Raw genomic sequence first — 42,455 nt, 5'->3', positions numbered from 1 at the left:
GCTACCGGCACCTTACTGGCTGGTACGTTCGGCGGGCGGGCGGGCCGGAGCCCCCGCCGTCGCCGACGGGGATCCTGCGCACCAGCGTGAGCGGAGCGGGCGCGCAGGCGACGGTGTCGGAGGCGACGGTCGGCTCCGTGGAGTCGACGGTCCCGTGGATCTCGATGTCGGCGAGGGCGGAGTCCCCCGCGGCCCCGGGATGGACGGAGCCTTTGAGGCTGGCGGACGACGCGGGCAGCGCCTCCGTTGAAACTGTCACCTCCGTCCCCGCGGAGTCGGGCACCTGTGCCGTCGTCTCCGCCGCGGGCTGCGCCGTGGTCGCGGAGAACGTCGCGACGGTCCTCGACAGCCGGGGCGCGACGCTCACGGCGGAGACCCCGGAGTGGCCGGTCCAGCGGACGGCGCCGCCGAGGCTGCGGCCCGCGATCACCCGCCCCGGCGCATCGGGACCTGCGGCCGCGGCGGCATCCTGCCCCGCGACCGTGCGCGATGCGTCCCCCACCCGCTCGACGCTCCGCGAGTCGTCCTCCTTGCCGAGGTTGCAGGCGGCGCAGAGGTACTGGCCGTTGTCGATGCTGGTGGGCCCGCCGTCGCGGCGAGGGTGGATGTGATCGGCATGGCGCGCGGGCGCATCGCAATACGGAGCGCGACAGCTCCCGTCGCGCCAGAGCAGGAACCGTTTGAGCGCGGGCGGGAACACCTCGGCCCGGGACTCGACGGCGACCAGCTCGCCCGTTGAAGGGTGCGTGTACAGGCGGCGCAGGACGGCGCGGAGCTGCGGGCCGTGGGGACCGTCCGGATCACGGCGGGGATCCTCCGGCTCGGTGAGCGCATCGCGCAGACCCTGCCGCACGGCCTCGACCGGGACCGGGCCGTATCCCTCGATCTGCGCGGGATCACCGCGCTGCGGCTCGAGCAGGGCACGGTCCGTGATGACCACGCCGACATCGAGGGTGACCGGGTCCATCGCCTCGTCGCGGCCGAGCAGCGTCTGAACGAGAGCGTCGGCCATGAGCGCCGAGTGCCCCTCGCGCACTCCCTCCGCCCGCCGACGCTCGGCCTCGAGGGAGAGCCGCTTGCGCACGAGGTTCGCCTCGAGCGCGGGCAGATACGCGCTGAGGGTCGCCATCCCGTGCTCGCCAGGGGTGAGGGTGACGTGGCGCTCCCGCCGCGCCGTCCGGTGACGATCGGTCTCCCCCGCGGGATCCAGCTCCGAGATCAGCGCCCCGACCTCCTTCCGCCATTGCGCGACCCCAGCACCGTCCAGTTGCGGCATCGCCTGGCGGAGCGCTTCGTCGAGAACCCGCCGGCGCTCCGGATCCAGCGGAGCCGCCACGTTCGCGGTCGCGTACGACTTGGCGGCGGTGATCTGCCCGGTGGCCAGGGCCTCGAGCGTGGCCGGCATCGAGTCGACCAGGCGCCGGGCAGCGGCCAGGGACCGGCGACTCGTCGACGGGGCCGCCCGCAGGGTCAGGGACAGGTCGCGCACGGTCTTCCCGTCCGCACGGCGATGGAGCAGATCGAGCGGCGGGACGGCCTCCTCCTCCTGCGCAGCCCGCTCCTGCGCGACGGCGACCTCGTCCCGCCGCGTCGCCTCCGCGAGGGCGACGATCGTCCGAGCCTCCAGAGCGTCCAGCGAGCTGCGCGCCTCCTCCACCCTCGCGAGGAGGGTCGCGTACTCGCGGCGGTCGCGGCGCCCCGGGGCGAACATCTCCCGGGGTTCCCGAGCGATCGCGGTGAGCAGGAAGTCCACGTCCCCGAGCAGCTCACCGAGGGTCCGCGGGCCCGCCTCGCGCAGCGCATGGAGCGCCATCTCGGGAGCAACGGGCTCCACCGAGGCGTCCGGAGGCGACTGCATCAACATGCGTCGATCCTCCCACGATCGGCGTCAAATCGAAAGCACTTTCTGCGATTTGTGGATAACTTTCTCGCCCACTCGACCACTGATCGACAGGTCGTCCGATGACGTGACCACCGACGAGCGCCAAGCCTCTGACCTGCCCCTCTCGCGACTCCACCGTCAACTGTGGATAACCATGCCCTGGGGAGGAAAGGTCACCCTCGTGGATAACGTTGTGGATAAGCACGCATCGGGGAGGAACCATTTCCGGATCGCCGCGACGGGTGGAACACCGGGAAGCAGGGAGGGACGGCGACAACCCGCGACCGCCGACCATGGGCCACACCCGCCATCCGCCCGGGGACGACGACGCCCCGATCCCGCCGTAGGGCGGGATCGGGGCGCGGCGACCTAGATGTAGTGACCGGGGACGTTGTTCAATCGTGAGACGGGTGGCTGGTTGCCGCAGGCTGTGTGGGGTCGGTGGTGGTTGTAGTAGTGCAGCCAGCCGTCGAGCTCGCCGCGCCGCTCGGCCTCGCTCGTGTAGCAGCGGGCGTAGGCCCAACCGTCTGCCAGAGTGCGGTGGAAGCGCTCGATCTTGCCGTTGGTCTGCGGCCGATAGGGCCTGGTGCGCTTGTGCTTGATGCCGAGCTCTGCGCAGGTGTCTCGCCACATGTGCGACCGGTAAGCGCCACCGTTGTCGGACAGGACCCGCTCGACCGTGACACCGCGCGCATTGAACCACTCGACCGCCCGGACCAGGACAGCGGTGGCGGTAAGGGCGGTTTCGTCGTCGTGGATCTCGGCGTAGGCGACGCGGGAGTGGTCGTCGATGACGGTGTGGACGTAGGCCTTGCCCATCAACGGGTCCCTGTACTTGTTGCGGGGCTTGTCGGGTGTGGCGGCCCGGTTGCGGTCGCCTTGTTGTCGGCCGACGTAGCGCCAGCCTCCGCCGTCGGGGATGTTGCCGAGCTTCTTCACGTCGACGTGCAGCATCGCCCCGGGGTGGTCGTGCTCGTAACGGCGGACGGGTTCTCCGGTGGCGCGGTCGACGTGGGAGAGCCGGTTCAGTCGGGCGTCGACCAGGATCCGGTGGACCGTCGACGGTGCGATCCCGAGCCGGTAGGCGAGCTGAACCGGGCCTTCGCGCAGCCGCAGGCGGAGCTGGATGCAGCGCTTCGTCGTGGCTTGGCTGGTCTTGCTCGGGGATCGGTGAGGTCGTGAGGAGCGGTCCTGCATGGACTGGCCGGCGCGGTAGCGGTCGGCCCAGCGCTTCACGGTGGGCCAGGAGACCTGGAAGCGGGCGGCGACCTCGCTGATCGGGAAGCCATCGTCGACCACGAGACGGCCGACGATCAGGCGGTGCCGGGGCGTGAGAGCGGCGTTGGGGTGGGACACGTAGAGCCTTTCGGATGCGAAAGTGGCCGGCGACCTTACGGTCGCCGGCCAGCTGGTTGGTGCTGTCACGCGGATGGTCCAGCCCCGGGGCATCCACTCGCGCGTCATCTCGACAGACAGAGGCATCCGGTCGCGGGACGGAGGGGTATTACCAGGTGGGAAGCTCGCCCTGGCCTGGGGTGACGCGTCGCTCCTCCTGACCGATGCGACAGTCGTTGATGCTGGCCTCGCGATGGGTCATGTAGCCGTGCGCGTCGAAGCGCCACAGTTCGTTGCCGTAGGAGCGCCACCACTGGCCGTCCTGGTCGTGCCATTCGTACTGGAATCGCACGGCGATCTGGTCATCGGTGAACGCCCACAGGTTCTTGCGGAGTTGGTAGCCGAGTTCCCGATTCCATTTGGCAGTGAGGAAGGCGATCACCTGGTCACGGCCGGTGATCGACTGGTCACGGTTTCGCCAGACGGTGTCGACGCTGTAGGCCTGCGCGACCTTCTCGGGGTCGCGTGTGTTCCATGCGTCCTCGGCGGCCTGTACCTTGCGGGCGGCGGTTTCGGCGGTGAACGGCGGGGTGGGGTTACGGGTTTCGGTCATGTGATGACTCCTTGATCTGGGAAGGGGCTGTGTCAGTGGTTTGTGGGCGTTGACCACGTGGGCGGCGCCGGGTGGTACTCGATTCCGTCCTGTACTTGTCGGGCGCGGCCGGGGCCGGCGAGTCGGCCGACGAGGTGAAGGGCCATGTCGATGCCCGCCGAGACGCCGGCCGCGGTGACGATCTGCCCATCGTCGACCCAGCGCTGGTCAGGGCATGGCGTGATGGTCGCGTCGAGGGCGAGTAGCTCGTCGAAAGTTGCGTGGTGGGTGGTAGCCGGGCGTCCGTGCAGGAGCCCTGCGGCGGCAAGTACCAAGGCCCCGGTGCAGACACTGCTTACCAGGGCCCCGCTCTCGGCGGCGTCGCAGAGCCACCGCAGGTGGTCAGTGTCCGCAAGGCGTGCTCTGGTGCCGCGTCCCCCCGGCTCGACGATGAGGTCGGGGCGCGGCACCGCTGCCTTGGCGGCGGTGGGAACCACCTGGAGTCCCTTGGCGCAGCGGCGGGGCTGGCCGTCATTCGTGACCAGGTCCACCCGCCAGCCATCGGCCGGATACGCCTGAGTCCAGTACGACAGCACTTCCCACGGCCCGACGGCGTCGAGTTCCTCCGTACCGTCGAAAAGGTCGATCACGATGCGCTTGCTCATGGCATCAACCCTGCCGGGACGCCTTGCCCAGGGCGAGCGGCAGGAATGACTCAGTGCGCGCAATTCCTGCCATGATCGTCGCATGCCACACCACGTCGTCGCCCTCGCCCTGCCCGGAGTGGTCGCCTTCGACCTGTCGACGGTTGCCCAGGTCTTCAGACACCCCGCCGAAGGGGAGTACACCTTCGCGGTGGCGACGCCCGACGGTGACGACGTCATGACCTCCAGTGGATTCAGCATCGGCGCCGTCCATGACCTAGATGCATTGGCCCACGCCCGCACGATCATCATCCCTGGCTACCGGCCCCACCACCGTCCTCATGACGACACGCTGATGGCGCTCCGAAACGCCTACCAGCGCGGCACAAGAGTCGCGTCGGTGTGCACTGGTGCCTTCGCCCTCGCTGCAACCGGGCTCCTTGACGGGCTTACCGCCACCACGCACTGGCAGGACGCCGGGGAGTTGCAGCGGTTGTACCCCGAAGTCACGGTGCAGCCCGATGTGCTCTACGTGGACCACGGACAGGTCGCCACCAGTGCCGGCGTGGCCGCCGGAATCGACCTATGCCTGCACCTGGTGCGCAGGGACCTTGGGGAGCGGGTCGCCGCCCGTATTGCCCGCCGCATGGTGGTACCGCCCCACCGAGCAGGCGGCCAGGCCCAATACATCGAGCCAGCGGCAGCTCCCCCGACACATGGCTTCGCCGAGCTCACCGACTGGATTGTGGACCACCTCGAGCAGAGCCTCAGCGTCGCCGATCTGGCGCGCCATACGCACTTGTCCGAGCGGCAGCTCGCGCGGCGCTTCGTTGCTGAGACGGGACAGACCCCCCTGCAATGGATCCTGCACCAGCGGGTTCTTGCTGCCCGACGACTACTGGAGAACAGCAGCCTGCCAATGGACGTCATTGCGCAGCGCACCGGCTTGGGAACAGCAAGCACGCTACGGCGTCACCTGCGTCGAGAGATCGACGTGACTCCCACGAACTACCGGCGCACCTTCCGCGCTGACTAAGTACAGGTCGATCAACCTCTCCGGCCAGTACACCTAGAGGGGTGCGCAGTCAGTGCACCCGATCAGTCACGGTGTCACGGGTACGCGACGAAGTCCTGCTCGGCGAAGTCGGCGACCTCGGTCTGCCAGCGGGTGGCGACGAACTCCTGGTGGTCGGGATGGGCGTCGTAGGCGTCGTACGCGGCCTGGTCCGCGAAACTCATCGCGAACTGGAAGGCGAACGGGCTCTTGACCGAGACCTGGCGCGAGACGACGAAGTCGACGACGCCGGGGATGGCGGTGAGCAGCGCGGGACCGGTGGTGAGGAAGTCGGTCTCCTCGGCCGAGCCGGCCGGGTGGACGAGGGTGAAGGACACGGTATGGCGGATCATGCGCCGATCGTACGGTCGACGGGCCGTGGGACTTAGCACGTTCCACAAGGCGAGCCGTCGGCGTCACCCCTCTGCTAGGAACACTTCTCCAGTCGGCGCCGGCATCTGACCCGCCAGCGGGCGGGCGCGGAAGAGGGGACTGATGCGCGGGTAGGTGTCACTTGATCTGTGGCGCTGTGGAGCGTCGCAGGGAAGGATGTGGACCATGCCTGCTCCGTATCCTCAGGAGTTCCGTGACGATGTCGTCCGCGTCGCGAGGTACCGTGAACCTGGCCAGAAGCTCTCGGTGATCGCGAAGGACTTCGGGATCTCCGAGTCCTGCCTGACGAACTGGATACGCCAAGCTGACGTCGAAGACGGTGTCCGGCCCGGCAAGACCTGCGAGGAGTCCTCCGAGCTCCGTGATGCGCGTAAGCGGATTCGGCTGCTGGAGCAGGAGAACGAGGTCCTGCGCCGCGCTGCCGCCTACCTCTCTCAGGCGAACCTGCCGGGAAGAGGCTCTACCCGCTGGTGAGCGAGCTCGCCGTCGACGAGATCCCCGTCGCGGTGTCCCTGCGGGTCCTGAAGCTCTCCCGCCAGCCCTACTACCGCTGGCGGAAACAGCAACTCACCGAGTCTGAGCTGGTCGAGGCCTGTCGAGCCAATGCCCTGTTCGACGCGCACTGGGACGATCCCGAGTGCGGGTACCGGTTCCTGGCCGGCGAAGCGGATGTCGCCGGTCAGCGCATGTGTGAGCGGACTGCGTGGCGGATCTGCCGGGCCAACCAGTGGTGGTCCGTGTTCGGGAAGAAGCGCGGGAAGAACGAGAAACGCCCGGGACCGCCCGTGCACGACGACCTCGTGAAGCGGGACTTCACCGCTGACGACACCAACGAGCTCTGGCTGACTGACATTCCCCCGCTGCGCGCTCCGCGCATGATCGCAGCGGGAGGTGCCCCCTCCGAGCACTGGACTGACGAGGGCAAGCTCTACCTCTGTGCGATCAAGGACGTGTTCTCCGGCCGGATCGTCGGCTACTCGATCAGCGACCGCATGAAGGCCCGCCTAGCGGTGAACGCCCAGGACAAGGCCTCTTCTGCGGGAGGGTGGGGGCGGTTCTTCGCGTCCAGGGCGCTTCGTGACCCGACCGAGACCGATGGCGAGCTAGTCGATGCCGCGAGGATTCCCGCGGCGCGGCGCGCTCATCTGTGTGGTCGTCACGCGTTCTTCTTGTGCTTCTCGATCGTTGCCCAGAACACGGGAGCCTCTACCTTCGCGTCCCCGCCGGGCCCAGCCTGCTGCTCGAGCTCGTCCGCGATCGCTTCGACGTCGTAGTCCAGCGCGGACGTCTGCGCGTCGCCGCTCGCGATGGTGGCGTTGATGTACTTGATCAGGCTGTCTCGGTCCATGCTCTCTCCTTGTCGACGGTGCCTCGCGGTGGGGGCCGATGCTCAGCGGCGGTGGCGCTCGACCACGGGCCAGAACTCGTCCGGGTCGAGGGTCTCGAAGTCGCTGTCGGGCTGGTCGCGGAGCAGCTCGTCTGCGATCGCGGGCACGTCGAAGTCGCTCGCGTCGTCTTCCCGCTCGGTGCCGCTGATCGTTGATGCGATGACCTGGATCAGAGTGTCTCGATCCACGGGACACCTCCTCACTGGTGGGGTGGAAGCGACGATACCGCCGATGCTCCCCGGCGTCCCGGGTTCGCGCCCCTCCATGCCCCCACCGTGGACCTCCGGGTCTGCGGTGGGGGCGGTTTCGTGCGTCCTTGGCCGGGCATCCGCCCCACCGGATAGCCTGCGACCAGGCGACGGGCTGGGCCCGACGCCCTCGTCGATGCGGAGGTCGTGACGTGAGCGTGACGCTCGAGAAGAGCTCGGCGGTGCTCCTCGCCGTCGCGGTGGCGTGCGGAAGCCTGGCCGTCGGGATCGGAGCGTTCCTCGGCGGGTACGCCCTCGGCGACGAGCCCGAGCCCGTGGCACCGACGGCACTTGCCGAGAAGACCTACACGGTGGCTGACCTTGAGGCCGCGCTCGCTGCCTGCGAGCTCGACGGAGCTGAGGTCGTCGACTCCTCTGTGTCCCTACTCGGAGGTGACTGGCCGGCGTACAAGCGCCAGTACTTCGTGGCCGAGATGGACGCGCCCGAGATCGCGGACAGGGACTACACCACGCACTCGGTGGATCCGGGACCAGCGGGAAGGACTACTCCTGGTCGAACGTGCGCATGTCCTGGCAGCAGACCGACGAGGGCCGGGACGTGACGATCACGGTGGAGTGATCGCTAGTAGCCGCGCCTCACGGCTCGACCGGGACCGCCCCCACACACCCCCGCGCCCGCTCCCCACCAGAGCCCCGGCAAATCCACAGCGGATGCCCGCCACCCACGGCGCCAGCACACCGACAGAAGCGAAAGCTGCGGATGTGCGCCGTCGTGCCGCAGGGGCAGGGCGGCATCGGCGGCTCAGCCCAACCCGCGGGAGTCTTGATCAGCGCCATAGGGAGAAGTGTGCCCCGCAGGTCCGACACCCCTGCTAGGCCTGGGCTACACCTGGGCTACACCTGCACTGTCTCACGGAGTTTGGCTACACCGTGGGCTACACCTCGCGGTTAACCCAGATGCACAATATGCCTCTCACCCGGTGGGCCCGGAGGGGATCGAACCCTCGACCCGCGGATTAAAAGTCCGATGCTCTGCCGACTGAGCTACAGGCCCTCACCCGCCGAGCGGGCCCGCCCATCTTAGCCGTGCCGGGCAGGTCTCCCCTCCCCCGCCCGGCACCGCGATCGGTCAGGCCTTCCGACGGCGCAGCACCGCGAGGATGATCCCGACCAGGAGGATCACGAAGCCGACGAAGCCGCCGCCCAGGCCGAGGAAGATGCCGCCCAGAGCGCCGAAGATGCCGCCGATCGAGACGGGCGGGCCGACGGCGACCGGGGTGCCGTGGCAGTCGACGGCGTACTCGCCGGCCTCGTTCGCGGTGATGGAGTCGAAGGACTCCCAGGTCACGCCGTCCTTGGTGACGCTCGAGGTCTGCGCGGTGCCCTCGCCGACCGCGGCCTCCGAGGGCGCGGTGATATCGCAGGTCGGGATCGCGGTGCCTTCGGGCACGTAGTACTGGAGGACGTCCCCGGCCTCGGCGGTGACGCTGCCGCTGCCGCTCTCGAACACCTCGATCTCGTTGTAGCCGCCCGCGGTCGAGGAGATGCCGATCACCGTGATCACGATGCCCACGATCACGCTGAGCACGAGGATCACGCCGCCCAGGATCATGAGGATCATCGGCGCCTTGCCCTTCTTGGCCGGTGCCGGAACGGGCGCCGGGCCGGGGAACTGCTGAGCCGAGGGCTGAGGTGCGTAGGTCACGGGATCCTCCTGGGGAGCGGGATGGCCAGGGTCAGGCTATCCTCCGGTCCCCGGTCCGCGGCACCCTCCCGAGGGAGGGGGACCTTCGACCCATTCTCCGCCCCGCCTACACTTCCCCTCATGCCTGATCCCCTCGTCCTCGCCGCCGATGTCGAGGTCGAGCTGGTCGAGAAGCGCTCCCGCTTCCTCACCCGGCTGCACCGGGTGGAGGAGGTCTCCGCGGCCGACGCCCTGATCCACGCGGCGCGGCGCGAGCACCCGGACGCCCGCCACCACTGCACCGCCCTCGTGATCGGGGCGCGGGAGGAGTCGGCGGAGGTCCACCGCAGCAACGACGACGGGGAGCCGGCGGGCACGGCGGGGATGCCGATGCTGCAGGGCCTGCTCCACGCGGGTCTCACCGACACCCTCGCGATCGTGATCCGTTACTTCGGCGGGGTGAAGCTCGGGGCCGGCGGTCTGGTCCGCGCCTACACCGCCGGGGTCGAGCAGGCGGTCGCGGCCGCGGAGCTGCGCCGTCGCACCCTCCTCACCGTCGCCGAGCTGGAGGTGCCGCTCGCTGAGGCGGGCGTCGGGGAGAACGCGGTCCGTCTCTGGGCGGCATCCCACGGCGCCATGGTCGAGGAGACGCAGTATTCGTCGCGCCGGGCTCTGCTGACGGTGCTGCTCGCCGAGGACCTGCTGCCCGCGCTCCAGGCCGACGCGGCCCGCTGGTCCTCCGGCCGAGTCGCTGCCGCTCCCGTCGGCCACCGCCCGGCCGACGTGCCGCTCTGAGCCCCCGTCGGTCCGACTGCCGCCGCGCCCGCGGGAATCACTCCGGGGCGAGGTACCAGCTCGGCACGGACTTCAGCGGCGCCAGCTCCCGCTGCTCGGCGCCCACCAGGGCGGTCAGCACCTCGAAGGACATCCGGCGATGGAGTTCCGCGAACTCCTCGGCGGAGCCCGCGTCGCGCAGCGGGACGAGCCAGCGCCAGAGCGAGCCCGGGTCCTCCCGCACCGCGACCGGGTCGCGCACGATCGCGAGGTCGCCCGCACGGTCCTCGACAGTGCGGAAGAGTGCCCGTAGCAGCGGGTCGAGGTCACCGTCCGGCAGCGGCACCTCCATCGGCCCGCCCGCGGACGCCGCGGCGTCCACGACCAGCAGGTGCCGCCCCGTCGGCTGATCCCCGTCGGCCGCCCGCACGGAGTAGACGGCTCCCGGTGCCTCGTGCTCGGCCATCAGCACCCGGGCGATCCGCTCCGCCCCCTCGATCACCTGGTCGATCGTCGACCCCGGCGCCGGGACCTGCACCGCGAGCACCCCGCGGAGCCGTCCCCGCTGGGCCGGCGCCGCTCGGGGCACCACGTTCCCCTGGTGGAGCAGGCCGTAGTAGGGCACCGCGAGGGCCCGCCGCAGCGAGGGCCCGAGGCGGGGCCGTTCGGCCGACGGGCCCGCGGGTCGGCGCAGCACGAGGCCGAAGCGCAGCGCGAGGTGCTCGCGCTGCTGGAGCTCGGTGAGGTGCCGGTGGCGGGCCACGCCGCCAGCGTAGGCGCGGCGCGCCCCGCGGGGAATGCCTCCGGACCGACGGACGCGGCGCCGCCCCGGATGATCCGGGACGGCGCCGCGTGGGTGTCGTACGAGGCTCGTGCGCGCTGTGATCAGGCGCGGCCCTTGGTGGCGAAGCCGTAGATGGCCATGACGATCAGCGCGCCGACCACGGCGAGCAGGATCGTGCCGATGCTCCACGGGTTCGACATGATGCCGCTGATGCCGTCGCGGCCGAACAGACCGCCGATGAAGCCGCCGACGATCGCGCCGACGACGCCCAGGACGACGGTGAGGGCGAGGCTCATCGACTGCTTGCCGGGCATGACCGCCCGCGCGATGAGGCCGATCAGGCCGCCGATGATGATCCACGAGATGATGGCCCAGAGAAGACCCATGATGCACGCTCCTTAATATGGGGGAAGGGGTCGGAACACTGCATGCCCAGTGTGCGCCTCCGGAGCCGCGGAACGGGGATGTTCCACAGAACTCGCGCGTCGCGCGGGTCGCCCGAACGGGAATAACCCCCTGACGCACGGAGCCCCGGCCCGCGGTGATCCGCGGTGCCGGGGCTCCGTCAGCAGGGTCGAGCGGGAGGGCTCAGAAGTCCCAGTCGTCGTCTTCGGTCTCGACGGCCTTGCCCATGACGTAGCTCGAGCCGGAGCCCGAGAAGAAGTCGTGGTTCTCGTCGGCGTTCGGGGAGAGCGAGGCCAGGATTGCGGGGTTGACCTCGGTGGACTCCGCCGGGAACAGCGCCTCGTAGCCGAGGTTCATCAGCGCCTTGTTCGCGTTGTAGCGCAGGAAGGTCTTCACGTCCTCGGTCCAGCCGACCGGGTCGTAGAGGTCCTCGGTGTACTCCTCCTCGTTGTCGTAGAGGTCGCTGAGGAGGTCGAAGGTGTACTCCTTGAGCTCGGCACGACGCGCGTCGTCGGCCTTCTCGAGCGCCTTCTGGAACTTGTAGCCGATGTAGTAGCCGTGGACGGCCTCGTCGCGGATGATCAGCCGGATGATGTCCGCGGTGTTGGTCAGCTCGCCGTGGCTGGAGTAGTGCATGGGCAGGTAGAAGCCGGAGTAAAAGAGGAAGGACTCCAGCAGGGTCGAGGCGACCTTGCGCTTCTCCGGATCGTCGCCCTGGTAGTACCCCATGACGATCTTCGCCTTCTTCTGCAGCGGCTCGTTGAACTCGCTCCAGCGGAAGGCCTCGTCGATCTGCTTGGTGTTCGACAGGGTCGAGAAGATCTGCGAGTAGGACTTCGCGTGCACCGACTCCATGAACGCGATGTTGGTGTACACCGCCTCCTCGTGGGGGGTGATCGCGTCGGGGATCAGGGAGACCGCACCGACGGTGCCCTGCACCGTGTCCAGCAGGGTCAGGCCCGTGAAGACCCGCATGGTGAGGTTCTGCTCCTGCTCGGGCAGCCGGTTCCAGGACTGGATGTCGTTGGACAGCGGCACCTTCTCGGGCAGCCAGAAGTTGCCCGTCAGGCGGTCCCAGACCTCCTGGTCCTTCGGATCGGGGATCCGGTTCCAGTTGATCGCCTGGACCGTCGTCTTCAGGTGGTCGTTCACCGCAGCCTCACTGTCGAGAATCGGGGGTAGAGCAGTCCGAGCCAGTCTAGGCATCGCGCGGGTCCGCCGCGCCGCGCGGACCGCCGGGTCGGCGGTGGCGAGAGCCACCGCAGGGAGCGGAATAACCCACCGGACCCATGACTTTCGTCGTGGGACGCGAGGTGGGTGCCCGCACTAGCGTGAGGAGCACGTCGCCCGCCTGACCGGAAGGCCCCACCGTGACCTCCTCCGATGCTCCCGGACACCTCCCCTCCGCCCCGGCCCGCTCGCTGGCCCCCGATGTGGCGCGCGGGCTGATGCTCGCCCTCATCGCGATCGCCAACGTCTCCTGGTACCTGTGGGGCGCGTCGACCTCCGTCGGCGGTACCCCGCACATCCCCGCCGACGGGCCGCTGGACACGGTCGCGCAGGTGGTGATGACGATCGCCGTCGACCACCGGGCGATGCCGCTGTTCGCGTTCCTGTTCGGCTACGGCATGGTGCAGTTCTACCGATCGCGGATCGACCGGGGCCTCGAGCCCGTCGCGGTGCGACGGATGCTGCGGCGCCGCCACTGGGCGATGCTGCTGCTCGGCGCGCTGCATGCGGCGCTGCTCTTCTTCGGCGACATCCTCGGCGTCTACGCGGTCTCCGCGCTGGTGCTGGTGTGGTGGTTCTTCGGCCGACGCACGCGGACGCTGCAGATCTGGGTGATCGTGATCTCCGCGCTGATGCTGCTGTTCGCCCTGTTCTCGATCGCCTCGGGTCTCGCCATGGCCCTGTTCGTCCCCGAGGAGGCGCTCGCCGAGATCGAGATGGCCTCCGCCGGCTCCGACCTCGGCTTCACCCGCGGTCTCGCGTACGACACCCCGTACCTCGTCTCGATCCTGTACCGGCTGGGGATGTGGGCGTTCGCCCTGCCGGCCGCAGCGATCCTGGGCGCCGCGCTGCCGATCCTGCTGGGCTGGCTCGCGGGCCGCCGCCGAATCCTCGACGAACCGTGGCGCCACGTGGACCTGCTGCGCCGCACCGCGGTGATCGGCATCGCGATCGGCTGGCTCGGCGGGCTCCCCGAGGCCCTCGCGATCACCGGGATCTATGAGCTCCCGGCCGCGGCGCCGTGGATGCTCACCGGCCTCACCTCCCTCACCGGCGTCGCCTGCGGCGTCGGCTATGCGGCGCTGTTCGGCCTGATCGCGGTGCGTTGGGAGGGCCGTCGTCCCGGCACGGCGGCCGACGGCAGCGACGCGCCCGGCCGGTTCGACGACGCCGCCCTCACCGCGGCCGAGCGGTCCTACGGGGTCCCCGCGGCCGCGCTCGTGCCGCAGCGGACCCGGCAGGCGGGCCTGCTCGAGCAGACCCTCGCGGCCGTCGGCCAGCGCTCGCTGACCTTCTACCTGTTCCAATCGCTGCTGCTCGCCCCGCTGATGGCGTCCTGGGGCCTGGGCCTCGGCGGCGTGCTCTCGACCGCGCCGGCGCTCGCGATCGCGTTCGCGGTGTGGCTGCTCTCCCTGCCGATCGCGGCCTGGATGGGGGCGCGCGGGATGCGCGGCCCGGCCGAGCGACTGCTGCGCCGGATGACCTACGGGACGATCGACGCGCAGACCCGCGCCCTCCGCCCGGGGGCGACGCGCACCAGCACCTCGGCCTAGGGTGTGTCCATGGCCACGACCATCCGACCCGTCCCGGCGACCCGCCCCGATCGGCCCGGTACCGCGACGACCCTCGAGCTCCCCGCGACCTGGAGCGCCGTCGACGCCCCCGCGCCGGCCCTCGCCGCCTTCTCCGACGGCCGCACCCTCAGCCCCGCGATCGAGACCAACATCGTGCTGACCGCGGCGGACCCGGTTCCGGGAGGGACGCTCGCGTCCTGGCAGGCCGCGGTCCGCGAGGAGCGCCTCGCCACCCTCCCCGACCTGCAGATCCTCGAGGAGCGGTCCGTGCCCGGCGCGGGCGGTGAGGAGCTGTGGCACACCAGCTCGGTCCTCACCGACCCGCAGGGCGCCACCCTCCTTGTCCGCTCCTGGAGCCTCGTGCACGAAGGGACGGGCCTCACGCTCACCCTCACCACCCTGCCCCTCGTCGATGCCGAGCACGGCGCGGAGCTCGACCGGATCGCCGCCACCTGGGCCCCCGCCCCGCCGAGCCGTGAGAGGACCCCCGATGCCGACGCCTGACCTCGACACCGCCCTCGTCGACGAGATCCTCGCCTCCGCGCGCGGGGAGATCGAGGTGCGCCTCTCCGCACCGACCCGCCTCAGCGTGCACACCCTGACCCTCTCCCGCGCGGGGGTCCTGCGCCGCAGCCGCGATCCCCGCGACGTCGAGCGCTCCGAGCAGCTCGGGGTGCATCCCACCCCCGCGCTCCCCGGGGTGCTGCTGCGTCTCGCGGCGATCGCCCCGCTCGGCAGCCCGCCGGAGGGCAGCGACCTGGATCTTCCGGAGGAGCTGCTCGACCAGCTCGCCGCCCCGGACGACGCGCTCCGGGAGGCGGCCTGGTCACGCGCGCTCGACGCCGCCCGGGCCCTGCCCGCCCCCGCCGACCCGGCGCTCGAGGCCGCCCCGCCCCGCGCCGTCCACCTGGTCCGTCGGCGCGCCGAGGGCGATGCGCGGGCGGTGCTCGTCCAGTTGCGCGGCCGCTACCTGGTGGCGGACCCGGCGAGCGCCGGGCGCCTCGTCGGAGCCACGCCGACGAGCGCCGCGCGCGCCCTGCTGCGTCCCCTGCTCACCGCCCGCGGATGAGCTCCCGCTCGCGGCGGCGCTGCGGGCGCAGCCACCCCGGATAGATCCACAGCGGCAGGATCGACCGGTAGCTGGTCGCGAGCAGCAGCACCACCCAGAGGATCACCTCGAGGATCACCACGACCGGCAGCAGCACCGCCGTCGTGAGCGCCCGCAGCGCGTCGATCGCGGCGAGCAGGGCGAGGGGGGCCGCCACGAGCAGCGCCTGCGCGCACAGCGGCAGGACCACGAGCACGAGGCCCTCCACGTAGCGGAACCCTCGGCCCGGACCGACGCCCTCGGGTCCCGCCCAGGAGCGGAAGACCCTCCCCCGCCCCGCCCGGAACAGCAACGCCAGGACGGCGAGTCCGGCCCCGAGCAGGAGCAGCACCAGGGCGAGCAGGAGGAGTACGGGGTCCATGCCGACATCCTCCCATCGCCCCATGGGGACCTCTCCCCATGTCGCCCGCGCGCGGCGGCCGGTACCGTCAGCGAGCAGGGTCGACACACGTGGAGGAGCCATGAACGCATTCCAGGGGATGGACACCGCCGAGGTCACGGACCTCGCGGGCCGGTTCACCGAGCGCGCCGAGACGCTGAACACTCTGCTCGAGACGCTGTCCTCCCAGGTGGGCGCGCTGGTCGGCACCGAGTGGATCGGGCCCGACGCCGACGGCTTCGCGGCCGCCTTCGACTCCTCCGTGCGCCCGCAGCTGACCTCCGCCGCCGAGTCGCTCCGCACCCGGGGCAGCGATCTCGAGGGCCATGTCGAGGAGCAGGACGGCGCCTCGGACCCTGCGGGCGGCGGCGCGGGCGGCCCGGGCGGTGGCCCAGGCGGCGGCCCCGGGGGCGGGAGCTCCTCGGCGCAGTCCTCCTCCTTCCTCGGCGCGGACTGGGGCGATGTCTCCTTCGGCGAGTTCTGGCAGAACCTGAAGGAGAACATCGGCATCGACGGCGTGGACAGCGCCGGCGGCATCATCTCCGCGACCCACAGCTTCGCCAAGAACTTCGGCGAGTTCGCGCTCGGCAAGGGCAGCGTCCCCGCCTTCATCCCCGTGATCGGCGACGTCTTCACCGGCGTGATGGCCGGGATCGACCGCTGGAACGACGATGCGGGCCGGAGCGACCTCTCCACCGGTGAGCGGATCGGGCGGGCCTTCCTCGACGGTGCGGTGAACTTCGGCGGGTCCCTGGCGGGCAGCGCCATCGGCGGGTCGATCGGCACCACGATCGGCACGTCGATCGGCGGACTGTTCGGCGGCGGCGGTGGCGCGGCGGCCGGCGCTCCGGCCGGCGGCGTCGGGGCCGTGCCGGGCGCGGTCGTCGGCGGCGGCGGAGGCGCGGCGGCCGGCGGCGTGATCGGCGGCATCGTCGGGGACGTCGTGGGCAGCTACGTCGGCGCGACCCTCGCCGACTCCGTGATCGACACCTTCCTCGACTGACCCCGGCGCAGCCGGGTCTATCGCACGCCGACCTCGATCCCCAGGTCCCGGCCCCGGACTCGGGCCGCAGCGGCCGCCGCGGCGAAGGCCTCCGGCCAGTCCGGCACCCGGGCGAGCTCGGCCGCGAGGGCGGGGGCGGCGCCGTCGGCCCGGGCCCGTTGCAGCACGAGCTGACGGGCACCGGTCTCGGCGAGATGCTCGAGCAGCTCGGGCAGCTGCGGCAGGAGGGTCGGGGTGAGGGTCGTGCGCAGCTCATGGGGCACGCCCGAGGCCTGCAGGAGGGCGAGCGACGTCCCTGCCCGCTCGGCGGCTCCCGCGCGGCCGACGAGCGCGGCATAGTCGGCCGGAACGGCCTTCACGTCGAAGCCCACCCAGTCCACCAGCCCCGCCGCGAGCAGCGCCTCGAGCCGCGCCGGATGCGCGCCGCCGGTGTGGAGCCCGACGGCGAAGCCTGCCGCCCGCACCGCCGCGGCGGCCGGCAGCAGGGCATGCTGCCGGGTGGCCTCTCCCCCGCTGAACACGACGCCGTCGAGCAGCCCGCGACGCCGCCGCAGCAGGTCGAGGAGCGCGGCGAGCGGCACCTGACCGGGCACGGTGGGATCGAGGATCGCGCGGTTGTGGCAGTAACTGCAGTCCCAGGGACAGCCCTGGCAGAACACGGTCGCGACCAGGCGGCCGGGCCAGTCGACGGTGGACAGCGGCACGAGACCGGCGATCTGCAGCTCCCCCGCCCCGGCCCGGCCCCCGCTCACGCGAGCGCCGCCGCGGCGGCCTGCTCGGTGAAGAAACGCCGCTGCTCGTGCTCGCCGCGCTTGCCGATGTTGAAGGAGGCGACGGGGCGGAAGTAGCCCATCACCCGCGTCCACACCTCGCACTCCTGCCCGCACCGCTCGCACCGCGGATGCTCCCCGGAGAGGTAGCCGTGGACGGGGCAGATCGAGAAGGTGGGGGTGACCGTCAGGTACGGGACGCGGAAGCGGGTCAGCGCCCGCCGCACCAGCTCCCGGCACGCCTCCGGTGAGCTCATCGCCTCCTGCAGGTACAGGTGCAGCACGGTGCCTCCGGTGTACTTCCCCTGCAGCTCCTCCTGCAGCTCGAGCGCCTCGAAGGGGTCCTCGGTGGTGTCGACGGGGATCTGCGAGGAGTTCGTGTAATACGGGTTCTGTGCCGTGCCGGCGGTGAGGATGCCGTGGTAGCGGGCCCGGTCCTCCTTCGCGAAGCGGTAGGTGGCCCCCTCGGCGGGCGAGGCCTCGAGGTTGTAGAGGTTCCCGGTCTCCTCCTGGAACTGCACCATGCGCGCGCGCACGTGGTCCAGGATCCGCAGACACATCTCCTGGCCCGCCGCGTCGCGGAGGTCATGCCGGTCCCCGGAGAAGTTCCGCACCATCTCGTTCATGCCGTTCACCCCGAGGGTCGAGAAGTGGTTCCCGAGGTGGCCCATGTAGTGCTTCGTGTAGGGGTAGAGTCCGCCGTCCATCAGCTCCTGCACCGTGGCGCGGCGCCGCTCGAGGGTGTCCTTCCCGAGCTCCAGCAGGCGGTCGAGCTCCGCGATCAGGGCCGCCTCGTCGCCGGCGAAGCGGTGCCCGAGCCGCGCCATGTTCACGGTGACCACGCCGATCGAACCGGTCAGCTCGGCGGAGCCGAACAGGCCGTTGCCGCGCTTGAGCAGCTCGCGCAGGTCCAGCTGGAGCCGGCAGCACATCGAGCGGATCATCCCCGGGTCGAGGTCCGAGTTCAGGAAGTTCTGGAAGTAGGGCAGGCCGTACTTCGCGGTCATCGCGAACAGCGCCTCGACGTTCTCGCCCTCCCAGTCGAAGTCAGGGGTGATGTTGTAGGTGGGGATCGGGAAGGTGAAGGCGCGGCCGTCGGCGTCGCCCCCGCTCATCACCTCGAGGAAGGCACGGTTGATCAGGTCCATCTCGGCCTGCAGGTCGCCGTAGGCGAACTCCTGCTCCTCCCCGCCGATGACCGGATGCAGCGCCCGGAGGTCCTCCGGGCAGGTCCAGTCGAAGGTGAGGTTCGTGAACGGGCACTGGGAGCCCCAGCGGCTGGGGACGTTGAGGTCGTGGATGAGCTGCTGCATCTCCTGGCGGACCTCCTCGTAGGTGAGTCCGTCCCGGCGCACGAAGGGTGCGAGGCAGGTGTCGAAGGAGGAGAACGCCTGGGCGCCCGCCCACTCGTTCTGCAGGGTGCCGAGGAAGTTTACGATCTGGCCGCACGCGGAGGAGAGGTGCCGCGGCGGGCGCGAGCCGATCGCGCCGCCGACGCCGGTGAAGCCCTCCTCGAGCAGGGCCCGCAGCGACCAGCCGGCGCAGTAGCCGGTGAGCATGTCGAGATCGTGGATGTGCAGGTCGCCCTCGCGGTGCGCGCGGCCCGCCGCGGGGCTGAACACCTCGTCGAGCCAGTGGTTCGCGATCATCTTCCCGGCGGCGTTGAGGATCAGGCCGCCGACGGAGTAGCCCTGGTTGGCGTTCGCGTTGACGCGCCAGTCGGCGCGGTCGACGTACTCGGTGATCGTCGCGACGGGGTCGACGAGGGTGCGCGCGGGGACGGGATCCGCCGCGGATGCAGCGGCGGGCGGGGCGGACGCAGCGGCGGGCAGGGCGGACTGCGGGGTGGTGGGCATGGGATCACTCCTGGGACGACGGGGTCGGAGTGGGGAGAGACCCGGGAGGGGTCCCGGGCGGCCGCCCTCGCGGGGCGGTGGCCTCACCGTAGGCGGGCGACCACCACATGTAGTGGTCGAGGCGCGCCGACACCACGACATGATGTGGCGTCGTCGGCGCCGTGGCCCGCGAGATCGGGACCTCCGTCCCGCCGGGCGCCCCCGCTGAACGGGCCCGGGCAGCCGACGTTGCCCTCTTGCCGTACTACGCGTGCCGTAGTACGTTGGGCGAAACACAGAGAGGGGAGGAGCCCATGATCGGAGCGGATGCGATCCGCGGTCACATCGACCTGATCCTGCTCGCGGTCCTCGAGGAGGACCCCTCCTACGCCTACGAGATCTCCCGGATCCTCACCGAGCGGTCCCGCGGCGAGTACGCCATCAAGCAGACCACCCTGTACACCGCGCTGAAGCGCCTCGAGGGCCAGAGCCTGCTCACCTCCCGGGAGGACCTCTCCCCCTCCGGGAAGCCCCGCACCTATTACTCCCTGACCCCCGCGGGCCGCGAGCAGCTCGCGGCCAAGCGCACCGAATGGCGCAGCACCCGAGCGCTCGTCGACCGCTTCACGGAAGGACCGTCCCCGTCATGACCGTCATCGACTCCTACCTCGACACCCTGTTCGCCCCCTATCCCGACACTCCCCGGATGCGCGAGGCGCGCTCCGAGCTGCGGGCGCTCATGGAGGACCAGCAGCAGGCGCTGATGGACGCCGGCCGGACCGAGTCCCAGGCCGTCGGCGCGGTCATCGCCGAGTTCGGTAGCCTCGAGGAGGTCGCCGCCGAGCTCGGGATCGGCGCCGAGCTCAGCGGCGGCTCCGGCGGCGCGCAGCCCGCGGCGGACCCCGTCCTCGACCGCGAGCAGGCCGAGCGGTACGTCGAGGCGATGCGCCGGGGCCGCTGGGTCCCGGCCGTCGCGATCCCGATGTTCGTGCTCGCCGCGCTGCCGCTGCTGTTCCTCATCGCCGTCAGCGGAGAGTCGCCGACGGGCTGGGCGCTCGGCGTCGGACTGACCACGCTGCTGGTGCTCGTCGCCGGTGGCGTGCTGCTCCTGGTGCTCCACGGCAGTCGGATGGAGGAGCACGCGGAGGTGACCGAGGGCCGCTTCACCCTCACCCCGGCGGTGCGGGAGCTCGCCTCCTCGCTGCGCCGGGAGCATCGTCGCGAGCGCGCCCTCGCCCTCGGCGCGGCGATCCTGCTGTGGATCCTCGCCGCGGTGCCGGTGATCCTCGCAGGGGTGCTGTCCGCCCCGGACTCGACGGCTCCGCTCTACGGCGTGTGCGGGACGCTCGCGATGGTCGCTCTCGGCCTGTTCGTCGTGCTGCGCTCGGGCTGGTCCGAGACCGCCGCCGGGGCCCTGCTGCAGGAGGCCGATGAGGACGATCTCGCCGCGACCAGCAGCTCCCCCGCGATCCGCGCGATCGCCGCACTGTACTGGCCCGTCGCCGCTGCGATCTTCCTGGGCTGGAGCTTCCTCACCGGGGACTGGGGCATCACCTGGGTGGTCTGGCCGGTTGCGGGCGTGCTCTACGGGGGCCTGTGGTCGCTGAGCGCGGCGATCGGCTCGTCGGACGACGCGCAGCGGTCCCCGGCCCGCCGCGCCTGAGACCCGGAACGCCGACGGGCGGGCCTCCCCGTAGGGAGACCCGCCCGTCGGCGTGAGCGTCGGCCGTCGGCCGGGAGCTCGGATCAGAGCATGCAGCTGACGCAGCCCTCGACCTCGGTGCCCTCGATCGCCATCTGGCGCAGGCGGATGTAGTAGAGCGACTTGATGCCCTTCCGCCAGGCGTAGATCTGCGCCTTGTTGACGTCGCGCGTGGTCGCGGTGTCCGGGAAGAACAGCGTCAGCGACAGGCCCTGGTCCACGTGCTTCGTGGCCTCGGCGTAGGTGTCGATGATCTTCTCGTAGCCGATCTCGTACGCGTCCTCGTAGTACTCGAGGTTGTCGTTGGTCATGAACGGCGCGGGGTAGTAGACCCGGCCGATCTTCCCCTCCTTGCGGATCTCGATCTTGGAGACGATCGGGTGGATCGACGAGGTCGAGTGGTTGATGTAGGAGATGGAGCCGGTGGGCGGCACCGCCTGCAGGTAGGCGTTGTACATGCCGTGGGCGCGGACGTCCTCGCGCAGCTGCTTCCAGTCGTCCTGGGTGGGCAGGTGCACGGAGGAGTTCTCGAACAGGCCGCGGACCTTCTCGGTGCGGGGCTCCCACACCTGGTCGATGTACTTGTCGAAGTACGCGCCGGTGCCGTAGGTCGACTTCTCGAAGTCGTAGAAGGTCTCCCCGCGCTCCTTCGCGATCCGGTTCGACGCCTTGATGGCGTGGTACGTGACCGCGTAGAAGTACATGTTCGTGAAGTCCAGGCCCTCGTCGGAGCCGTAGTGGATGGCCTCGCGGGCGAGATAGCCGTGCAGGTTCATCTGGCCCAGGCCGATCGCGTGCGAGCGGCGGTTGCCCTCGGCGATGGTCGGCACCGACTCGATGTCCGAGTGGTCCGACACCGAGGTCAGGCCTCGGATCGCGGTCTCGATGGTGCGCGCGAAGTCCGCCGAGTCCATGGTCTTGGCGATGTTCAGCGAGCCCAGGTTGCAGGAGATGTCCCGGCCCAGCTCGTCGTAGCTGAGGTCCACGTTCATGGTCGAGGGCGTGGAGATCTGCAGGATCTCGGAGCACAGGTTCGAGTGGGTGACCTTGCCGGCGATGGGGTTCGCGCGGTTCACGGTGTCCTCGAACATGATGTACGGGTAGCCGGACTCGAACTGGATCTCGGCGAGGACCTGGAAGAAGTCGCGGGCCTTGATCTTCTTCTTCGCGATCCGCGGGTTGTCGACCATCTCGTGGTAGACCTCGGAGACGTTGACGTCCGCGAAGGGCTTGCCGTACTCGCGCTCCACGTCGTACGGGGAGAACAGGTACATCGGCTCGTTGTTCTTGGCGAGCTCGAAGGTGATGTCGGGGATCACGACGCCGAGCGAGAGGGTCTTGATGCGGATCTTCTCGTCCGCGTTCTCGCGCTTGGTGTCCAGGAACCGCAGGATGTCCGGGTGGTGCGCGTGCAGGTACACGGCGCCGGCGCCCTGGCGGGCCCCGAGCTGGTTCGCGTAGGAGAAGGAGTCCTCGAGCAGCTTCATCACGGGGATGACGCCGCTGGACTGGTTCTCGATGTGCTTGATCGGGGCGCCGTACTCGCGGATGTTCGAGAGCAGCAGCGCCACGCCGCCGCCGCGCTTGGACAGCTGCAGCGCGGAGTTGATCGAGCGGCCGATCGACTCCATGTTGTCCTCGATGCGCAGCAGGAAGCACGAGACGAGCTCGCCGCGCTGGGCCTTGCCGGCGTTGAGGAAGGTGGGGGTCGCCGGCTGGAAGCGGCCGTCGAGGATCTCGTCGACCAGGTTGCGGGCCAGCTGCTCGTCGCCCTCGGCGAGGGTGAGCGCCACCATGACCACGCGGTCCTCGAAACGCTCGAGGTACCGCTTGCCGTCGAAGGTCTTCAGCGTGTACGAGGTGTAGTACTTGAACGCGCCGAGGAAGGTCGGGAAGCGGAACTTCTTCTCGTAGGCCTGCTCGGAGAGCGACTTGATGAAGTCGAAGCTGTAGCGCTCGAGGACCTCGGGCTCGTAGTACTTGTTCTCGACGAGGTAGTCGAGCTTCTCGCGCAGCGAGTGGAAGAACACCGTGTTGGGGTTCACGTGCTGCAGGAAGTACTCGCGGGCGGCGAGGCGGTCCTTCTCGAACTGGATCTTGCCGTCCGCTCCGTAGAGGTTCAGCATCGCGTTGAGCGCGTGGTAATCGAGCTGCTTGTTGTGCTCGAGGGGGGGCATCTCGGTCAGTGTCGCCAAAACTCTTCCAATCCGTCGTGGACCCGCTGGACGTCGCGCGGGGTTCCGAACAGCTCGAATCTGTACATGTGGGGGACGCTGCACTTGGCGGAGATGATGTCCCCCGCCAGGCAGTACGCCTCCCCGAAGTTGGTGTTGCCCCCGCTGATGACGCCCCGGATCAGGGACCGGTTGCGTTCGTCGTTGAGGAACTTGATGACCTGCTTGGGCACGGCGCCGCGGCCGTTGCCCCCGCCATAGGTCGGGACCACCAGGACGAACTCCTCGTCGGCGACGAGGGGTTCGTCCTGGGCGTAGAGCGGGATGCGCGAGGCCGGCATCCCGAGCTTCTCGACGAAGCGGTGGGTGTTTCCCGAGACCGAGGAGAAGTAGACGAGCCGGGTCACGCCGACGCCTCCCGCGGCCGGATCAGATCGCGGTGGCGCGACGCTGCTCGGCGCCGGCGCCCGCGAGCGCCTTGATCTTGTCCGGGCGGAAGCCGGACCAGTGGTCCTGCCCGGTGATGACCACGGGGGCCTGCACGTAGCCCATGGACTTGATGCGCGCGAGGGCCTCGGCGTCCTCGGTGATGTCGACGACGTCGTAGGCGACGCCGGCCTTGTTGAGGGCGCGCTTGGTGGCATCGCACTGCACGCAGAGGGGCTTGGAGTACACGGTGATGTCCACGGGAAGGTGGCCTTTCTCGAGCGCCGCGCCGACGGCGCGTGGAAGGGGAGTGTCGGAGACGTGCAGGGAGTTGTGAGCGGCTCGCGAGGAGCCTGGTCGCCGCGCTCCGGGAGTGCCCGCCCGCCTCCGCATCGATGGTTCCCGATGCGGTGGCGGTTCCCCGGACGGACCCGGTGAGGATCGGTGAAGATCGGTGAGGACCGGACCGCCGCGACCTCTCCAACACTACACCTAGTGGTGGGTCGACGCAGCGACCACAAGATGTACTGAGTTACAACACTGTCATCCACAACGCGCTGTTGACGGACTGTGGACGGATCGGGACCGATGGGGACGGACGACGCCCTCCCCGCACGAACGCCGAGGCACCGTGCACAAACCAGTGTGGACGAGGGGTCCGACAGCCCTCCGGGCCGGTGGACGACGGACCGCGCAGAGTGCCGATCCGAGCCTCCCGGAGGTCCGGATATGACTCCGATCTCGGGTCGATCCGGCGTGTCCCCCGGCGTGTCCCACAGTCCGTCCCCGGCGTGTCCCCAGAGCGCCCGGGCGTGTCGCGGCGCGGCGCTCCCGGACGGTCGGGGGACGGCGCTCCCGGACGGTCCGGGGACAGCGCGGACGATCCCGGGGACAACGCCCGGAGACGACGCGACCCCCGCGGCCCGAGGGCGGCGGGGGTCGAGCGGCATGGCGGCGAGCGGTCGCCGGGCCTTGCGGTCAGCGTGTGGGGTCGCGCGGCTCCTCGACGGACCACACGTCGACGATCTCGCCGGTGTGCTCGGGCGGGAGCGGGGCGGCGGCGGGAGCGGCGGGTTCGTCCGTGTCAGCCGGGGACGGCTCCGACGGGGCGGGCTCATCCGACGCGGGCGCCGCCTCGGCCCGAGGCGCGGGGTCGGACTCGGGCGCGGGGTCGGAGTCGGAGTCGGGCGCGGGGTCGGAGTCGGCCACGACGACCGGCGCCCCCGCCGGGCGCTCCGCCACGGACTCCTCCGCCGTCAGCTCCTCTTCCGGATCCGCCTCGAGGCTGCGACCGTCGGCCTCCACCACCGCGGCGAGGACCTCCCGCAGCAGCGTCACCTGGGCGAGGGCCGAGCGGGTGCCGGCGATCGGGGCCTCCCCCTTCTCCACGAAACGGTGGAAGGCCTCCCACATCGCCTCGGCCGAGCCGAGCCCGGCGACGGTCTCGAGCTCCTGCACCACGCCGGACTTCTTCTCGCGCAGCGAGAGCGTCGAGCGGCGATCGCCGTGGGACGGGGCGTGCAGCTCGACGAGCAGGCGACGGCGCGCGGAGAGCACCGAGAAGCGCTCCGCGTACTCGGGCGCGAAGGGGAGGTAGTGCCACACGAGCCGCACATGGGCCCCGCCCTCGAGCTCGCCGAGGATCTCGAGCGAGCCGGGGATGACGCCCTTCGGCCACTGGCGCACCGCGCTCAGGCGGGCGATCGGCCCGTAGACCGCCTCGAGCACCGCCATCTGGTGGGCGACCCCGGTCAGCAGGCCCTTGACGTAGAGGTCCCGGTCGCGCTGAGTGGCGGCCTCCCCCGAGCCGGCCTTCACCGCGGCCTGCAGCGCGTTGCGCCGCTCGGCCCGCACCTCCGAGGGCAGGTCGTAGGCGGAGGTGGTCACGTGCGCGCCACCGAACAGCGGCTGGCTGGCGGGCATGAGCACCTCGTGGTCGACCATCCGCACGTCCTTGACCGCGATCTGCTCGGCGATGCGCGCCACCGACTCGTCGTACTGCTGCGGGTACGCCATCATCACGAGGCTCCGGCCGGTGAGCCGCTCGAACTCGACGACCCGGTCGATCTCCTCGGCGGAGTAGCCCAGCGGCGGCTCGACCAGGACCGGGATGCCGCGGCGCAGGAGCGCGAGCAGGTCCTCGACATGGAGGCCGTCGGTCGAGAGCACCGCGGCGTCGATCGTGACGGTGCGGGCGCGGATCGCGGCGATCAGCGCCGCGACGTCCTCGTACCGCTTCTCCTCGGGGAGGCCCCAGGACTCGGCCGACTCGCGCCGACGGCGCTCGGAGTGGTCGACCAGCGCGGCGATGGAGAAGCGGTCCCAGCGCCGACGCAGCACGGGCAGGTGCACCGCCTGCGCCATGGTTCCGGCGCCGATCACGGCGATGTTGACGATCTTCGGCATCGAGGGCTCCTCGGGATCCAGGACCGGGGCGCTGCGGCGGACCGTCCGGTCCGGCGCGCGCACCGCCGTCGGCGCGCCACGGATCGGCGGCCGACGCATGCCTGTTCTACCACACGGGCCCGGGTCCTTCCCGCCCCCACCTGCGGTGCCACGTGGGCGTCCGGACGACCGGCGGAAAGCGGCGGCTATCGTGGGGCGCAGCCTCGCCCCACCCAGGAGAACGTCAGTGTCCAACGCCTTCTACTTCGGTGCCCGCGGACTCGTGCGGCCCTTCGTCCGTCTGGTCTGGAATCCCCGGGTCACCGGCCTCGAGAACGTGCCGCGCACCGGCGGCTTCCTCATCGCGTCGAACCACCTGGCCAACGTCGACAGCTTCCTGGTCCCCGTGGTCATGCCGCGCAAGGTGCGGTTCGTGGCCAAGGAGTCGCTGTGGACGCAGAAGGGTCCCCTCGGGGCGATCCTGCGCTTCTTCTTCACCCAGGTCGAGGCCGTGCCGGTGGACCGCGAGGCGCTCGCCTCCGGCAAGGGCGCGATGCAGGCGGCGCTCTCGATCCTGCAGGACGGCAACGGCTTCGGCATCTACCCCGAGGGCACGCGCTCCAAGGACGGCCTGCTCCACCCCGGCAAGCAGGGCGCGGCCTGGCTCGCCCTCGAGTCCGGCTGCCCCGTGATCCCCGTCGGGGTGAAGGGCACCCAGGAGCTCTTCGGGCCCGGCCGGGCCCGCCGCGGCTCCGTCAGCATCCGCGTGGGTGCCCCGATCGACTTCTCCGACCTCGACCCGGCCGCCTCCAAGGGGCTGCGCCGCCGACTCATGACGGCACGCATCATGGACGAGATCCAGGCGCTCTCGGGCCAGCGCCGCTCCGACGAGCCCTCCCCCGACTCCCCCACCGGGATCTGAGGGCCGGGACCGGCGCGGCCCCGGCGACGGTCGGGTGCCCGTAGGATTCGAGGGGTCGGGTCCCGGCCGGAAGGAGTGCACATGGCGGTCGTCGTCGGATTCATCCCCACCGAGGTGGGCTTCGCCGCGCTCGCGGCGGCCCGCACCGAGGCCGAGCTGCGCGGCGGCCCCCTCGTGGTCGTCAACGTCGTGCGGGACGGGGTCGAGGACGACCCCCGCCATGCCGACGAGCAGCAGCTCGAGATCGCCCGCGACCAGCTGCGCCAGGCTCGTGTCCGGGTCGAGATCCGTCAGGAGCGCACCGACGAGGACATCGCCGACGTGCTGCTCCGCGTCGTCTCCGAGGAGCGGGCCGAGGTGCTCGTGCTCGGCATCCGTCGGCAGAACGACCTGGCCCGGCACCTGCTGGGGCTGACCGTGCAGCGGCTCCTGCTCTCCTCCCCGAGCGACGTGCTGGTGGTCTGAACGACGGGCCGCTCCTCCGAGCGCCCGACCCCGACCGACGCCCCGGCCAACGCGCCGACCAACGACAGCGGCCCGCCTCCCGGAGGAGGCGGGCCGCCGTCGTTCAGCCGAGGGCTCGGATCACTCGTCGACCGGATCGGCGCCGGGGACCTGCTCCTCGCGGCCGGCCGTCACCGCCGCCTCGATCGCCGCGCCGACCTCCTGGTCGATGTTCTTCCAGTACTGGAAGGCGTTCGAGAGCACCGGCTCCTGGACCGTGGAGAGGGCGCCGGAGACGGTCTCGATGAGACGCTGACGGGCCGCCTCGTCCATGACCTCGCGGATCAGGGTGTGGGCCTGGCCGAAGTCGTCGTCCTCGGCGTGGAGGGTGTAGGCGGAGCGGACCATGGCGCCGTCCGCCTCCCAGCCGTTGTCGACCGGCCCCTGCTCGTCCTGGTACGCGCGACCGAAGGAGTTCGGCGCGTACACCGGCGCGTCGCCGCTGTGGAGGAACTGCATCGCGCCCTCCTTGTCGTACGAGTTCGTGGCGACGACCGGGCGGTTCACGGGCAGCTGGTTGAAGTTGGTGCCCAGGCGGTTGCGCTGCGCGTCCGGGTAGGAGAAGACGCGGCCCAGCAGCATCTTGTCCGGGGAGACGCCCGTGCCGGGCACGGTGTTCGAGGGGCTGAAGGCGGCCTGCTCGATCTGCGCGTAGTGGTTGGTCGGGTTCTGGTTCAGGGTGAACCGACCGACGGGGATGCGCGGGTAGTCCTTCTTCGACCAGGTCTTGGTGAGGTCGAAGGGGTTGAAGCGGTAGGTCTTGGCCTCCTCGTAGGGCATGACCTGGACCTCGAGCTTCCAGGAGGGGAAGTCGCCGCCCTGGATGGCCTCGAAGAGGTCGCGGCGGTGGTAGTCCGCGTCGGACCCCGCGAGCTCCCCGGCCTCCTCGTTGGAGAGGAACTCGAGGCCCTGCTCGGTGAGGAAGTGGTACTTGACCCAGAACTTCTCGCCGGCCTCGTTGACCCACAGGTAGGTGTGGGAGGAGTAGCCGTTCATGTGGCGCCAGGTCTTGGGCAGACCGCGGTCGCCCATGAGGTAGGTGACCTGGTGGGCGCTCTCCGGGGAGAGGGTCCAGAAGTCCCACTGCATGGTGTTGTCGCGCAGGCCGGAGTCGGGCAGGCGCTTCTGGGAGTGGATGAAGTCGGGGAACTTCATCGGGTCGCGCAGGAAGAAGATCGGGGTGTTGTTCCCGACGATGTCGAAGTTGCCCTCCTGGGTGTAGAACTTCAGCGCGAAGCCGCGCACGTCCCGCCAGGTGTCGGGCGAGCCCAGCTCACCGGCAACGGTCGAGAAGCGGGCCAGCATCGGGGTCCTCGTCCCCTTCTGGAACAGCCCGGCCTTCGTGTACTGCGAGACGTCCTCGGTGATCTCGAGCTCGCCGAAGGCGCCAGAGCCCTTCGCGTGGGGGCTGCGCTCCGGGATGCGCTCGCGATCGAAGCGGGCGAGCTTCTCGACGAGGGCGACGTCGTGGAGCATGAGCGGGCCGTCGGCGCCGACGCTCAGCGAGTGCGCGTCGGACTCGCGGGGCGCTCCGGACTCGGTCGTGGACGGGAGGGACGGGTCGAACTCGGTCATCATCTTCTCCTGGATTCGGCGGAGTTCCTGACGGGTGTCACGAACATCTGACGGACGGGTGGCTGGGGGTCCTGCGGCACCGACGGTCGGCAGCTCAGGGGGTCAGGCGGTAGCGGGGGCGCTCTCGGCCCCGTGGCGGGCGAGGCAGTCGGAGCACAGGCCCCGGTAGACGACGTCGGCGACCTCGATCGCGAAGCCGTGGTCCTCGTGCGGGAGCAGGCAGGGCGCGGCGCCGACGGCGCAGGGCACGTCCTCGAGGCGGCCGCACTCGCGGCATACCAGGTGGTGGTGGTTGTCGTGCCGGTGCAGCTCGTACTGCATGCTGCGGCCGCCGACGGACACCCGCCGCAGCAGCTCCGCATCGGAGAGCGCGTTGAGCACGTCGTAGACGGCCTGCCGCGAGACGGTGCCGAGCCGCTCGCGGACGGCCTGGGCGATCGTGTCGGCATCGGCGTGCGGATGCTCGGTGACCGCGTCGAGCGTCGCGAGCCGCGGAGCGGTCACGCGCAGACCGGCGCCCCGGAGGGCGGCGGTGTGGTCGATGCTCGGCATGCCGCCACCCTATCGCTATTCTCTGGACAAGATCAAGAAAACGGGTGGGGCCAGTTCGCCCGGTGATGAGGACCCTGTCCGTCGGACCCCGCGGCGCTAGCCTGTACCGGTGATCGACCCCCGCGCCGCGCCGCCGCCCCCGGCCGCTCGCGGCCGCGCCTGGTTCATGGCCCCCCGCCTCGGCGGCTGGGCGGTCAGCGCCGCGCTCTCCGGCCTCATGCTCGTGGCCGTCCTGCCGCTGGCCTCCTGGGCCAGCACGCGCGCGGTGGTCGTCGGCGTCCTGCTGAGCCTCGCCGCCGGCCTCTCCCTCCACCGGCCGCTGCTGGCCTCGGCGGGCATCGCCCTCGTCCTCACCGCCGGGATCGGCCACACGCCCGCCCCCGCGAGCACGGGCCTGATCGCCAGCTTCGTCGCGATCGTCTCGTGCGCCGCCCACGGGCGCCTGCTGTGCTCGATCCTGCTCTCCGTGTGGCTGGTCAGCCCGCCCGTCATCGGCGCCGCGCTGCGCGGCTCGTCCCCGGAGTACATCGTCTCGGAGACTATGCTGCGGGTGGTCGTGCTGACCGCCGCGGTGCTCGCCGGCACCTGGGGCCGGACGATGCTCGACCGCGCCCTCGCCGAGCGGGAGCGCCGCATCGCGGATCTCGCCGAGCAGCGTCGGGCGATCGCGCGCGAGCTCCACGACACGGGCGTGCGGGCCATGACCCAGGTGGTGATGCTCGCCGAGAACGCGAGCCGGCGCGAGGGGGTCGCGGCACCCGACGCCGCCGACTTCGCCCGCATCGCCACCACTTCCCGGGATGCCGCCGAGGAGCTGCGCGGGCTGCTGGACAGCCTGCGCGAGGAGGACGAGCGGCCGCTTCCCGCCCGACGGGACGCGGAGCCCTCGGTCACCGCCCTGCTCGAGGAGTTCCGCACGCAGCTCGCCGAGGAGGGCTTCGCCGCCCGGCTCGCGATCGACTCCGAGCAGCTCGAGCTGGTGGACCGCACGGGCGTGCTGCGCCGCTGCCTCGGCGAGATCCGCGCGAACCTCGTCCGTCACGCGAGCCGCAGCACCCCGGTCACGGTGATGGTCGAGCAACGTCCCGGCCCGCCCCGGCCCGAGGTCGACCTGGCCGTGTGGAACGGTGTGGAGGCCTCGGACCGGCGCGGCCCGCGCGGTGGAGCCGGACTCGACGGCATGCGCGAGCGCCTCACCGCGATCGGCGGCACCCTCGCCGCCCGCCAGGAGGGACGCAGTTTCCTCACCCGCCTGACCGTCCCCGCCTCCGACGAGAGGACCCCCTCCCGATGATCACCGTGATGCTCTGCGACGACGACCCGATCGTCCGCTCCGCCCTCGCTGCCTACCTGTCCCGCGAGGACGACCTCGAGCTGGTGGCGTCCGTCGGCACCGCCGACGAGGCGCTGCAGGTCCTGGCCGCGGACCCGCCGGAGCTGGTACTGATGGATCTCGCCCTGCCGGGGATGGACGGCATCGACGCGACCCGTCTCGTGCGCGAGCGGCACCCGGGGACGACGGTGGTCATGCTGACCACCTTCGCGACCGACGAGCAGCTGCGCCGCGCCCTCGGCGCGGGCGCGGCCGGGTTCCTGCTGAAGTCCTCCTCCCCCGAGGCGCTCGCGGCCGCGATCCGCGCCGCCCGCTCCGAGGCCGGCACCGTCATCACCCCCGAGCTCGCCGCGCGCCTCGCGGCGTCACCCGGCGCCTACCGGCCGCGCGGGGTGCGGACGTCGCCGTCGGCGGAGGACCTCATCGCCGAGCTGTGCCTCACCGCGCGGGAGATGCAGGTGCTCACGTTGCTGTGCGGGGCGGAGTCCAATGCGGGGATCGCCCGCGCCCTGTCGCTCTCGGAGTCGACGGTGAAGTCGCACATCTCCTCCCTCATGGCGAAGCTCGACTGCGGCTCCCGCCTGCAGGTGGCGCTCACGGCCTTCGAGCGCGGACTCGTCGAGCCCCCGCAGCCGAGCGCCTGAGGCCCGAAGGACGCGGAAGACCGGGGGACGCGGAAGGCCCGGTCCCCCTCGGGGGAACCGGGCCTGACCTGTGGAGCCGCCTGCGGGAATCGAACCCGCGACCTATTCATTACGAGTGAATCGCTCTACCGACTGAGCTAAGGCGGCGTCGCCTGCACGCAGGCGGACCGGATCACTGTACGGGAGGCCGGGCGACGGGCGCAAAGCGTCCCGCCGCGATCCGCGTCACCCTGACCGCCCCCGCCCCGACCGGCGTGGGGAGGAGCGCGGGCCCCGTCAGCAGACCGTGCCCTCCTCGGGCACCGCCGCGTCGAGCAGGTAGCGGTCCACGTGCTGCTCGATGCAGCCGCCGGAGCGCCCGTAGGCCGTGTGCCCGTTCGCCTCGAAGGTCAGCAGCACCCCGCCCTCGAGCTGCCCGGCGAGGGACTCGGACCAGGCGTAGGGGGTCGCGGGATCGCCCGTCGTGCCCAGGACCAGGATCGGCCCGGCGCCCGCGGCGCTGATCGGGGCGCTCTCCCGCAGCGGCGGCACGGGCCATACCGAGCAGGCCGTCCCGGAGTGGGCGAAGCCGGGCCCGAACACCGGATCGGCGGCGGCGAGCTCGGCGGCCCGCTCGTCCTGCCAGGCGGGATCGGCGACCGCGGGGCGGTCCAGGCAGCTGATCGCGGACATGACCTCGTTCGAGTTCGTGCGGTAGCTGCCGTCCGAGCGGCGCTGCGCGGACTGGTCGGCGAAGGTCAGCAGCTGCGTGCCGTCGCCGTCGGCCGCGTCGGCGAGCGCGGAGCGGCCGAATTCCCACAGCGAGTCCGAGTACATCAGGCTCATGAGGGCCGAGCGGGCGAGGGCGCCGGTCAGCGGGCGGTCGGGGTCGGAGGTCGGCAGGGGCTCGGCGTCGATGTCGGCGAGCAGGTCCGCGAGCTGCTGGAGGGCAGCGTCGGCGTCCCCCTCGAAGGGGCAGTCCGTGCCGGCGGCGAGGCACGAGGCGAGGAAGGCGTCGAGGGCGCGGCGGAAGCCGTCGGCCTGCCCCGCGGCGTACTCGTCCAGGGTGAGGGTCGGGTCGACCGCGCCGTCGAGCACCATGTGGCCCACGCGCCCGGGCTGCTGCTCGGCGTAGAGCGCGCCGAGGAAGGTGCCGTAGGAGTACCCGAAGTAGTCCAGCTTCTCCTGGCCGAGCGCCGCACGGAGCACGTCCATGTCGCGGGCGACGGAGGCGGTGTCGAGGGCGGGCAGGAGCTCGGCGTCGTCGGCCTCGCAGCCGGCGGCGAGCCGCTCCGCCCCCTCGAGCACCCCGGCCCGGATCTCCGCCGGGTCGGTCGCGGTGAGGGTGTCGGCGCGGTACGCATCGGTCTCCGCATCGCTCAGGCAGTCCAGGCCCTCGGAGCCGTTCACGCCGCGCGGATCGAAGCCGACCTGGTCGTAGGTCTCCATCACCTGCGGGGAGACGAGCGTGGCCATGGTGTCGACGTAGTCGGTGCCGGACGCCCCGGGCCCGCCGGGATTCATGACCAGGGCCTTCCCGCCGTCGCCGGTCGCCGGGATGCGCGCCACCGCGATTTCGAGGTCGCCGGCCGACGGGTCGTCCCACAGCCGCGGGACGGTGAGGGTGCCGCACTCCTTGCGGGGGTCGTTGGCCTGCTCGCACTCGCCCCACTCGATCTCCTGCGCGTAGTACGCGGCGTAGGCGGGATCGGTCGCGGGATCCGCGGGGAGGTCCGCGGCGCGGGAGGCGCCCACCGCGGTCAGCCCGGGCCCGCCGGACGCGGTGGCGGTCTCGCCGCCGGTCTCCTGTCCGCCTCCGTCGGAGGCCCCGGGGTCCGCCCCGCGGGTGCACCCCCCGAGCACGAGCGCTCCGGCGGCGGCGACGGCGAGCAGGGAGGCGAGCCGACGACGGCGAGCGGCGGGACGGGGCATGCGTGGGTCTCCTGCCAAGGGGTGCGCGGGGCGAGCGCCATCCTAGAGGCCGACCCCGGCCCGCGCCGGGTCAGGGGATCTCGCGGCGGCACCAGCGCCGGGCGCCGACGGCGAGCGGCGCGACCGCCAGGAGCAGAACGGCCACGACCTCCGGGGCGCCCGCCGTGCCGGAGACCGCGGCGAGGGCGGCGCCGGGCAGATCCAGCGCCCGCAGCAGCGTCCGCAGCATGTCGCTGCCGGTGACGGCGGCGAGGGGGTCGGCGAGGGCGGTCAGGATCGGCAGCGCGATCGCGACGACGAGGGCGACGGGCACGGACTGCAGCAGCACCCCCGCGGCGAGGCCGAGCAGGAGCTGCGCCGCGAGCACCGCGCCGAAGTCCCGCAGCATCCCGCCGACCTGCGCGAAGTCGGCGCCGTCCCCGAGCAGCGTCCCGCCCGCCCAGGTCATCAGCAGGGAGAGCAGCAGCGCGAGGAGGCTCACCGCCGCGCCGAGGCCCGCACCCGCCAGGAGCCGCCCGCCGAGCAGCCCGAGGCGACCGGGGCGGAGCAGGACGCTCTGCTGGATCGACCCGTCGGACCAGCCGCCCGCGATGACCGTCACCGCGAGCACGGGGAGCACCAGGCCGAGCGCCGACCGGGCGGCGACGAGGGTGAGCCCCGCCTCGGAGACGCGGGCCGACGAGAGGAACGGCTGGGCGAGGCCCGCGGTGGTGACCACCAGTGCGATCAGCGCGCACGAGAGGGCGAGCACGAGACCGCCCGAGCGGGTGTCGAGGTGGGCGCGGAGGTCGAGATCGGGCCTCACCGCAGCGCCCCCGTCGGCGCGGTGAGGGCGAGGAGATCGTCCTCGAGCCCCGCATGATCGGGGTCGCCCAGGGCGGTGAGGACGAGCTTCTCGCGCAGGGCGAGCCGGCCCATGTCCTCGGCAGCGAGGGACACCTCGAGCTGCCCGTCGGGGCGCGGCTCCGAGGCGATGCCGTGGCGGTCGAGCGCCGCCCGCAGCGCCGGCATGTCGGTCGAGGCGACGCGGGTCCCGCGCTCGAGGCTGATCTCCTCGAGGGTCCCCTCGCGCACGAGCCGCCCGCGGGAGATCACCACCAGGCGGTCGACGACGGCCTGCATCTCCCGGAGCTGATGGCTCGTGACCAGGACGGTGCCGCCGGCGTCGGCGAAGGAGCGCAGCAGGCGGCGCATCCAGCGGATCCCGTCGGGGTCCAGGCCGTTCGCGGGCTCGTCGAGCACGAGGGCGGCGGGGTCACCGATCAGCGCGACCCCGATCCCGAGCCGCCGGCGCATGCCGGGCGAGCAGGCGGAGACCCGGCGGGTCGCGGCCTCCTCGAGCCCGACCTGCTCCAGGACGACCTCCGCCCGCTCGGCGGGGACGCCGACGGTGCGGGCAGCGAGGCGGAGGGTCTCGATCCCGGTGCGGCCGCCGTGCAGGGAGCGCGCATCGAGCATCACGCCGAGGGTCCGCCCGGGCCGCGGCAGGTCCCGGTAGCGGCGGCCGCCGACGAGGGCCTCGCCGCGGTCGGCGGCGGTGAGTCCCGTGAGGATCCGCAGGGTCGTGGTCTTGCCCGCGCCGTCCGCGCCGAGGAGCCCGGTGACGGTCCCGGGGCGGCAGTGGAAGCCGAGCTCGTCGACGGCGACGCGGCCGGCGTAGCTCTTCACGAGGCCCCGCACCTCGAGGGGCACGGCGGTACTGGAGGTCATAGCTCCACGATCGGCCCCGGCGCCGGGCGCGCCCAGGGCCCGAGGGCCAGCGGAGGAGTCGACCATCGTCGGTCCCCGCTGCGCCGATCGGCGCAGGTGAGCGCCGCTATGCTGACGGACGTGGACGAACTCGGGGCGCCGGAGCGCAGACGCTGGCAGGAGGTGCTCCTGCTCGTCGCCGTGCTCGCCGAGACGGTGATCTCCGCGCTGCTCGCCGGCTCGTGGGTCGGGCTGCTGCAGTCCGCGGCGATCGGCGTGGGCGGGGTGGCCCTGCTGTGGCGGCACCGGCACTGGCGTTGGCTGCTCCCGGTCCTGCTGGTGCTCAACGCGTTCGCCTGGTCGGTGGTGCTGCTGGTCGTGGTGCCCTACTGCTACGCGACCCGCTCCCCGCGCCGCCTGCCCACCTTCCTGGTGGCCGTGCTCGCGGCCCTCTCCGGTCTCGCTCCGCTCTCCTGGACCGAGCTCGGCGACGACCAGCTCGTCGGTGCCACGGGGGCCGCGCTCACCGTGCTGATCGTCGCGGCCTCGGCCGCGACCGGCATGTACACCGCGACGCGGCGCATGCTCCTGGCCCAGCTGCGCCAGCGCGCGGAGCAGGCCGAGTCGGGGCAGGCCGTCGCCCAGGACCAGGCCCGCCGGGCCGAGCGCACGCGCATCGCCCGCGAGATGCACGACATCGTCGCCCACAAGATCTCCCTGGTCGCCCTGCAGGCGGGGGCGCTCGAGGTGAACCCCTCGCTCGACCGCGAGCAGGTCCAGCAGTCCGCAGCGCTCATCCGGGAGACGGCCACGACCGCCCTCTCCGAGCTGCGGGAGGTGCTGGGGGTGCTCCGCGGCGACGGCGAGGAGGCGCCGCTGGCCCCGCAGCCCACCTGGGAGGACGTGCGGCGCCTGGTCGTCACCTCGCAGGAGGCCGGGATCTCGGTGGACCTCTTCGACTTCATCGACGACCCGGTGCCGGACGCCCTGGCCCGCACCGTGTACCGCGTCGTGCAGGAGGGGCTCACCAACATCCACAAGCACGCCCTGCACACGAGGGCGCGGGTCGCCCTGATCGGCGAGCCCGGGACGGACATGGTGGTCGAGATCAGTAATGTGCTCCCCAAGGGGTTCACCACGGATCTGCCGGGGGCGCGGATGGGGCTGTCGGGCATCGAGACCAGGGTGACCCATGCGGGCGGGACGATCACGTCCGGCCCCACCGACGACGGACGATTCGAAGTGAAGGCGGTGATCCCATGGCCGACGGCACCGTGACCCGGGTGGGACTGATCGATGACGACTCCCTGGTGCGAGCGGGCCTCGCCATGATCCTCGGGGCCGATCCCGGGATCGAGGTGGTCGGGCAGGGGTCCGACGGCGCGGAGGCCGTGGAGCTCGTGCACAAGCATCGGCCCGATGTGCTGCTGATGGACGTGCGCATGCCCAAGCTCGACGGCATCGCTGCGACCCGCGCGGTGAGCGCCCTGACGAACCCGCCGAAGATCATCATGCTGACCACCTTCGACATGGACGAGTACGTCTTCCAGGCGCTCGAGGCCGGGGCCAGCGGCTTCCTCCTCAAGGACACCCCGCCCCAGGACCTCGCCCGTGCCGTGCACGTGGTCGCGGGCGGCGACGCGATGCTCTCCCCCGCCGTGACGCGGCGGATGCTCACCCACTTCTCCGAGGCGAACCCCGGCAGCCGCCAGGATCGTCATCCCGGGCTGGAGCTGCTCACCGAGCGGGAGACCGAGGTGCTCGGCGCGGTCGGCGCAGGCCTGTCGAATGCGCAGATCGGCATGCGGCTGTTCATGAGCGAGGCGACCGTGAAGGCGCACGTCTCGAAGATCTTCGCGAAGCTCGATGCGACCAACCGGGTGCAGATCGCGATCATCGCCCACGAGGCCGGCCTCAGCGACCTCGACGCCGCCCCGGAGTGACCCGCGGGGGCGGGGGCCGCCCCCGGGGCCTCGCGCTCGCGGGCCGCCCTCCATCCCACACCCCACCCAACCTCACCTCGCGTTACCCACCGGTCAAGTGCGCCTGTGTTCCCTCCGCGGAACACAGCTGCACATGACTCGCCGGTAACGGCCGCGGGGGCTGCGCGGAGACGGCGCTCCCGCCCCCGGGAATGCGAGAAGCCCCGGAACGATGTTCCGGGGCTTCCTCTGGGGGCGACCCTGACCGGGCTTGAACCGGCGACCTCCGCCGTGACAGGGCGGCACTCTAACCAACTGAGCTACAGGGCCAATCTCGTCGATCTGCCTCTCGGCCTTTCGACTCGGATAACTCTACCGGAGCTTCCTGGCGGTCACGACCACTTTGGCTGTGAGCCGCCTCGCATCTCCGCAGAGCAGTACCCCCAACGGGATTCGAACCCGTGTCGCCGGCGTGAAAGGCCGGTGTCCTGGGCCACTAGACGATGGGGGCCCGGGGCAGGAACTGCCCAGGGACGAGCATAGCCGCGCGCACCGCTCGCCCGCCTCCCTGTTCCCCGGCGATGCGGCGCACGCGACATGCAGCGGAGGCGGCCCACCTCGTGACCGGGACGCTCCGGAGCGCCCAGGGCCCCGTGGTTCGATGAGCGCATGATCCGCATCAGCCGTGAGGAGTTCGAGGAGGCCGTCGACGACGCGCTGGACTCGCTCCCCGAGGAGATCGCCCGAGTGATCGCGCAGGCGAACGTCGCGATCCTCGTCGAGGAGGAGCCGGACGCGCACGCCGACGGGACCGAGCTGCTCGGCCTGTACGTCGGGATCCCACTCGATCAGCGCAGCGTCTTCGCGGGGTACGCCGAGCCGGACCGGATCCTCATCTTCCGCGGGCCGCTGCAGCGGATGGCGCGGAGCCGTGAGCATCTCGTCGAGCAGATCGCGGTGACGGTCCTGCACGAGCTGGGGCACCTCTTCGGGCTGAGCGATCGCCGCCTCCACGAGCTGGGCTGGGGCTGATCGGGCCCCGGGGAGGCGCTGCTGCGCACCCTGCACGTCTCCCTCGACCCGTACGTGCGCGGGCGGATGAACGATGCACGCTCCTATGCCGCGCCGATGCAGCTCGGCGACGTGATCGTCGGCGGAACCGTCTCCGAGGTCGTCGAGTCGGCCGACGTCTCCCTCTCCCCCGGTGACCTGGTGCTCGGCTACGGCGGCTGGCAGGAGTTCAGCGTCGAGCGCGTCTCCGGGCTGCGGCGGCTGGACCCCGCGGCCGCCCCGGTGACGACGGCGCTCGGCGTGCTGGGCATGCCCGACTTCACCGCCTACGCGGGGCTGCTCGCGATCGGCCGACCGCAGCCGGGCGAGACCGTCACGGTCGCCGCGGCGGCGGGGCCCGTCGGCTCCGCGGTCGCACAGATCGCCCGCCTGCGGGGCGCGCGGGCCGTCGCGATCGCCGGCGGAGAGGAGAAGACGGCGCTGCTGCGGGAGTTCGGCGTCGACGCAGCACTGGACCGTCGCGCCCCGGGCCTGCCCGGTCGACTCGCCGCAGCCGCACCCGACGGGATCGACGTCTACTTCGAGAACGTCGGCGGGGCGGTGTGGGATGCGGTGCTGCCGCTGCTGAACGAGTTCGCCCGCGTGCCCGTCTGCGGTCTCGCCGCGAGCTACGACGCCACGTCCCTGCCCGAGGGCCCGGATCGCAGCGGCGCCCTTATGGGCCAGGTGCTCTCCCGCAGCCTCACGCTGCGCGGCTTCATCCAGCGGGAGTTCGTGCCGACCATGTTCGAGGACTTCCTGCGGGACATGGGCGACTGGGTCGCCGCGGGCGACGTGCAGTACCGGGAGGACGTCACCGAGGGACTGGATCGGGCACCCGAGGCCTTCGTCGGGATGCTGCGCGGAGAGAATCTCGGCAAGGCCCTGATCACCATCGCCTGAGCACTCCGCCGTGGCGTGCCTCTCACCGCGAGATCTCGGGTGGGAGCACGCCCCGCGGGGCTGTTACCCTGGTCCTCGGTCGCCACGGCGGCCACGGCTCTGTAGCTCAGTTGGTAGAGCGTTCGACTGAAAATCGAAAGGTCACCGGATCGACGCCGGTCGGAGCCACCACACCGAAGCCCCCTGGTCACCCAGGGGGCTTCGTCGTTCCTGGGGGTCGGCTCGGCCTCCGGCGGCGCGTCCTCTGGGGGCTGTCCCCCGGGGGATGGGGAGTCCTCCCCGTGGCGCGCGGCCGACGGGTGCCGTCGAATGGTCCCGTCACGCCGGACCGATCCGCAGGAGCAGTTCATGCCTCGCAATGCCGATCCCGACGGGCCCCGGGCCCGCTCGCTGCATCGCCGCCTCGCGATCCTGTGCGGCGCGGTCGCCGTCGCCTGGCTCGCGATCGCGCTCGGCAGCTCGGCGCTGCCCACCGGATCGATCCCCTCGATGGTGCTGCTGGGGCTCGCCGCTCCGGTCTTCGCGACCCTCGCCCTGCTCCACGCCCGCTCGGGCTGGGGCCGCTCCCTGCGGCGCTGAGCCCCGAGGCGGAGCGTCAGTCCTCCGCGGACTCGGCCCAGTCCACCCCGTCCATCGAGAGCCGCTGCGCCATGTCCTCGAGGAAGTCGATGACGACTCGGCGCTCCCCGGGAGCGAGCCGACGAGCGGACTCGACCCGGCGGGCCTGCTGCGCCCCGACCGTGCGCAGGGCGGCGGCGCGGGTCGACGGCTCGACCGCGAGCACCGTGGCGCGGCGGTCCGTCGGATGGGGCTCGCGCCGCACGTGACCCGCCCGCTCGAGGCGATCCAGCAGCTTGGTGGTCGAGGCGGTGGAGATCCCGAGGGCACGCGCGAGGGAACCGGGGGTGGCAGGCGTCCCCCTGTTCCCGGCGACGATCAGCACGTGCAGAGCCCGCATGTCGGTCTCGCCCAGCTCCATGTAGCGCAGCGACGCCTCGGCGAGCGCCTTCTCGGCGGCACGCAGACGCACGAGAGCGGCCATGACCGCGTCGATCTGGGCCACGTCCTCGTCGGCGAGTCCGCTGCGGTCCACGAGCTCTCCGCGGGGATCGCTCGCCGCGAGGCTGAACAGCGACGTCCCGAGGTCGGGGTCGGTCCGCTCTCGCTCACTCCCGGGGTCCGCTGCCATGGGAGGCATGGTAGCCCCACATCTCTCACGAGGTAGATATCTAGCCAAGCTAGCAATGTGTGCGAGACTGGTCCGACTCCGTCCGCGAAGGGACACACCATGCCGCACTCCGCCTCCGCACCAGCTTCGCCCTCTTCCCCCGCTTCCTCCGACCCTGCCGCTCCTGGCGCCCCGTCGGGTGGAGCCTCTGCGCACGCCGGCTCGCCGCAGAGCGGCGGGCATCGGCATCGCCGGGACCTGCCCCGCGCCCCGCGGACGCTGCGCATCCTGCTGCCGGCGCTGCTGATCGTCGGCTGGCTGGCGCTCGCGGGCGTCGGCGGCCCCTACTTCGGGCGGGTCGACGAGGTCTCCTCGAACGACCGCACGGCCTATCTGCCCGAGTCCTCCGAGGCGACCCGCGTCGCGCAGCTCGCCCCCGAGTTCACCGGTTCCGATGCGATCCCCGCGATCATCGTCATCACCTCCCCCACCGCGATCGACGCGGAGTCCTCTGCGGCGATCGAGCAGGCCACCGCCGATCTGGCCCAGCTCGAGCAGGTCCGCGGCGACATCTCCCCGCCGATCACCTCCGAGGACGGACTCGCGGTCCAGGTGTTCGTGCCGCTGGACGCCGAGACGGACCTCGCCGAGGCGACCACCGCCATCCGGGCCGAGCTCGAGGCCGATCTGCCGCCGGGCCTCACCGGGTACGTCACCGGGCCCGCGGGCTTCTCCGCCGATCTCGCCGAGGCCTTCGCCGGGATCGACGGCCTGCTGCTCGGCGTCGCCCTCGCTGCCGTGCTGCTGATCCTGGTGGTGGTCTACCGCTCGCTGCTGCTGCCCGCCGTCGTGCTCGCCACCAGCATGTCCGCCCTGTGCGCGGCGCTGCTGCTGATCTGGCACCTGGCCGCCGCCGATGTGCTGCTGCTGTCCGGCCAGACCCAGGGCATCCTGTTCATCCTGGTGATCGGCGCGGCCACCGACTACTCCCTGCTCTACGTCGCCCGGTACCGCGACGAGCTGCGCCGCACCGCGAGCCGCTGGACGGCCACCACGAGGGTCCTGCGCGGCACGATCGAGCCCGTCCTCGCCTCGGGCGGCACGGTGATCGCGGGACTGCTTTGCCTGCTGCTCTCCGACCTGCGCTCCAACAGCTCCCTCGGACCGGTCGCCGCGGTCGGCATCCTGTTCGCGATGGCGGCCGCCCTGACCTTCCTCCCCGCCGCGTTGCTGCTCCTCGGCCGTACGGCGTTCTGGCCCCGTCGGCCGCGGCTCGAGACCGGGGCCGACGGCGGGGCCGAGCCCGACGGCGGGTCCGCCTCCGACGGCGGGGCCGCCTCCGACGGCGGGGCCGAGACCGTGACGTCGGGCCACGGCGTCTGGGAGCGCATCGCCCGCGCCGTCCGCCGTCGCCCCCGCCCGGTGTGGGTGCTGACCGCGCTGGCCCTCGCCGTCGGCGGGATCGGCCTGGTCCAGCTCGAGGCCGACGGGGTTCCCCAGGCGGATCTGGTGCTCGGGGAGTCCTCCGCGCGCGAGGGGCAGGCCGCGCTCGGCGAGCACTTCCCCGCCGGTGCCGGCTCCCCCGTCCAGGTGCTGGTCCCGGAGACGGACCTGCAGGCCACGGCGGATCTGCTCGCCGCGGCCGACGGCATCGACTCCGTCGCGGTGACCGCCGCGGACTCCCCCAGCGGCTCCGCCCCGGTGGCCGCCGACGGGATCCAGCCCCTCGGCCCGCCCGGGAGCCCCGCCCCCGACCCGACCGTCGTCGACGGGCAGGTGCTGCTGCAGGCGACGCTGTCCAGCGCGCCGGATTCCCTCGCGGCGGAGGAGACGGTCCGCGAGCTGCGCGGCGAGCTCGCGGCGCAGGATCTGCCCGCCCTGGTCGGGGGATCCACGGCGACCGCGCTGGACACGGACGAGACGTCCGTGGACGACCGCGCGCTGATCATCCCGATCGTCCTCGTGGTGATCACGGTGATCCTCATGCTGCTGCTGCGCGCGATCCTCGCCCCGCTGCTGCTGATCGCCACGACGGTGCTGTCCTTCGCGACGGCGCTCGGGATCTCCGCGCTCGTGTTCGAGCACGTGTTCCGCTTCCCCGGCGCGGATCCCGCCGTCCCCCTGTACGGCTTCGTGTTCCTCGTCGCCCTTGGGATCGACTACAACATCTTCCTCATGACCCGGGTGCGGGAGGAGTCCCTGCGGCACGGGACGCGGGACGGGGTGGTCCGCGGGCTCGCCGTGACCGGCGGGGTCATCACCTCCGCCGGCCTCGTGCTCGCCGCGACCTTCGCCGCCCTCGGGGTGATCCCGATCCTGTTCCTCGCCCAGATCGCGTTCATCGTCGCCCTCGGCGTCCTGCTGGACACCTTCGTGGTCCGCACCCTGCTGGTGCCGGCCCTCGCCCTCGACCTCGGTCGGGTCATCTGGTGGCCCTCGGCGCTGTGGCGGCGCGGGAAGGCGTGAACCGGGCGCCCCGCGCCGCCCGCCGCGGTCGCTCCGCAGGTCCTCGCGGAGCGAACGCAGCGGGCGGCCGAGCCTCCTCGGCTGAG

43 protein-coding genes, 5 tRNA genes and 2 pseudogenes are annotated in these 42,455 nt (G+C 71.7%); 23 read left to right on the top strand and 27 right to left on the bottom strand.

Annotated elements, in window-relative coordinates; genetic code table 11:
* Nucleotide 1: 1 nt before the first annotated feature.
* From V1258_RS06790 to V1258_RS06775, 4 genes are all read right to left on the bottom strand, one after another.
* The gene (locus V1258_RS06790) at nt 2-1,864 is read right to left on the bottom strand and encodes an HNH endonuclease (protein WP_329748942.1); all 1,863 of its coding nucleotides are present in this window, start codon (nt 1,862-1,864) and stop codon (nt 2-4) included.
* A 387-nt stretch (nt 1,865-2,251) separates the two neighbouring features.
* Nucleotides 2,252-3,238, bottom strand: coding sequence for an IS481 family transposase (locus tag V1258_RS06785; RefSeq protein ID WP_329748941.1), 987 nt, complete (start codon nt 3,236-3,238; stop codon nt 2,252-2,254).
* A gap of 148 nt (nt 3,239-3,386) precedes the next feature.
* Nucleotides 3,387-3,830, bottom strand: coding sequence for a nuclear transport factor 2 family protein (locus V1258_RS06780; RefSeq protein WP_329748940.1), 444 nt, complete (start codon nt 3,828-3,830; stop codon nt 3,387-3,389).
* Nucleotides 3,831-3,862: 32 nt separating this feature from the next.
* A complete protein-coding gene (locus V1258_RS06775; protein ID WP_329748939.1) occupies nt 3,863-4,474 on the bottom strand; it encodes a DJ-1/PfpI family protein in 612 nt (203 codons plus the stop codon).
* A gap of 82 nt (nt 4,475-4,556) precedes the next feature.
* On the opposite strand from V1258_RS06775, the gene V1258_RS06770 reads away from it, so the two are divergent.
* Nucleotides 4,557-5,489: a GlxA family transcriptional regulator gene (locus tag V1258_RS06770; RefSeq protein WP_329748938.1), complete on the top strand. Its 933-nt coding sequence runs from the start codon at nt 4,557-4,559 to the stop codon at nt 5,487-5,489.
* A 74-nt stretch (nt 5,490-5,563) separates the two neighbouring features.
* On the opposite strand, the gene V1258_RS06765 is transcribed toward V1258_RS06770, so the two are convergent.
* On the bottom strand, nt 5,564-5,860 hold the full coding sequence (locus tag V1258_RS06765; RefSeq protein ID WP_329748937.1) for a Dabb family protein: 297 nt from the start codon (nt 5,858-5,860) through the stop codon (nt 5,564-5,566).
* A gap of 205 nt (nt 5,861-6,065) precedes the next feature.
* Between V1258_RS06765 and V1258_RS06760 the strand changes: the two genes are divergently transcribed.
* Nucleotides 6,066-6,374 carry a transposase gene (locus V1258_RS06760; RefSeq protein WP_329748936.1) on the top strand — a complete coding sequence of 103 codons (309 nt, stop codon included), beginning with the start codon at nt 6,066-6,068 and terminating at the stop codon, nt 6,372-6,374.
* Between the two features lie 356 nt (nt 6,375-6,730).
* Nucleotides 6,731-6,940 (top strand): annotated as a pseudogene (locus V1258_RS15240) (hypothetical protein); the annotation flags it as partial.
* Between the two features lie 350 nt (nt 6,941-7,290).
* On the opposite strand, the gene V1258_RS06750 reads toward V1258_RS15240, so the two are convergent.
* Complete coding sequence (locus V1258_RS06750; RefSeq protein ID WP_329748934.1) at nt 7,291-7,476, bottom strand: hypothetical protein; 186 nt, start codon at nt 7,474-7,476, stop codon at nt 7,291-7,293.
* A 212-nt stretch (nt 7,477-7,688) separates the two neighbouring features.
* Between V1258_RS06750 and V1258_RS06745 the strand changes: the two genes are divergently transcribed.
* A complete protein-coding gene (locus tag V1258_RS06745) occupies nt 7,689-8,099 on the top strand; it encodes a hypothetical protein (protein ID WP_329748933.1) in 411 nt (136 codons plus the stop codon).
* A 379-nt stretch (nt 8,100-8,478) separates the two neighbouring features.
* Here the strand turns inward: V1258_RS06745 and V1258_RS06740 are convergent.
* A tRNA-Lys gene (locus tag V1258_RS06740) sits at nt 8,479-8,551 on the bottom strand.
* Nucleotides 8,552-8,626: 75 nt separating this feature from the next.
* Complete coding sequence (locus V1258_RS06735) at nt 8,627-9,202, bottom strand: hypothetical protein (RefSeq protein WP_329748932.1); 576 nt, start codon at nt 9,200-9,202, stop codon at nt 8,627-8,629.
* 120 nt (nt 9,203-9,322) lie between these two features.
* Here V1258_RS06735 and V1258_RS06730 point away from each other — a divergent pair, with 120 nt between their 5' ends.
* Entirely contained in the window at nt 9,323-9,976 is a 654-nt protein-coding gene (locus tag V1258_RS06730) for an IMPACT family protein (RefSeq protein ID WP_329748931.1), read from the top strand.
* A 37-nt stretch (nt 9,977-10,013) separates the two neighbouring features.
* Here V1258_RS06730 and V1258_RS06725 read toward each other — a convergent pair whose 3' ends face one another.
* From V1258_RS06725 to nrdF, 3 genes are all read right to left on the bottom strand, one after another.
* A complete protein-coding gene (locus V1258_RS06725) occupies nt 10,014-10,718 on the bottom strand; it encodes a hypothetical protein (protein ID WP_329748930.1) in 705 nt (234 codons plus the stop codon).
* Between the two features lie 122 nt (nt 10,719-10,840).
* Nucleotides 10,841-11,125: a GlsB/YeaQ/YmgE family stress response membrane protein gene (locus tag V1258_RS06720; RefSeq protein WP_329748929.1), complete on the bottom strand. Its 285-nt coding sequence runs from the start codon at nt 11,123-11,125 to the stop codon at nt 10,841-10,843.
* Between the two features lie 202 nt (nt 11,126-11,327).
* Nucleotides 11,328-12,296, bottom strand: coding sequence for a class 1b ribonucleoside-diphosphate reductase subunit beta (gene nrdF / locus V1258_RS06715; protein WP_329747370.1), 969 nt, complete (start codon nt 12,294-12,296; stop codon nt 11,328-11,330).
* A 218-nt stretch (nt 12,297-12,514) separates the two neighbouring features.
* Here nrdF and V1258_RS06710 point away from each other — a divergent pair, with 218 nt between their 5' ends.
* Genes V1258_RS06710 through V1258_RS06700 form a run of 3 tightly spaced genes read left to right on the top strand, consistent with a single transcriptional unit; the run spans nt 12,515 to nt 15,017 of the window.
* A complete protein-coding gene (locus V1258_RS06710) occupies nt 12,515-13,927 on the top strand; it encodes a DUF418 domain-containing protein (protein ID WP_329748928.1) in 1,413 nt (470 codons plus the stop codon).
* Nucleotides 13,928-13,936: 9 nt separating this feature from the next.
* Nucleotides 13,937-14,452 (top strand): hypothetical protein, encoded by a 516-nt coding sequence (locus tag V1258_RS06705; protein ID WP_329748927.1) that lies wholly within the window; start codon nt 13,937-13,939, stop codon nt 14,450-14,452.
* Nucleotides 14,439-15,017, top strand: a complete 579-nt coding sequence (locus tag V1258_RS06700) for a hypothetical protein (RefSeq protein ID WP_329748926.1) — start codon at nt 14,439-14,441, stop codon at nt 15,015-15,017. The genes V1258_RS06705 and V1258_RS06700 overlap by 14 nt, the downstream gene beginning before the upstream one ends.
* On the opposite strand, the gene V1258_RS06695 is transcribed toward V1258_RS06700, so the two are convergent.
* The gene (locus V1258_RS06695) at nt 15,001-15,417 is read right to left on the bottom strand and encodes a hypothetical protein (protein WP_329748925.1); all 417 of its coding nucleotides are present in this window, start codon (nt 15,415-15,417) and stop codon (nt 15,001-15,003) included. The two genes, V1258_RS06700 and V1258_RS06695, sit on opposite strands and share 17 nt — an antisense overlap.
* 100 nt (nt 15,418-15,517) lie before the next feature.
* On the opposite strand from V1258_RS06695, the gene V1258_RS06690 reads away from it, so the two are divergent.
* Entirely contained in the window at nt 15,518-16,438 is a 921-nt protein-coding gene (locus V1258_RS06690; protein WP_329748924.1) for a WXG100 family type VII secretion target, read from the top strand.
* A gap of 17 nt (nt 16,439-16,455) precedes the next feature.
* Here V1258_RS06690 and V1258_RS06685 read toward each other — a convergent pair whose 3' ends face one another.
* Both V1258_RS06685 and V1258_RS06680 read right to left on the bottom strand, forming a co-directional pair.
* The gene (locus tag V1258_RS06685) at nt 16,456-17,190 is read right to left on the bottom strand and encodes an anaerobic ribonucleoside-triphosphate reductase activating protein (RefSeq protein ID WP_329748923.1); all 735 of its coding nucleotides are present in this window, start codon (nt 17,188-17,190) and stop codon (nt 16,456-16,458) included.
* Nucleotides 17,187-19,064, bottom strand: coding sequence for a ribonucleoside triphosphate reductase (locus tag V1258_RS06680; RefSeq protein ID WP_329748922.1), 1,878 nt, complete (start codon nt 19,062-19,064; stop codon nt 17,187-17,189). The genes V1258_RS06685 and V1258_RS06680 overlap by 4 nt, the downstream gene beginning before the upstream one ends.
* Before the next feature lie 293 nt (nt 19,065-19,357).
* On the opposite strand from V1258_RS06680, the gene V1258_RS06675 reads away from it, so the two are divergent.
* Both V1258_RS06675 and V1258_RS06670 read left to right on the top strand, forming a co-directional pair.
* On the top strand, nt 19,358-19,693 hold the full coding sequence (locus V1258_RS06675; protein WP_329748921.1) for a PadR family transcriptional regulator: 336 nt from the start codon (nt 19,358-19,360) through the stop codon (nt 19,691-19,693).
* Entirely contained in the window at nt 19,690-20,706 is a 1,017-nt protein-coding gene (locus tag V1258_RS06670; RefSeq protein WP_329748920.1) for a permease prefix domain 1-containing protein, read from the top strand. The genes V1258_RS06675 and V1258_RS06670 overlap by 4 nt, the downstream gene beginning before the upstream one ends.
* A gap of 83 nt (nt 20,707-20,789) precedes the next feature.
* On the opposite strand, the gene nrdE is transcribed toward V1258_RS06670, so the two are convergent.
* From nrdE to V1258_RS06650, 4 genes are all read right to left on the bottom strand, one after another.
* The gene (gene nrdE, locus V1258_RS06665) at nt 20,790-22,922 is read right to left on the bottom strand and encodes a class 1b ribonucleoside-diphosphate reductase subunit alpha (protein ID WP_329748919.1); all 2,133 of its coding nucleotides are present in this window, start codon (nt 22,920-22,922) and stop codon (nt 20,790-20,792) included.
* Between the two features lie 5 nt (nt 22,923-22,927).
* A complete protein-coding gene (gene nrdI, locus V1258_RS06660; RefSeq protein ID WP_329747359.1) occupies nt 22,928-23,326 on the bottom strand; it encodes a class Ib ribonucleoside-diphosphate reductase assembly flavoprotein NrdI in 399 nt (132 codons plus the stop codon).
* A 22-nt stretch (nt 23,327-23,348) separates the two neighbouring features.
* Entirely contained in the window at nt 23,349-23,606 is a 258-nt protein-coding gene (gene nrdH, locus V1258_RS06655; RefSeq protein ID WP_329747358.1) for a glutaredoxin-like protein NrdH, read from the bottom strand.
* A gap of 717 nt (nt 23,607-24,323) precedes the next feature.
* Nucleotides 24,324-25,751, bottom strand: a complete 1,428-nt coding sequence (locus tag V1258_RS06650) for a Gfo/Idh/MocA family protein (RefSeq protein WP_329748918.1) — start codon at nt 25,749-25,751, stop codon at nt 24,324-24,326.
* A 226-nt stretch (nt 25,752-25,977) separates the two neighbouring features.
* On the opposite strand from V1258_RS06650, the gene V1258_RS06645 reads away from it, so the two are divergent.
* Entirely contained in the window at nt 25,978-26,652 is a 675-nt protein-coding gene (locus tag V1258_RS06645) for a lysophospholipid acyltransferase family protein (protein WP_329747356.1), read from the top strand.
* 81 nt (nt 26,653-26,733) lie between these two features.
* Nucleotides 26,734-27,117: a universal stress protein gene (locus V1258_RS06640; RefSeq protein WP_329748917.1), complete on the top strand. Its 384-nt coding sequence runs from the start codon at nt 26,734-26,736 to the stop codon at nt 27,115-27,117.
* Between the two features lie 120 nt (nt 27,118-27,237).
* On the opposite strand, the gene V1258_RS06635 is transcribed toward V1258_RS06640, so the two are convergent.
* Nucleotides 27,238-28,731: a catalase gene (locus V1258_RS06635; protein ID WP_329748916.1), complete on the bottom strand. Its 1,494-nt coding sequence runs from the start codon at nt 28,729-28,731 to the stop codon at nt 27,238-27,240.
* 102 nt (nt 28,732-28,833) lie between these two features.
* A complete protein-coding gene (locus V1258_RS06630; RefSeq protein WP_329748915.1) occupies nt 28,834-29,283 on the bottom strand; it encodes a Fur family transcriptional regulator in 450 nt (149 codons plus the stop codon).
* 109 nt (nt 29,284-29,392) lie between these two features.
* Here V1258_RS06630 and V1258_RS06625 point away from each other — a divergent pair, with 109 nt between their 5' ends.
* Nucleotides 29,393-30,577 carry a sensor histidine kinase gene (locus V1258_RS06625; RefSeq protein ID WP_329748914.1) on the top strand — a complete coding sequence of 395 codons (1,185 nt, stop codon included), beginning with the start codon at nt 29,393-29,395 and terminating at the stop codon, nt 30,575-30,577.
* Nucleotides 30,574-31,260: a response regulator transcription factor gene (locus V1258_RS06620; protein WP_329748913.1), complete on the top strand. Its 687-nt coding sequence runs from the start codon at nt 30,574-30,576 to the stop codon at nt 31,258-31,260. Before V1258_RS06625 ends, V1258_RS06620 begins: the two co-directional genes overlap by 4 nt.
* Nucleotides 31,261-31,331: 71 nt before the next feature.
* Here the strand turns inward: V1258_RS06620 and V1258_RS06615 are convergent.
* The 4 genes from V1258_RS06615 to V1258_RS06600 all read right to left on the bottom strand — a co-directional run bounded on the left by V1258_RS06615 (nt 31,332) and on the right by V1258_RS06600 (nt 34,881).
* Nucleotides 31,332-31,407, bottom strand: a tRNA-Thr gene (locus tag V1258_RS06615).
* A 129-nt stretch (nt 31,408-31,536) separates the two neighbouring features.
* A complete protein-coding gene (locus tag V1258_RS06610) occupies nt 31,537-33,171 on the bottom strand; it encodes an alpha/beta hydrolase (RefSeq protein ID WP_329748912.1) in 1,635 nt (544 codons plus the stop codon).
* A gap of 70 nt (nt 33,172-33,241) precedes the next feature.
* Nucleotides 33,242-33,976 carry an ABC transporter permease gene (locus V1258_RS06605; protein ID WP_329748911.1) on the bottom strand — a complete coding sequence of 245 codons (735 nt, stop codon included), beginning with the start codon at nt 33,974-33,976 and terminating at the stop codon, nt 33,242-33,244.
* Nucleotides 33,973-34,881: an ABC transporter ATP-binding protein gene (locus V1258_RS06600; protein ID WP_329748910.1), complete on the bottom strand. Its 909-nt coding sequence runs from the start codon at nt 34,879-34,881 to the stop codon at nt 33,973-33,975. The genes V1258_RS06605 and V1258_RS06600 overlap by 4 nt, the downstream gene beginning before the upstream one ends.
* A 120-nt stretch (nt 34,882-35,001) precedes the next feature.
* On the opposite strand from V1258_RS06600, the gene V1258_RS06595 reads away from it, so the two are divergent.
* Together V1258_RS06595 and V1258_RS06590 are read left to right on the top strand one after the other, a co-directional pair.
* The gene (locus tag V1258_RS06595) at nt 35,002-36,138 is read left to right on the top strand and encodes a sensor histidine kinase (RefSeq protein ID WP_329748909.1); all 1,137 of its coding nucleotides are present in this window, start codon (nt 35,002-35,004) and stop codon (nt 36,136-36,138) included.
* Nucleotides 36,120-36,803 carry a response regulator transcription factor gene (locus V1258_RS06590; RefSeq protein WP_329748908.1) on the top strand — a complete coding sequence of 228 codons (684 nt, stop codon included), beginning with the start codon at nt 36,120-36,122 and terminating at the stop codon, nt 36,801-36,803. Before V1258_RS06595 ends, V1258_RS06590 begins: the two co-directional genes overlap by 19 nt.
* Nucleotides 36,804-37,038: 235 nt before the next feature.
* Here the strand turns inward: V1258_RS06590 and V1258_RS06585 are convergent.
* Nucleotides 37,039-37,112: transfer RNA gene (locus V1258_RS06585), tRNA-Asp, on the bottom strand.
* 108 nt (nt 37,113-37,220) lie between these two features.
* Nucleotides 37,221-37,293: transfer RNA gene (locus tag V1258_RS06580), tRNA-Glu, on the bottom strand.
* A gap of 158 nt (nt 37,294-37,451) precedes the next feature.
* Between V1258_RS06580 and V1258_RS06575 the strand changes: the two genes are divergently transcribed.
* From V1258_RS06575 to V1258_RS06555, 5 genes and pseudogenes are all read left to right on the top strand, one after another.
* A complete protein-coding gene (locus V1258_RS06575; RefSeq protein WP_329748907.1) occupies nt 37,452-37,814 on the top strand; it encodes a metallopeptidase family protein in 363 nt (120 codons plus the stop codon).
* A 15-nt stretch (nt 37,815-37,829) separates the two neighbouring features.
* Nucleotides 37,830-38,036: pseudogene (locus V1258_RS06570) on the top strand (NADP-dependent oxidoreductase); the annotation flags it as partial.
* 66 nt (nt 38,037-38,102) lie between these two features.
* Entirely contained in the window at nt 38,103-38,735 is a 633-nt protein-coding gene (locus V1258_RS06565) for a zinc-binding dehydrogenase (RefSeq protein ID WP_329748943.1), read from the top strand.
* Nucleotides 38,736-38,830: 95 nt separating this feature from the next.
* Nucleotides 38,831-38,906 (top strand) — tRNA-Phe (locus V1258_RS06560).
* A gap of 177 nt (nt 38,907-39,083) precedes the next feature.
* The gene (locus V1258_RS06555) at nt 39,084-39,314 is read left to right on the top strand and encodes a hypothetical protein (protein WP_329747343.1); all 231 of its coding nucleotides are present in this window, start codon (nt 39,084-39,086) and stop codon (nt 39,312-39,314) included.
* A 16-nt stretch (nt 39,315-39,330) separates the two neighbouring features.
* Here V1258_RS06555 and V1258_RS06550 read toward each other — a convergent pair whose 3' ends face one another.
* On the bottom strand, nt 39,331-39,924 hold the full coding sequence (locus V1258_RS06550) for a MarR family winged helix-turn-helix transcriptional regulator (RefSeq protein WP_329748906.1): 594 nt from the start codon (nt 39,922-39,924) through the stop codon (nt 39,331-39,333).
* Between the two features lie 99 nt (nt 39,925-40,023).
* Between V1258_RS06550 and V1258_RS06545 the strand changes: the two genes are divergently transcribed.
* Nucleotides 40,024-42,369: an MMPL family transporter gene (locus V1258_RS06545; RefSeq protein WP_329748905.1), complete on the top strand. Its 2,346-nt coding sequence runs from the start codon at nt 40,024-40,026 to the stop codon at nt 42,367-42,369.
* Nucleotides 42,370-42,455 lie beyond the last annotated feature (86 nt).

The sequence above is a fragment of the Brachybacterium sp. J153 genome (assembly GCF_036311905.1).
Lineage (GTDB): Bacteria > Actinomycetota > Actinomycetes > Actinomycetales > Dermabacteraceae > Brachybacterium.
This window is presented reverse-complemented; position numbering and strand designations above follow the sequence as displayed.

What these genes read in the sequence shown, in the direction of transcription:
- V1258_RS06555 (WP_329747343.1), top strand. Translation starts at nt 39,084, where the DNA reads ATGCCTCGCAATGCCGATCCCGACGGGCCCCGGGCCCGCTCGCTGCAT.
- V1258_RS06575 (WP_329748907.1), top strand. Translation starts at nt 37,452, where the DNA reads ATGATCCGCATCAGCCGTGAGGAGTTCGAGGAGGCCGTCGACGACGCG.
- V1258_RS06565 (WP_329748943.1), top strand. Translation starts at nt 38,103, where the DNA reads ATGCCCGACTTCACCGCCTACGCGGGGCTGCTCGCGATCGGCCGACCG.
- V1258_RS06720 (WP_329748929.1), bottom strand. Translation starts at nt 11,125, where the DNA reads ATGGGTCTTCTCTGGGCCATCATCTCGTGGATCATCATCGGCGGCCTG.
- V1258_RS06670 (WP_329748920.1), top strand. Translation starts at nt 19,690, where the DNA reads ATGACCGTCATCGACTCCTACCTCGACACCCTGTTCGCCCCCTATCCC.
- V1258_RS06590 (WP_329748908.1), top strand. Translation starts at nt 36,120, where the DNA reads ATGGCCGACGGCACCGTGACCCGGGTGGGACTGATCGATGACGACTCC.
- V1258_RS06775 (WP_329748939.1), bottom strand. Translation starts at nt 4,474, where the DNA reads ATGAGCAAGCGCATCGTGATCGACCTTTTCGACGGTACGGAGGAACTC.
- V1258_RS06620 (WP_329748913.1), top strand. Translation starts at nt 30,574, where the DNA reads ATGATCACCGTGATGCTCTGCGACGACGACCCGATCGTCCGCTCCGCC.
- V1258_RS06650 (WP_329748918.1), bottom strand. Translation starts at nt 25,751, where the DNA reads ATGCCGAAGATCGTCAACATCGCCGTGATCGGCGCCGGAACCATGGCG.
- V1258_RS06760 (WP_329748936.1), top strand. Translation starts at nt 6,066, where the DNA reads ATGCCTGCTCCGTATCCTCAGGAGTTCCGTGACGATGTCGTCCGCGTC.
- V1258_RS06600 (WP_329748910.1), bottom strand. Translation starts at nt 34,881, where the DNA reads ATGACCTCCAGTACCGCCGTGCCCCTCGAGGTGCGGGGCCTCGTGAAG.
- V1258_RS06730 (WP_329748931.1), top strand. Translation starts at nt 9,323, where the DNA reads ATGCCTGATCCCCTCGTCCTCGCCGCCGATGTCGAGGTCGAGCTGGTC.
- V1258_RS06770 (WP_329748938.1), top strand. Translation starts at nt 4,557, where the DNA reads ATGCCACACCACGTCGTCGCCCTCGCCCTGCCCGGAGTGGTCGCCTTC.
- V1258_RS06610 (WP_329748912.1), bottom strand. Translation starts at nt 33,171, where the DNA reads ATGCCCCGTCCCGCCGCTCGCCGTCGTCGGCTCGCCTCCCTGCTCGCC.
- V1258_RS06550 (WP_329748906.1), bottom strand. Translation starts at nt 39,924, where the DNA reads ATGGCAGCGGACCCCGGGAGTGAGCGAGAGCGGACCGACCCCGACCTC.
- nrdE (WP_329748919.1), bottom strand. Translation starts at nt 22,922, where the DNA reads ATGCCCCCCCTCGAGCACAACAAGCAGCTCGATTACCACGCGCTCAAC.
- V1258_RS06790 (WP_329748942.1), bottom strand. Translation starts at nt 1,864, where the DNA reads ATGTTGATGCAGTCGCCTCCGGACGCCTCGGTGGAGCCCGTTGCTCCC.
- V1258_RS06780 (WP_329748940.1), bottom strand. Translation starts at nt 3,830, where the DNA reads ATGACCGAAACCCGTAACCCCACCCCGCCGTTCACCGCCGAAACCGCC.
- V1258_RS06700 (WP_329748926.1), top strand. Translation starts at nt 14,439, where the DNA reads ATGCCGACGCCTGACCTCGACACCGCCCTCGTCGACGAGATCCTCGCC.
- V1258_RS06545 (WP_329748905.1), top strand. Translation starts at nt 40,024, where the DNA reads ATGCCGCACTCCGCCTCCGCACCAGCTTCGCCCTCTTCCCCCGCTTCC.
- V1258_RS06680 (WP_329748922.1), bottom strand. Translation starts at nt 19,064, where the DNA reads ATGCCCACCACCCCGCAGTCCGCCCTGCCCGCCGCTGCGTCCGCCCCG.
- V1258_RS06705 (WP_329748927.1), top strand. Translation starts at nt 13,937, where the DNA reads ATGGCCACGACCATCCGACCCGTCCCGGCGACCCGCCCCGATCGGCCC.
- V1258_RS06630 (WP_329748915.1), bottom strand. Translation starts at nt 29,283, where the DNA reads ATGCCGAGCATCGACCACACCGCCGCCCTCCGGGGCGCCGGTCTGCGC.
- V1258_RS06695 (WP_329748925.1), bottom strand. Translation starts at nt 15,417, where the DNA reads ATGGACCCCGTACTCCTCCTGCTCGCCCTGGTGCTGCTCCTGCTCGGG.
- V1258_RS06640 (WP_329748917.1), top strand. Translation starts at nt 26,734, where the DNA reads ATGGCGGTCGTCGTCGGATTCATCCCCACCGAGGTGGGCTTCGCCGCG.
- V1258_RS06675 (WP_329748921.1), top strand. Translation starts at nt 19,358, where the DNA reads ATGATCGGAGCGGATGCGATCCGCGGTCACATCGACCTGATCCTGCTC.
- V1258_RS06690 (WP_329748924.1), top strand. Translation starts at nt 15,518, where the DNA reads ATGAACGCATTCCAGGGGATGGACACCGCCGAGGTCACGGACCTCGCG.
- V1258_RS06765 (WP_329748937.1), bottom strand. Translation starts at nt 5,860, where the DNA reads ATGATCCGCCATACCGTGTCCTTCACCCTCGTCCACCCGGCCGGCTCG.
- V1258_RS06635 (WP_329748916.1), bottom strand. Translation starts at nt 28,731, where the DNA reads ATGACCGAGTTCGACCCGTCCCTCCCGTCCACGACCGAGTCCGGAGCG.